Source organism: Sulfitobacter undariae, assembly GCF_014196805.1.
Classification (GTDB): Bacteria; Pseudomonadota; Alphaproteobacteria; order Rhodobacterales; family Rhodobacteraceae; genus Sulfitobacter; species Sulfitobacter undariae.
The window spans coordinates 1-57,302 of the sequence record NZ_JACIEI010000008.1 but is presented as its reverse complement, the minus strand read 5'-3'; the positions used below and the strand labels follow the sequence as shown (position 1 = coordinate 57,302).

Here is a 57,302-nt window from a genome sequence, read left to right as displayed (position 1 = left end):
GTCCAGCTTTAGGCGGCAGTCAGCTTTCCTGCCAATGCGTCGTCAATCAATGCAATGGTTTCATCGACACCGTAAAGCGCAATAAACCCGCCAAACCGTGGTCCTTGAGACGCGCCAAGAAGTACTTCGTACAGCGCTGTGAACCAATCGCGCAGGGGCTCAAACCGCTCTTTACCGACCGCGAACACCATGGTCTGCAAGGCATCCGCATCCAACCCGCCGTCCCAGACAGCCAGTTGCGCGCGCAAATCTTCCAGTGCCTCACGCTCCAGATCGCTGGGCGCGCGGAACACTTTGGTCGGTTTCACAAAATCATTGTAATACCGCACCGCATAACCCGCTGCCGCATCCATACCGGGATGTGTCTGCGCCGTGGCTTCTGGTGCATAGCGTTGGATAAAGCCCCATAGTTGCGCTTTGTCCTCAGCCGAGGAGACAGAGGCAAGGTTGAGCAACATCGAGAACGGCACAACCATATCAGACTTTGGTACATCACCGCTGTGAATGTGCCAGACGGGGTTGTTCAACTGCGCTTTGATGTCCTGCGTCTCATAGGCGCGCAGTTGTTGGTGATATTCATCCACCGCTTTGGGGATCACATCGAAATACATGCGCTTTGCCGTCTTCGGCTTGAGATACATGAAATACGACAGTGATTCAGCGGAGGCGTATGTCAGCCATTCGTCAATCGACAAACCATTGCCCGAAGTTTTAGAAATCTTGTGACCATCTTGGTCCAGAAACAACTCATAGCTGAAATGCTCTGGCGCGCGGGCGCCCAGAATACGACAAATCGAATCGTAAATTGGCGTATTGGTGGAATGGTCTTTGCCATACATCTCAAAATCCACACCCAACGCCGCCCAACGTGCGCCGAAATCAGGCTTCCATTGCAGCTTCACATTGCCGCCTGTGACGGGCAGCGTCATTTCTTCGCCCTCGGGCGTGTCAAAGGTGATGGTGCCCGCTTTGGCATCCACGGATTTCATAGGCACATACATCACGCGGCCCGTGTCAGGGTGGATTGGCAAAAAGATCGAATACGTCTGACGGCGCTCTTCGCGCAGAGACTTGAGCATGACGGCCATGATTTCGTCGTACTTCTCGGCGGCACGCATCAGAATTTCATCAAACTGGCCTGTGCCGTAAAACTCTGTAGCTGAATAAAACTCGTATTCAAACCCGAAAGTATCCAGAAAACGGCGCAGCATCGCGTTGTTATGATGGCCAAAACTCTCATGAGTGCCAAACGGATCAGGCACAGAGGTCAGCGGCTTTTGCAAATGCTCGGTCAGTGCATCAGCGTCTGGCACATTGCTGGGCACCTTACGCATGCCGTCCAGATCATCAGAAAAACAGATCAGCCGCGTTGGAATATCACTGATCGCCTCAAAGGCGCGGCGGATCATTGTGGTGCGGGCAACCTCTCCAAAGGTACCAATATGCGGGAGGCCTGATGGGCCATATCCGGTTTCAAACAACACATATCCCTTTTCAGGCACCTTACCATTGAAACGTTTGAGCACGCGGCGCGCTTCTTCAAAAGGCCACGCTTTGCTTTGCATTGCTGCATCCCGCACTTCAGACATATCAAACTTCCCGAAAATTACACCAGCGCCCTATCGCGCAGTTGTGGCTTCATCTATTGTGCAAGACCCGTGGCGTCAATATTCTGCTGGGGAACCAGCGCTGTGCAAAGGACATATATAATGACAAACGACACATCTCTCGCCCTGAGCACTCAAGACTGCCTTGTCGCGGTTATGGTTGCAGTCTCTGCCTCGGATGGCGACATTGGCACAACCGAGCTGATCAAAATCCAATCTGCGGTGAACCTGCTGCCCATTTTTGCCGACTTCGACGTGGACCGTATTAAACCCGTCAGCCAGATGGTCTTTGACCTGTTTGAGCAAGAAGACGGGCTGGACGCATTGTTCGGACTTATTCGCGAGGCCCTGCAAGACCGCTTTAACGAAACGGCCTATGCACTGGCATGTGATGTTGCCGCTGCCGATGGCACGCTGGAGGAAGCAGAACTGCGCCTGCTAGAAGAAATCCGCTATGAGCTGAACATCGACCGTCTGCATGCAGCCGCGATCGAGCGTGGCGCAAGGGCGCGTCACCTCTCCTAAGCAGGTGTTAGGCGGCGTAAAGCCCCGCCCAACGCTCAATCAATTGTTGCTGCATACGCTTTGCACGCCTGTTCCAGCTCACCCCGCCGGGGGGGCCTTCGCGCTCAGCGCGGCTCAGGGTTGCGCGAATGCTCTCATCTGCTGCGAAAATCGCAAAAGCCATTTCCGTTCCGTCAGGTGCAGTCAGATAGCCCGCCAAGGATGACACAAAGTTAAGCGTGCCTGTCTTGGCATCTGCTTTGACCGGATGGTTTTTGAGCACTTTGCGGTTGTCATCGCGCATGGCAACGGGCTTGAGGATATCGCGCAGCCCCTCCCTGTGCACTTTCAGCAAGACAGTAACCATATCACTGGCTGTCACGCGGCTATCATCCCCAAGCCCCGAGTGATCTACCAGCGCTGTGTTTTTCATGCCCAAATTGGCTTGCGCCCATTGGTTCATCACATGTGCCGATGCCTTCAGGCTGTCGGGTTTGCCCCCTCGCGCCGTGGTGGCCGCAAGTCCGACCATCTCGGCGGTTAGGTTCGTGGACCATTTCAACATGTCTCGCAAAATCCTGCGCAGATCGGCGCTTTGGTTGCGAACGATAATCTCGCCTCCCGCAGGTAGGCTTTGGACCATCTTGGGCGCACCCAGCTTGATCCCCTGCGCACTGGCAAGCGTCTGGAACACCTCGCCCGCATATAGCCCCGGCTTGCGCACAGGCAACCAGCGTGACCCACTGCCACCTAATGCGCCACGCGCAACTGTCCACGCATCTTTGCCGTCGCGATCCTCGTAAGTATAAACAGGGCTGGCACGGTCCCTGATCTGCATCGCAGCCACACGCACGGCAGGACGGTATTTGTCAGAGCGCCCCTCCATCGTAATGGAATAATTACCGCTGACGCGTTTCCATTCAAAATGAACACGGTTGTAGTTCAGCGACAGACCCGAAACACCGGGGTTATAGCCAACCTGATCGGGTTGCGCCGCATCAATGCGCGGCAGAACAGGCAAGCCCGCTTCGTATACTTTAAACCCGCCGCGCACAGCCTTCACGCCCGCAGTCTTCAGATTGGCCGCCATCGTGGCCAGCGTATCCGTATCCAATGTTGGGTCACTGCCGCCCACCAGCAGCAGATCGCCCATGATCTCACCTGCTACGATGCCACCTGTCGCCACCAACTGCGTCTCAAAGCGATGCCCCGCTCCCAAAGCATCCAGCGCATAAAGCGCGGTAATGGCTTTCGCCACACTGGCAGGTGGTCGGGCGGTGTCAGCCGCTTCGCTTTCGCGCCGCGCACCGGTCTTCACATCCGCGACAACAAAGGAGACTTTGCCCGTCAGTCGGGCTTCCTTCAAAATATCTTCGACACTTAGGATCGCACGTTTGAACAGGTCATCGCCGCGCATCACAGGCCGCAAAGATGCCTCCGGCGGGGCAGCAGCGGCCGACGTTCCAACAAAACAAGCTGCCGCAGCAGAACCTAAAAAATACCGTCGAGAAAGCATATGTGTCATATGCCCTGATTACCCCAAGACGCGCCCACCCCACAAGCATTCATATACCCCTTTCACGCCGCCAGCGGCCAGTGTAAGCGATAACCATGCAACGTGCCGTTCTCATTATGTTTATTGCCATGTCCCTGATCCCTGCGGGGGACAGCGCGGGTAAGTTATTGATGGGCTCACATGGCGTTACTCCGCTTTTTGTGGCGTGGTCGCGTTTTGTGGTGGGTGCGGTTCTGATTTTGCCGCTTGTACCGCGGGGCGCTTTCCGCCTCTTGCGAGACTGGCGCATCTGGGTTCGAGCCTCACTTCTCGCTGCAGGCATCAGTTGTATCCAGACAGCCTTACAAACCGAAGAAGTCGCAACCGTCTTTGGTGCTTTCTTTGTTGGTCCTCTCATCAGCTATGTTCTGGCAACCATTTTTCTACGCGAACCTGTCACGCCCCTGCGCTCTGTTCTGGTCTTGTTGGGGTTCATAGGTGTGCTGATTGTTGTACGCCCCGGATTTGACGCTAATTTGGGCCTGCTTTGGGCTGTGGCAGCAGGGACGTTTTATGGCATTTTTCTAACCATGTCGCGGTGGCTTGGCCATCTGGGCACACCTATGGAAATGACCCTTACACAACTCGTCATCGCAGCAATCTTGCTCACCCCGATTGGCTTAAGCCAAATTCCTATGCCCTCACTTCCTGTGATTGCCCTGACTATCACATCGGGGGTCTGCTCCATGCTGGGTAACTTATTGCTGCTCTACGCCTATAAACATGCACCAGCATCGCGCATTGCGCCGTTGGTTTACTTTCAACTGGTGGCAGCCGTCGGTCTGGGCTGGCTGATATTTGCGGAATTGCCCGACCTGTGGACATGGGTAGGCATGGCCGTGATCCTGACAGCGGGCCTCGCTTCAGCCAGATTGCGCTGACCACTCCCCCGCTGCACGTATCGCAGAGGAGGACACATCCTTCATCGGCACATTCACAAAGCACCATGCAGGGGCATCGGCCTGCGCCAACCGCTGGCTATACCGCCCCGGTATGCGGTAGGGCGCATAAAGCGTCGCGGTGCGACTCATCCGTGCGGAAATGCGCTGACCCGGACGGGCAAGAATGCCCATAGGCACGGTTTGCGCGATCTCTTGCCAGTCTTGCCAAAGATGAAACTGCGCCAAATTATCAGCCCCCATCAGCCAGATAAACCGCTGTTTGGGATATAGCCTGCGCAATGCGCGCAGTGTTTGTGCCGTGTACCGCGTACCCAACCGTTCTTCGATCCCTGTCACCTGCACGCGAGGGTGGTCAATGACCGCCTGCGCCTGCGCAATGCGTTGATCCATTGGCGCAGGGCCGTGTGCTTTTAACGGGTTGCCCGGACTCACCAGCCACCACACCTGATCCAAGCCGAACCGCTTGAGCGCTTCGCGCGTGATATGGGCGTGCCCTGCATGCGCAGGATCAAACGACCCGCCCAAAAGGCCGATCACCTGACCAGCGGCAGCATATGGAATATCATGGCGCAAAATGAAAACGGCCCCCAAGGTTTCTCAGGGGCCGAAAGGACGGGATAGCCTGCCAAATGTCAATCAAATCAAGCTTATTGTTCGTGCTTGACGATCTCGCCAGACTTCAGGCGACCAAAATAGCTGTTCATCTCACGCTTGACGATTGGCATGAGGAAGTACAGCGCAGTGATGTTCACAACAGCCATCGCAAAGATCATCGCATCAGAGAAGTCGATGACCGCCCCCAATTGTGCAGCAGCACCGACGATGATGAAGAAGCAAAAGATCACTTTGAACGTCATTTCAGTCTTTTTGCCTTCGCCAAACAGGTAGGTCCAAGCCTTGAGACCATAGTAGGACCAACTGATCATTGTAGAGAAGGCAAACAACACCACAGCAACAGCCAGCACATATGGGAACCAGCTAAAGCCAGTCGCAAATGCCGCAGAAGTGAGTGCTACGCCAGAAGAACCATCAATTGTTTTGATCGCTGTACCTGCTTCATTCAACACAAAGTTACCCGTTGCTGGGTCCACAACCAAAACGCCCGAAATGGTGATAACCAGCGCCGTCATGGTACAGATTACAACCGTATCGATGAACGGCTCCAGCAGGGAAACGACACCCTCTGTCACAGGTTCTTTGGTCCGTACGGCAGAGTGCGCAATCGCAGCCGAGCCAACACCCGCCTCGTTTGAGAATGCCGCCCGTTTGAAGCCTTGGATCAGCGCACCAACAAAACCGCCAGCAACGCCAAGACCCGTAAAGGCACCAGCAAAGATTTGACCAAACGCCCAGCCAATCTGATCATAGTTCACAATCAGAATGATCAGAGCCGCAAGAACATACAATACCCCCATGAATGGCACGATCTTTTCGGTGACATTGGCGATGGATTTGATCCCGCCAGCGATCACCGCAAAAACGATAGCCGCAAAAATCACACCTGTGATCACTCCGCTAAAATCACCGGTAATCTGCGTAATCTGAGCATGTGCTTGGTTCGCTTGGAACATGTTCCCGCCGCCCAAGGCACCACCGATGGTAAAGATAGCAAAGATCACGGCCAAAACCTTACCGCCGGGCAGGCCACGTTCCTTAAAGCCCTTGGTCATGTAATACATGGGACCACCCGAAACCGTGCCGTCAGCGTATTCGTTGCGGTATTTCACACCCAACGTACATTCGGTGAACTTGGACGCCATACCCAGCAGACCCGCCACAATCATCCAGAAGGTCGCGCCGGGGCCGCCGATGCCCACAGCCACAGCAACACCCGCGATGTTACCCAGACCAACTGTACCCGAAAGTGCCGTTGTTAGAGCCTGAAAATGGCTAACTTCACCTGCGTCATTGGGGTCCGTGTAATCCCCTTTGACCAGACTGATTGCGTGACCGAATGCTTTGATCTGGATAAAACCGAAATAGACTGTAAAGATCGTAGCGGCGACAACCAACCAAAGCACAATCCACGGAAACGCAGTTCCGGGCAGCGGCGCAAAGATTAGGTTCACAAACCAGCCCGTTGAGCTGGCAAAGATGTCGTTTACTTTCTGGTCAAAGGATACCGCTTCTTGGGCGGCAGCAAGTGTGGGAAGGCTCAGCGCTGTGGCCGCGATCCCGCTTGTGATAAATCGTTTCATATCTGTCCCCTTATGGAATCACGGTGATCGGCACTGTGGATGCAGCCACCAGCCGCCCCGTCACGCCGCCAAACAGCCGCTCTTTCATGTTCCGCTCGCCCATGCGGCCCACAACGATCTGCGAAGCTTCGCGCTTCTTGGCCAGCCCCTCAAGGATTTCAGCCACGTCACCGTGTCTAACGATCCCCTCAACAGAACATCCTTCCGCCTCGGCCTCCTGCACAGCAGGTCCGACAACCCGCTCATGCGCGAGGTTCAGTTCCTCTTCGCGGCGGGCGTGGCGTTTTTCGTTTTCTTCGGCCGTTTGAAAGCTGAAGGGCGACCATTCGATGACATAGACCAAAAGAATATGGCAATCACCGATCAGTTTGGCACGGGTTTTGGCGAAATCCAGCGCGCGTTTACCCGCGTCAGATCCATCCAACCCCACGATCATTGTGGTTTGAGACATTATTGTTTCCCCATGTATATCGACCGCATTAAACTGCAGTCTGGTTTGCCCTTGGTCGTAGTTAAAAGAATCGCCAAGGGATCGGATCAGCCTATCAAATCAGGCTGCGACAATTTGACTTAAATTTTCTAAATCCTAGGAAAAAGAACCAAAATTTAGGTCAATCAACACGCATCCGCGCTGTGAGCACCTCCATTCCGCTGAGACAGATTTCGTGCAAACACTCTGGCAAGCCAGCCGGATCATATCAAAAGTGGAGGATGCAAAGGCATCAAGATCAGGCGCGGCTTGGCCAATCAGGCCCAGCTACCGTTGATCTTGTACGGTCTGACAGATATTGCAAAGCAAATTATGACACGCACGAGGAGTCGCGCCATGGCCGCTTATCAATACGTCTATCACATGCAAGGGGTCTCCAAGACCTATCCCGGCGGGAAAAAATGCTTTGAAAACATCCACCTGAACTTCCTTCCCGGTGTGAAAATCGGTGTTGTCGGCGTCAACGGCGCAGGCAAATCAACCCTGATGAAAATCATGGCGGGCATGGACAAAGACTTCACGGGCGAGGCTTGGGTCGCTGAAGGTGCACGTGTTGGCTACCTTCCGCAGGAGCCAAAGCTGGATGAAACGCTGACTGTGCGTGAAAATGTGATGCTGGGCGTGGCGAATAAAAAGGCCATTTTGGATCGCTACAATGAGTTGGCGATGAACTACTCGGATGAAACCGCCGATGAGATGGCTGCGCTGCAAGACCAGATCGACGCCGAAAACCTCTGGGACCTCGACAGTCAGATCGACGTGTCGCTAGAGGCCCTGCGCTGCCCACCAGATGACGCGAACATCGCCGATCTGTCAGGCGGTGAAGCCCGCCGTGTGGCTTTGTGTAAACTGCTGCTTGAAGCGCCAGAAATGCTGCTTCTCGATGAACCGACCAACCACCTTGACGCCGAAACCATCGCGTGGCTTCAACAGCACCTCATAGCCTACAAAGGCACGATCCTGATCGTTACCCACGACCGTTATTTTCTGGATGACATCACCACCTGGATTCTGGAACTGGACCGTGGCCGCGGCATCCCGTGTGAGGGCAACTATTCCGACTGGCTGGAGCAAAAAGCAAAACGCCTGTCACAGGAATCGCGCGAAGACAAATCGCGTCAGAAAACGCTGGAACGCGAGCTGGAGTGGATGCGCCAAGGTGCCAAAGCCCGTCAATCCAAATCCAAAGCGCGGATCAAATCCTACAACGAGATGGCAGATCAGTCCGAGCGCGAAAAACTGGCAACAGCCCAGATCGTTATTCCGAACGGTCAGCGCCTCGGCTCCAAAGTGATGGATGTCGAAGGCCTGACCAAAGCCATGGGTGATAAGCTTCTGGTCGAAAACCTCAGCTTCTCTCTGCCACCCGGTGGTATTGTCGGCGTGATCGGCCCCAACGGTGCAGGCAAATCGACACTGTTCAAAATGCTGACAGGTCAAGAACAGCCTGACGCAGGCACCATCGAAGTCGGCAACACGGTTCAGCTCTCCTATGTGGATCAGTCCCGCGATGACCTGAACGCGGATGATAACGTCTGGCAGGCTATCACCGGCGGTGCCGAACTCATCCAGCTTGGCGATGCCGAGGTGAACTCGCGCGCCTATTGCTCGTCGTTCAACTTTAAGGGTGGCGATCAGCAAAAAAAAGTCGGCCTGCTGTCAGGTGGGGAACGCAACCGCGTCCACATGGCCCGTCTGCTGAAATCAGGTGGCAACGTTCTGCTGCTCGATGAACCTACAAACGATCTTGACGTTGAAACTCTGCGCGCCCTCGAAGACGCGCTGGTAGACTTCGCCGGTTGCGCGGTGGTCATCTCTCACGACCGCTTCTTCCTTGACCGTATCTGTACCCACATCCTTGCCTTTGAAGGCGATGCACACGTGGAATGGTTTGAAGGCAACTTTGAAGACTACGAAGAAGACAAAAAGCGTCGTCTTGGTGCCGATGCGCTGGAGCCAAAGCGCCTGAAGCACAAGAAATTCATGCGCTAAAGCGACCAAAGCGGGGTGTCTATTTTGGACGCCCCGCGACCCAAACCATGTCAGCGCCTCAAACATTGACAGATTCGGAAACAATCCCGAGCTATGCATACTTTGCGCGTTTTTCTGCCGTTAAAAAAATTTCTGAAACCGTTAACAACTGGTTAATGCGCCTCAAGTCATCCAAATTATTTATTATATTGCAATACTCTAGACGCCGTTCTTCGCGCAGGTAATCCACTTCGTTTTGGATGGCAGCGCCCTGCCGACTTTCCCCATCAGACTTGAAATTCGGGGGTTTTTATGCCATATCTGAGACTGCGAACGTTATCTATATCTAGACCACTGTCTCCGCTTCCGCGTTCAGTCTCTCGATTACAGACCGACCAAGCCGGGCCATCGCACACCGCGGATGGCATCTATCTACTAGGAGACTACGGAATGGCTACTGGCACCGTAAAATGGTTTAACACAACTAAAGGCTTCGGCTTTATCGCACCCGATGGTGGCAGCAAAGATGTATTTGTACACATCTCCGCTGTTGAGCGCGCAGGCCTGACTGGTCTTGCCGACAACCAAAAAGTTACTTTCGACATCGAAGCTGGCCGTGACGGCCGTGAGTCCGCGACAAACATCGCACTCGCATAAGTTGCGCCTTGGCGCTTAATGTAGCGCCAGAGCATCGCTACACGAAAATTTGACCGGCCATTCGCTATCGAATGGCCGGTTTTTTCGTTCAGGGCTTGAATTTCCGGCTGATGTTTGGACAGTAGGTTAATCCCAAGCTGCACAAGGATACCAGTATGCTCCGTCGTTCATTCATCGCAAGTTCACTTGCTGCCACCGCTTTCCCACAAATCGCTTCCGCTCAGGCTGCCGCCTTTGACCCCACGCCCCAAATCGTTCGGGTCAAAAAGCAGTATCAAGTAGGCGAATTGCTCATTCTGCCTCGGAGCTACTATCTCTATTTCGTCACAGCCCCCGGTCAAGCCATGCGTTACGGCGTTGGTGTCGGCAAAGCCGGTCTGGAATTTACCGGAACCGCGACGATCTCAGTGAAAAAAGAATGGCCCACATGGCGCCCTACAAACGAGATGATCGCACGTGATCCAAAAGCATACGGTCGCTTTATCGGCAACACAGATGCCCAGCCAGGTGGCCCGACCAACCCCCTCGGTTCGCGCGCTCTCTACCTCTTCCAAGGGGGCCGTGACACGTACTTCCGCATCCATGGAACCACAGTAAAAAGCTCAATCGGGCGTTCTGTCTCAAACGGCTGCATTCGCATGCTGAACCCCCACGTCCAAGATTTGTACAAACGTGTACCGCTTGGCACAAAAGTGACAGTTCTCTAAGAGAGAATGTTTTCAGGGGGCAGGCCAATATAACTGCCCTGCCCCCTCATTATTGCTGCACAAGAATGCCCAACTGATACAGATCATTTTGCATTTCTGCGTCAGACGCATTATTGCAGCTCCCTGATACGCATGAACACAAAAGGCCAGCGCATATGCACTGGCCTTTTACGTACAAATAGACTGCCTTTTACTTCAAAGCAGCATCAGTGATTACAGATGTCCACGCACCTTCAGGCTGCTTGGTGATCACCGGATCAGAACCGCCAGCCAACAGCGTATCAACCGTGCGCTGATAGTCGGCCTCTGCCAATGCACCGTTTGACCCTGCCGTCAGCTTCGCAACCTCTTGCATCATGCGCACCTGTGCCTCTTCGGATTGCGCACCCGTTTCATCGTTTTCGATGATGATCGCGCCAGCCTCTTCGGCATTTTCTTCGGCGTATTTCCAACCCTTCATAGACGCACGTACAAAGCGGGTCATTTTATCGACGAACACCGGATCATTCAGGTTATCTTCCAAAACCCACATGCCATCTTCCAGCGTGGCAACACCCTGATCTTCGTATTTAAAGGTGATCAACTCATCCGGATTTACACCTGCATCCAGAACCTGACCATATTCATTATACGTCATCGTCGAAATACACGCCGCTTCGCGCTGCAACAGCGGGTCCACGTTAAAGCCTTGCTTGAGCACGGTCACACCGTCCTCGCCGCCATCTGTGCTGATGCCTTCTTTCGACATCCAGCTCAGGAAGGGGTATTCGTTGCCAAAGAACCAAACACCAATAGTCTGCCCCTTAAAGTCTTCGACACCCGTGATGCCAGAATCTTTCCAACACGTCAGCATCAAGCCAGACGTTTTGTAAGGCTGTGCAATGTTCACAACGGGCAAACCCTTTTCGCGCGCAGCCAATGCGGAGGGCATCCAGTTCAACATCACATCAGCGCCGCCGCCAGCCAATACTTGCGGCGGGGCGATATCAGGGCCACCGGGCAGGATCGTGACATCCAGACCTTCTGCTTCGTAGAAACCCTTGTCTTGCGCTACATAATATCCCGCAAATTGCGACTGAGTAACCCACTGCAATTGTAATGTGACTTCATTCGCCTCATCAGCAATCGCCGGAGCGGCCGTCATCGCGGTGGCACATGCTGCCACCATCATAAAATTCTTCATCGTTTGACCTCCAAGTCAGTTGAAATACGCCCCTTTGCGGGGTCATTGGTTATCTCTGTGACGGGTGCCAGAAGGTCACCCGTTTCTCCACCCATGTCATCGCACCATAAAATGCACTACCAGCCAATGCTGCTACAACAATCTCTGCCCAGACCATGTCCAACGCAAGCTGTCCAAAGCTGGTGGATATACGAAACCCCATTCCCACAGTCGGGGAGCCAAAAAATTCAGCAACAATTGCACCAATCAGTGCCAGCGTGGTGCCAATTTTAAGACCATTAAAGATGAAGGGTGCCGCACTCGGCAGGCGCAGTTTGAACAGGGTTGGCCAATATCCAGCAGCATAGGTGCGCATCAGATCGCGTTGCATCGCGTTGGTGTCCTTCAACCCTGCAACGGTGTTCACTAGGATTGGGAAGAACACCATCACAGCCACCACTGCCGCCTTGGATTCCCAATCACTGCCCAACCACTTTACCAGAATAGGGGCTGTCCCCACAATAGGCAGGGCGGCCATAAACCCACCAACGGGCAAAATGCCCCGCGTCAAAAACTCGGATCGGTCTGCCAATATCGCGACGGCGAATGCAGCGATGGCACCAATGATATAGCCGACCAGTGCGCCCTTAAGAACAGTCTGCTTAAAGTCCGCCCAAAGGATTGATCCCTCATCCGCCAAACGGGCCAAAACCGACGTCGGTGCTGGCAAAATCACAGGGTTCACTTCGAACCCTCGCACCATCAGTTCCCAGACGATGACAATCGTCAGTCCAAAGATAGCCGGCACAGCAATTTTGACCGCCGTTAACTCTGCGCTGGAGCCATTGGACAAGCGCAAATTCAACCACCAACCAGCTGCCCAAATTCCAAATGCAAGCAATACATACATCATGCCGCTGCCATCCCCATCCGTTTGAGGGTGATCCGCTCAATAGCGCTAAACAGCCCGACCAACGCCGCCGCCGTCAACGCAGCCGCAAAAAGCGCGGCCCACGATACCAAAGGCTGACCATATTGATCCCCCACCAGCATCCGCGCCCCAAAACCCGCACGCGCGCCCGTGGGCAACTCAGCCACGATAGTGCCTACAAGGGACGCGGAAATGCCGATTTTGAGCGACGCAAAAAGATAGGGTAACGACGCAGGCAACCGCAAAGACCAAAAGCCTTGTGTGTTCGACGCGTGATAAGTCCTGAGCAAATCCAACTGCATGCCAGACGGGCTACGCAATCCTTTCACCATCCCGACAACCACAGGGAAAAATGACAGATACGCCGCGATCAGTGATTTAGGGAACAACCCTTGAATACCCATAGAGCCCAAAACAACAATCACCATCGGTGCCAGTGCCAAAATAGGAATGGTCTGGCTCACAATCGCCCAGGGCATAACCGAACGGTCCATCACGCGGCTGTAAACAATCCCCACAGCCAGTAAAATTCCCAAGCCCGTGCCAATCACAAAACCCAATAGGGTCGGCGCCAAGGTCACCCAGCCATGATAGACTAGCGAGCGTTTAGAGGTGATTTTCTTGCCGAAGATTGTGTCATACATCTCGCCTGCCACTTGTTGTGGGCTGGGCAGGCGCGGGCGTTTGAAATTATAGGTCAGTGGTATAAGATCAGGATTTCGCATCGCCAGACCCAAACCGCTGAACTCTTGCCGTTCAGCAGGTGTTTCAGGCTGCACCACCAATCCATCACGCTGTCCCTGATCCGCCACCAGATGCATGTTCATCGGAATCACGGCCAACAGCCATATCCCGAGTATCGCCGCGACAACAGTTAAGACGGGCAAGATCGACCTCATGCGCGCCACTCCATCCGCAGCTCGGGGATGCCGTCGCTTCCCTCGCTGTTTCGCTCAATGATTTTAAACCCTTCACGGTGGTAAAATCGATGCGCCTCAACATTGGCCTCATGTGTCCAAAGCTGCACATAGGAACGGCCTACTTTTGCGGCGTCAATCAAAGCCTTCCCAGCACCAGAACCCGGATGCGCAGTATAAAGGCCGCCAATCAAATCACAGGATGGATCAAGCGACAGATACCCCACAACCGGATCGCCAATCACCCAGAATTCCCGCTTGGGAATGGCCTCAGAAATGATATTTCTCAGCTCGGCCACGTCAGGCCCGTCGGGCATCCATTCAGTCCCGTCTAGCCAGTTGCGTACAATCGCCGCGCAGGCGGGCGCGTCTGATACATCCGCAAATCTTGGCACGAACTCACTCATCCGAATGCCCCGCACGCAATCCCTCTCGTACGCGGTGCGCAATGGCCAAAAATTCGGGGCTTTCGCGGATTTCCAAAGGGCGCTCGCGGGGCAAGGTGCTTTCGATCACATCCGTTATACGCCCCGGCCGCGGGGACATCACAACAATCTTCGTGCTCAGATATACGGCTTCAGGGATAGAATGGGTCACAAAGGCAATCGTCTTTTGTGTCCGCTCCCACAGATGCAAAAGCTGTTCATTCAAGTGGTCGCGCACGATCTCGTCCAATGCGCCGAAGGGTTCGTCCATCAATAAAATATCCGCATCAAACGATAATGCCCGCGCGATGCTGGCCCGCTGCTGCATGCCGCCTGATAACTGCCAAGGGAATTTTCTCTCAAACCCTGATAACTCAACCAGCTCCAAAACCTTTGCCACACGCTCTGCATGCTCGGACTTCGGCACGCCCATGATCTCTAACGGCAGGCGGATGTTCCCGCCAATGGTGCGCCATGGATACAAACCCGCCGCCTGAAACACATAGCCATATGCCCGCGCCTTCCGCGCCTGTTCGGGGGTCACACCGTTCACGGTGATCTCGCCGCCCGTGGGCTGTTCTAAATCCGCCATCACGCGCAAAAACGTCGTTTTACCGCAGCCCGAAGGCCCGATGAAGCTTACGAAATCCCCCTGTTTGATGTCCAGATCAACGCCTTTCAAAGCGTGCACAGGGCCGTCGTTTGTCTGGAACGTCAGGTCCAGACCCTTTGCACGGATCACACTTTGCGCTTCACTCACAGGGATACTCCAGTTTGCAGCATCAACATCAAATCCCCGCCGGAATATTCAACGGATCGCGCTTGATCAACTTGGGCGCGTTCAACTCTTTCCACTTGCTCAACGCGATGTTCGCCGAGGCAAAGGCAGGACGCGGGATAAACCGCCCACGGCCCGGGTTAGGTTGGCTGTTTTGCCCCCACGCCCAAATTACGTCACCACGGTTCAGGGTATAGCGGCTCTGCGCTTTGACCTCAAAACCCTCAAACACGTTATAGTCGAGAACCGAGTGATGGTTGGCAGGCGAGATCGTCTTGCTGATCTTGGGGTCCCAGACAACAATATCTGCATCCGCCCCTTCTACAATTGCCCCTTTGCGCGGGTAAATGTTGAGGATTTTCGCAGCATTGGTGCTGGTTGCCGCAACAAATTCGCTCATCGTCAAACGGCCCGTTTCCACGCCTTCAGTCCACAGAACCGCCAGACGTTCTTCCAGCCCGTTAGACCCGTTGGGAATGATCCGGAAATCATCTTTGCCTGCCCGTTTTTGCTCGGTGCTAAACGCTGCGTGGTCCGTGGCTACCACTTGCAAGCTACCCGCCTGCAATCCTGCCCACAGGCTGTCTTGATGATCCTTACTGCGGAACGGCGGCGACATAACACGCCGCGCTGCGTGATCCCAATCTTTGTTAAAATACTCGCTCTCGTCCAATGTCAAAAACTGGATCAGAGGCTCTCCATAAACCCGCATGCCTTTTTGGCGCGCACGGCGGATCGCCTCATGGGTCTGTTCACACGACACATGCACGATGTACAAAGGCACCCCCGCCGCATCGGCAATGGTGATAGCACGGTTCGCCGCTTCGCCTTCAAATTCAGGTGGGCGGGAATAGGCGTGACCTTCCGGACCTGTGATCCCTTCGTCAAAGTACTTTTGCTGCATCTCGGCAACCAGATTGCCGTTCTCCGCATGCACCATCGGCAGCGCACCCAACTCGGCACAGCGCTTGAAAGACGCGAACATTTCATCGTCCTCGATCATCAATGCGCCTTTATAGGCCATGAAGTGCTTGAACGAGTTCACGCCCATGTCCACGGCATCTTTCATCTCGTTAAAGACGTTTTCATCCCAGCCCGTAATCGCCATGTGATACCCTACATCGCTACAAATTTGGGGGGCGGATTTACGGTGCCATTCATTGATCGCGTTCTTGATGCTGCCATCTTCACCGGGCAGGCAGAAATCAACAATCATCGTGGTCCCGCCACAGGCCGCAGCCCATGTGCCACTCTCAAACGTCTCAGCGGCAGTGGTGCCCATAAACGGCATTTCTAAATGCGTATGCGGATCAATCCCGCCGGGGATCACATAAGCCCCCTCCGCATCAATATACTCGTCGCCCTTCAAGTCTTCGCCGATCTGTTTGATGATCTCGCCTTCAATCAGAACGTCGGCTTTCCAAGTGCGGTCTGCGGTAACGATTGTACCGCCTTTGATTACTTTGGTCATTTTATTCACCCTCACCCGCATCGGCGTCTTTTAGTGTGTCATTGAGGTTTGTCGGCTCGTCACCATCACGATCAATTACTATGTTGGATCGTACAATTTTCCCTTCTGGCTCCATTCGGATCGAAGCATCGGGATACAGCAGCAAGAATTTCGCAGCCTCCTCAGCTGTAAGAAATGCGATTTCTTGCTGGATAGTATTTAGTGGTACGTTTTCAGAATTTCGCTGTCGGTCCGCTGGGAATATTCGGTATCTAGGTGCTGACCCATCCCGATAGCTAAAGCGACGTGCCGTCTTAATTTCTATTCCATCTGCATCTTTTTGATAAATTCTCACCCCACAATCTCCGCCGTCTCCACAACCGCATGCAGCAGCACATCCGCGCCTGCCATCGCCCATTCCTTGGTGATCTCTTCCGCCTCATTATGGCTCAGCCCGTCCACACAAGGGCACATCACCATCGCCGTAGGCGTCAGGCGATTCATCCAGCAGGCATCATGCCCTGCCCCTGAAATCAGGTCCATGTGGGAATAGCCCAGCCGTTCCGCCGCGTTGCGCAGCGCAGTGACACAGCCCTCATCAAAGGCAACGGGATCAAATCCGCCCATCTTTTCAAAGGCAACTTCCAGCCCCATGTCATCGGCGATTTTCTGGCCCTCAACACGCAGCCGCGCTTCCATATCCTCGATAACGCTCAGTTCGGGAGAGCGGAAATCGACGGTAAAGATCACTTCACCGGGGATCACATTACGCGAGTTCGGGTAAACTTCGATATGTCCCGCAGCACCCACTGCGTGGGGCGCGTGGCTCCATGCGATTTCCTCTACCTTCTCCAATATCCGCGCCATCCCAAGGCCCGCATTACGGCGCATCGGCATCGGTGTAGAGCCTGTATGCGCGTCTTTGCCCTTTACGGTCACTTGGGTCCAGCTCAGGCCCTGTCCATGGGTGACGACACCGATGTCTTTGCCTTCAGCTTCCAAAATTGGGCCTTGTTCAATGTGCAGCTCAAAGAAGGCGTGCATTTTACGCGCACCCACTTCTTCTTCGCCACGCCAACCAATGCGCTTCAATTCATCGCCAAAGGTTTTGCCCTCGGCGTCTACACGCGCATACGCCCAGTCCTGAGTGTGTATCCCCGCCATCACACCTGAGGACAGCATCGGCGGGGCATAACGTGCGCCCTCTTCGTTCGTGAAATTGGTCAAGACAATCGGGTGTTTCGTCTTGATCCCCAGATCATTCATAGAGCGCAGAACTTCCAAGCCGCCCAGCACACCCAAGACACCGTCGTATTTACCGCCCGTGGGCTGCGTATCCAAGTGGCTGCCCATGTAAACAGGCAGTGCATCGGGGTCCGTGCCTTCGCGCCGCGCAAACATATTGCCCATCTGGTCCAGACCCATGGTGCACCCCGCCGCCTCACACCAGCTTTGGAACAAGGCACGCCCCTCGGCGTCTTCATCGGTCAATGTCTGGCGATTATTCCCACCCGCGATTCCCGGCCCGATCTTGGCCATGTCCATCAAACTGTCCCATAGGCGATCAGGGTTAACTTTGAGGTTTTCTCCGGGGGCTGGCATCGGCTCGCTCCTATTCGCTATTATCCTAGTGCTTGAAAATGGCTAAATTTTTACCATTTGGTAAAGCAACGATTGCGCCTCACTTCATTCCTGTCAAGAACTGCTTTATAAACAAAATTATACCGCAGCCTGTTTTGCCTGTTTTTCCAGCACCTAGCGGAGCCCTTAGTGTCAGACCCAACTCCAAAGAAGCCAAGCCGCATCCAGATGCGCAACCGTCGCCTGATTCTTGATTCCGCGCTGGACGTGTTTTCGCGTGATGGCTACGGCGGTGCCACGCTGGACGCAATTGCCAATGGCGCGGGCCTGAGCAAGCCGAATTTACTCTATTACTTCGACGGGAAGAACGAAATTTATGTGACCCTTCTCAGTCAGTTACTTGAAACATGGCTTGATCCACTGATCGAATTGAACCCCGATGGCGACCCCGTAGAAGAGCTGCTGGGGTACGTCCGGTTAAAGCTGGATATGGCGCTAGAGTTACCAGCCGAAAGCCGCCTGTTTGCGGGGGAAATGCTGCAAGGTGCACCGCGCATGGCGGAACACCTCAAAGATGAATTGAAACCGCTGTTTGACCAAAAATGCAAAGCGATTCAGGATTGGATTGATGCAGGTCGACTCGCACCGATTGACCCCGCACATCTGATTTTTTCCATCTGGTCCACGACACAGCATTACGCAGACTTTGGCGTTCAGGTAGCCTTTTTGCTCGATAATGCAGACCCGGCAAAGGGCGCACAACAGCATTTGGAACAGATGTTTCGAAAGCTATTGCAGCCCATTCAACAATAAGTCGCGCTCCGTCTCCTTTAGCTCTTTGTTAACTTATTAGAGGCTATTTTCAGATTGGGTGGCGGGTCTATATTGTTGAAGGGCCAATTATGACGTTTTCAATACCCGTCAATTTGATGAGCCTGAGTGCGTTGCCGCCCCAGCCATCAATAGAAGCGACCAAATCTGACACCCTAGAAGAAATTCGAACCACGCGCAGCAGCGCGCCCCGTGTTTCGGCTGTAGTACCCACGCAAAATGCCGCGCTTGAAATAGCGCAAGAGGCGCGGCGCGATCCCAAGACCTCTAACGGGGTGCCAAACGACACAAACCATCCCGCTGAACTGGACCGCTACGCGCCGCCCAATCCCCTACCAACAGCGCCCATTCTACAGGCAGCAGCCGCATATGCCGCCGCCCGCAGAGAGGTGTGACGTCTCATTCAGCCGCAGTGGCCGCAGGGTTGTTAGGGTGCATTGTCCAATTAGCATAATCCTTCTCGACAACCTTGCCAGTCCGCGGGTCGGTACTGCCTGCATCCATCGGCACCATAGTAATGCAATCTTCAATCGGGCAAACCTCAACGCAGAGGTTACATGCCACACACTCCTCTTCGATCACCGAAAAGGTACGATCGTCCGACATGGCAATGGCCTGATGTGATGTATCCTCACATGCAGCAAAGCAGCGTCCGCAACTGATGCAATCATCCTGATTTATAGATGCCTTGGCCACATAATTCAGGTTCAGATATTGCCAATCAGTTGTGTTGGGTACGGCTGCCCCCATGAAGTCCTGAATAGACGTATGACCCTTTTCGTCCATCCATTCGGACAGACCCGAAATCATCTCTTGCACCACCTTAAAGCCATAGGTCATGGCAGCTGTGCAAACCTGCACGTTGCCACAGCCCAGCGTAATAAACTCAGCCGCATCACGCCAAGTGGTCACGCCCCCGATGCCACTGATCGGCAATCCTGCCGTGGCAGGCGCACGCGCGATCTCTGATACCATGCTCAGCGCAATCGGCTTAACTGCTGGCCCGCAATAGCCACCATGGCTGCCCTTACCGTCAATACTCGGCTCGGGACTCATCGTGTCAAGGTTGACTGAAATGACCGAATTGATCGTATTGATCAAACTCACTGCATCCGCACCGCCACGTCGTGCGGCCGCTGCAGGCAGGCGGACATCCGTGATATTCGGCGTAAGCTTCACAATCACAGGCTTGGAATAATACTGCTTGCACCAGCGCGTCACCATTTCGATGTACTCGGGCACCTGCCCCACCGCTGCGCCCATGCCCCGTTCAGACATGCCATGCGGGCAGCCAAAGTTCAGCTCAATGCCATCCGCACCCGTTGCCTCAACCAGCGGTAGAATATCTTTCCACGCTTGTTCCTCGCACGGGACCATGATGGACACGATCAGCGCACGGTCGGGATAGTCTGCTTTTACACGGGTGATTTCATCCAGATTGGTTTGCAAATCACGATCCGTGATCAGCTCAATGTTATTGAGCCCCAACACGCGGCGATCCGCCCCGTGGATCACCCCATAACGCGGCCCGTTGACATTAACCACAGGCGGGCCTTCCATGCCCAAGGTCTTCCAGACCACACCGCCCCACCCTGCCTCATAGGCGCGGCGGACGTTGTACTCTTTGTCTGTTGGCGGCGCAGAGGCCAGCCAGAAAGGATTGGGGGATTTAATGCCAAGGAAATCGGTTGTTAGATCAGCCATGTTACACGCTCCCGCTCAAAATCAAATGAATATCCATGGCCGCATCACGGCCTTCGGCAACTGCGGTCACGGTCAGGTCATCGCCGCCAGAGGCGCAATCGCCGCCGGCCCAGATGCCTTGCACAGATGTGCGACCATTTGCGTCCACCACAATCTTGCCGCGTTCAATTGTGGGCAAACCATCGCCCTCCAAGGTCTGGCCAATCGCCTTAAACACTTGATCCGCAGGCAGACGCAGCGTCTGGCCAGAAGGCGTCATATCCTCGCCCACATAATCAAACTCGATCTCGCGTACAGCGCCGTTGCCATGCACCGCTTTGGGGCTGGCATGTGTCACAATCCGCACGCCTTTGGAGGCCGCCAAATCCTGTTCAAACGGGCTGGCGTTCATCCGGTCACGCCCACGGCGATACACCAGCGTGACATTCAGCGCGCCCAGTAATTTGGCCTGCACAGCAGCGTCAACTGCGGTCATCCCGCCGCCAATTACAACCACATCCCGCCCGATTGGCACCTGCGCAACATCGCTTGCCTGACGCAATTCTGCGATGAAATCCACCGCATCCAAAACACCGTCTTTATCTTCGCCCTCAACACCCAGCGCGTTCACACCCCCAAGACCCATACCAAGGAAAACCGCATCAAATTCAGCCTTGAGGGTTTCAAGCGTCAGGTCTGGCCCCAAGGCGCGACCTGTTTCAATGGTGATGCCGCCGATTTTCAACAGCCAATCCACCTCGCCCTGCGCAAAGCCGTCAGGGGTTTTGTAAGTCGCGATACCGTATTCATTCAAACCGCCCGCTTTGGCGCGTGTGTCATAGACCACCACATCATGACCCAGCATCGCCAGACGGTGCGCTGCCGACAGGCCCGCGGGCCCTGCGCCGACAACAGCAACGCGTTTGCCCGTCGCCTCTGCACGCACAAAGGGGTGGATGCCCTGCGCCTGTAAATGATCCGTGGCATACCGTTGCAACTGGCCGATCAAAACGGGCTTGCCCTCTGCCAATTCGCGCACGCAAGCTTGCTCGCAGAGCTGTTCGGTTGGGCAAACGCGGGCGCACATGCCGCCCATGATATTCTGGCTCAGGATCGTTTTGGCCGCAGCATCGGGTGTGCCCGTGGCGATCTGGCGGATGAACAGCGGGATGTCGATATCCGTAGGGCAGGCCGTGATGCAGGGCGCATCATGACAAAAGTAACAGCGATCCGCCGCAACCATCGCCTCATGCCCGCCGAGTGCGGGATGCAAGTCTGAAAAATTTTCCTCATAAGCCTGCGGCTCCAGCCGCGCTGCCTTGATTCCCGGGTCGAAAGTAGTGTCTGGCATCTGCTGGACCTCCGCCTAAATCATCTGATCCTTCGACGCTTGCATAGGTCAATTTTTTTATCAACTGGTAAAATTTAGCGCAACCCGAAAGAAAATGATCTCCGCTCAATAATTAGGCGGCGGTACTAATCGCCCAATTTCACCGCATCAATCAGGTCTAAAACGCGTGGGCCGACACCTTCTACAATCCGTGTTACGCCCTTGGCATTTGGATGAATCCCGTCTGCCTGAAGCCAGTCGCGCAGCGCAACAGGATCAATCTGCGCGCCTTCCTCAACAAGCCCCACAAAAAAACTCTCAAGATATAGCGCACCGTAAGCCTCTGCCAATTCTGGATAAATCTTATCGAACTCCGCCTTGTATTCAGCACCGAAATTCCCCGGCGCTTGCATCCCGATCAGCAGCACGTCGACATCGGCAGCTTGCGCCGCCTTCAAAATACCTTCGATGTTATTGCGCGCTTGTGTTGGGTCCAGACCGCGCAGCAGATCGTTACCTCCCAGCGTCACAATCATCGCATCGACTTCTGGCTCCAGCGTCCAGCCCACCCGCGCCAGCCCGCCTGCGGTTGTATCACCGGATACGCCTGCATTGATTAACCGCGCCTCGGCACCCTGCCCGTCCAGCCAATTTTGCAACTGGGGCACAAATCCATCTGCTTGTGGCAGCCCGTATCCTTGCGTCAGGCTGTCACCAAGGGCAGCAATCACCACCTCATCCGCCTGTGCCATACCAGCGCACATCATAAGAATTCCCATCAAAGCCTTGCGCATCACAACTTTCTCTCCATATCCCAAAGGGACGCCACCGGAAGGGCCCCCATGAGTAATCCAATCTTCTCTCTTAAAGATGCAGCCTTGCGCCTGAATGGCAATGCTGGACCTGTCGAAATTCTGCATGACATCACATTAGAGGTTATGGCAGGGGAAAGCATCGGATTGATTGGCCCCTCCGGCTCGGGGAAGTCCTCGCTGCTGATGATCATGGGCGGGCTTGAGCAAGCGACAGGCGGCAGTGTGCACGCCATGGGCCAAGACCTGACCGCCATGAACGAAGACGCATTGGCGCGGTTCCGGCGGGATCGCATGGGGATCGTGTTTCAATCTTTCCATCTGATCCCGACCATGACCGCGCTGGAAAATGTCGCAACCCCCTTAGAATTGGCAGGTCATGAAGACGCGTTTACACGTGCTGAAAAGGCGCTAGAGGCTGTCGGACTTGGCGCACGTGCCAGCCATTATCCCGCCCAAATGTCAGGCGGAGAACAACAGCGCGTGGCCCTCGCCCGCGCCACAGCACCCCGCCCCGCAATTTTGCTGGCCGATGAACCCACAGGGAATTTGGACAGCACCAATGGCGAGGCCATCATGAACCTGCTGTTTGATCTGCGTGATCAACACGGATCAACATTGGTGCTGGTCACCCACTCGGATGCGCTGGCGGCGCGGTGTAGCCGCGTGATCACCCTACGTGATGGGCGCGTCGCATGAGCCTGCGCCTTGCGGTTAAATTTGCCCGCCGCGAATTGCGCGGTGGATTGCGCGGATTTCGCTTGTTTCTGGCCTGCCTCGCGCTTGGCGTTGCGGCCATCGCAGCTGTCGGGTCTGTACGTTCAGGGATTGAAGCAGGTCTTGCGCGTGAAGGCGCGGCATTGCTGGGCGGCGACGCCGAGTTGGACCTGACCTACCGTTTCGCCAGCGCCGAGGAACGCGCATGGATGGAAGACCAAGCCACAGCCGTGTCCGAAATCGCAGAATTCCGCTCCATGGCCGCGACAGACCAAGACCGTGCATTGACGCAGGTAAAAGCCGTTGATGCGGCTTATCCGTTGATGGGAAATGTCCAGTTAGAGCCTGATATCGCCCTATCCGAAGCCCTCAAAGCCCAAGACGGTATTCCCGGTGCCGCCATGGAACGCGCCCTTATTGACCGCCTTGGCCTGAGCTTGGGTGACGGTTTCACCCTCGGCACGCAGCGTTTCATCCTGAACGCTATGATCACCCGCGAACCTGACAGTGCTGCTGCGGGGTTTGCGCTGGGGCCGCGTACTTTGGTGACACTCGACAGCCTTGGCGCATCTGGTCTGCTGTCACCGGGGACATTGTTCAACAGTAAATATCGCATGCTGCTACCCGAAAATGCGGCCATTAACGCGGTGGAAACCGAGGCAAAAGACCTGTTCACCGACAGCGGGTTGCGCTGGCGCGATGCGCGAAACGGTGCGCCCGGTGTGTCGCGGTTTGTAGAGCGGCTCAGCGCCTTTTTGATCCTTGTCGGTCTGTCTGGATTGGCTGTGGGTGGCGTTGGCGTATCTGCCGCTGTGCGCAGCTATCTGGCGCGCAAAACCGAAGTCATCGCAACCTTGCGGGCCTTAGGCGCGGACCGCGCTACGATCTTTAAAACATATTTCATCCAAATCGGCATCTTGTCGCTGCTCGGCGTCGCCATCGGCGTGACACTGGGCGCGCTGGTGCCTGTTTTGCTTGCCCCTGTGCTGGAAGCCCGTTTGCCAATCCCATCCGCCTTTGGGGTTTTCCCCGCCCCCTTGATCGAGGCGGCGCTTTACGGCTTGCTAACAGCCTTCATCTTCACCCTCTGGCCGCTGGCACGTACCGACCGCGTACGCGCCGCGACCTTGTTCCGCGACGCATGGGACGGGGCAAGCCGTCTGCCTGCCTGGCCATTTTTGTTCGCCACAGCAAGCGCGACTGCGCTACTTGTTGCTTTGGCAGGCTGGTTCAACGGCAGTTGGTGGCTGACCTTCTCAACGCTAGGCGGCATTGCAGGTGCTTTGGCGCTGCTCGCATTTGCCGCCTTCCTGATCCGCATTTGCGCCCGCGCGCTTAGCCACCGTTTGCGCGGCTATCCCCGTTGGCGTTGGGCAATGGCAGCAATTGGCGGCACGGGTGAAGGGGCCAGCGCGGTTGTTTTGTCGCTGGGGCTTGGCCTGTCTGTATTGGCCTCGGTCGGTCAAATTGACGGTAATCTGCGCCAAGCCATTGCAGGCAACCTACCCGCCATCGCGCCTAGTTATTTCTTTGTCGACATCCAAAAAGACCAGATGGCAGGCTATACTGAACGGTTAGAGAACGACCCCGCTGTGCGCCGCATCGACAGCGCACCCATGCTACGCGGCGTGGTGACACAAATCAACGGAAGACCCGCCAAAGACGTGGCAGGCGACCATTGGGTTGTGTCGGGCGATCGCGGTGTGACTTATGCCGCACAACCTGACGCAGATACGATAATTACGGAAGGTGCATGGTGGGATGCCGATTACACTGGACCGCCGCTGATCAGCTTTGCTGCCGAAGAAGCCGCCGAGATCGGCCTCAGCCTAGGCGATACCGTCACCCTCAACGTGCTGGGCCGCGACATCACAGGTACAATTAGCAGCTTTCAAGAGGTTGATTTTTCAACAGCGGGAATCGGGTTTATCCTGACGATGAACCCCAGCGCCCTACAAGGCGCACCGCACACATTCATCTCAACCGTTTATGCCGAACCCGAAGCGGAGGCCGCCATTTTGCGTGATCTGGCAACTGCCTATCCAAACATCACAGCAATCCGCGTCAAAGATGCAATTGACCGCGTTGCAGCCGTGCTTACCAGCCTTGCTGCGGCCACCTCTTATGGCGCAGCAGCGACACTGGTGACTGGGTTTTTGGTGCTGATCGGCGCGGCAGCTGCAGGGGCAGATGCGCGTACCTATGAGGCTGCGATGCTCAAAACCCTTGGCGCTTCTAGGCGCATGATCGCAGCCAGCTTTATCTTGCGGGCCGCATTGCTGGGGCTTGCCGCAGGAACTGTCGCGCTATTGGCCGGTGTCTTGGGCGGCTGGGCTGTCAGTACCTTTGTGATGGAAACCGAATATAGCATCATATGGCACTCTGCCTTGCTGATTATCTTTGGCGGCATTGCGGCTACGGTTCTTGCGGGTTTGGGTTTTGCCCGCCGTGCCCTTCAGGCCCGTCCTGCCCGTGTGTTACGTGCGCGGGAATAAGTGCGGTTAATTTCTCCGTAGTTCCCCTTTTCATCAGGGTCAGGTCGCGTAAACTCTGACCAACCAAGGAGCGCAATAATGTCTGATACCGATTCCGATACTTCTCTGCCTGCTACTCTGACACCTGCCGTGACGGCGGCCCAACGCAAGCAAATCATCAACATCGTCAGACGGGCGGCACGGGCAGAAATCATGCCCCGTTTCAAGCGCCTGTCAGATGGTGATATCCGCACCAAAACCCGCGCCGATGATCTGGTCACCGAGGCAGACCTCAAAGCCGAAGCCATGATCACACGCGCCTTGCAAATTGCTTTTCCCAGCGCATTGGTGATCGGCGAAGAAGCCGTGGCAGCCAAACCTGAACTGCTGGACGGCATCGCAGATGCACAACTGGCTTTCCATATCGACCCCGTAGACGGCACATGGAATTTCGCACATGGCCTGCCCGTTTTTGGTGTGATCATCGCGGCCACGCGGTACGGCAAACCTGTGTTCGGGTTGATCTATGACCCCGTAGGTGACGATTGGGCCATCGCGGACGAAGACATGACACCGCAGCTGCAACGCCCATTTGGCGCAGACCGCGATTTGAAAGTTTCAAATGGCAAACCACTGGAAGAGCTGTCAGGCGTCATCCCCCTGCACCTGTTTGCCAAAGACAAGCAGCCGCAACTGGCCGCGACCTTCCCCAGCTTTGCACGTGTAAACACGTTGCGCTGTTCTGCACATGAATACCGTATGGTGGCGCAAGGACATGTCGACTTTGTTCTGACAGCAATGCTGCACCCATGGGATCATGCGGCAGGCGCGCTGATCGCTGCACGCGCGGGTGCACATGTCGAGATGCTGGACGGTGGCGATTATTCCGCCTCACGCCAATCAGGGCATCTGCTGGTCGCGCCGGATAAACCCACATGGAACAAGCTGAAAAAACAGTTCAGCTTTTTAATCGCGGACACCAAGGCCAAAGAAGAAAAGCCCAAGGCGGAATAGACCTTAGCGGATGTATTTCTGATAGGTCGCTTCATCCATCAACTCTTCCAGAGCATCGACATCTTCGATGTTCATCTTAAAGAGCCAGCCATCCCCTAACGGGTCTTCGCTGATCACCTCTGGCGCACGCGTCAGAGGTGAATTGACCTCAATCACTTCGCCGTCCAGCGGCGCAAGGATATCAACCGCGTCATCATCCGCTTCGATCACCACCACAGGGTCATCCGTCGAAATCATATCGCCTTCATCGGGCAGCTCAACAAATGTGACGTCGCCCAATTCGCCAACGCCATAAGGCGTCAGCCCCACAGTGATCGCATCTTCACCGTCTTCGATACGCAGCCACAGATGTTCTTCAGTAAATTTCATGGCAATTGCCCTCCGCTATTTTTTTGTTCTGCCAAAGCTCGAAGGCTTTTTCAATCCGTTAGATGCATGGTTGCCCAAAGGGATGCAGGATGTTTAGGGTGCGCCACAATTACCAACGGAAAGACCTTTGATGCACCCTTGTTTCTTTGGCTATGGCAGCCTCGTCAATCGCAACACGCATATTTACGCTCAGGCGTCCCGTGCAAGCCTGTCAGGCTGGCGGCGCAAATGGGTCTATACACAGGAACGCAGCCTTGCGATTTTGAGTGTGATCCCTGATGCAGATACCACCATCGACGGGCTGATTGCCGAGGTTCCAAATGCTGATTGGGCCGCGTTGGATGCACGTGAATATGGGTATGCACGTATTGAATCAGGCGGATCGGTCACGCACCCCCGTGCGCCCGAAACTGAAATATCGCATTATTCCGTCCCGTCCCAAACATGGGTCGAGTGCACCAAAAATCAAATTTTGCTTAGCTATCTGGATGTAGTTGTGCAGGGTTATTTACGTGAATATGGCGCTGGCGGTGTGGCAGATTTTTTTGCGACAACCGATGGATGGGACACACAGGTTCTCAATGACCGTGCCGCACCCAGATATCCACGTGCCCAGACTCTAACCGCGCAGGAAACCGCGCTGGTGGATCAACATCTAGCACTCAGAAATGCAGCAATCGTGGCGGCCTAACGCCGTCACGCAGACGCGGGATTATCCCCGCGCTTTGACAACTTGCAACAGCGGCATAACGCTAGACATGTCTGGTCCATGCGCCTGCCCCGTCAGCGCCTTGCGCAGCGGCATGAACAGGCCTTTGCCTTTTCGGCCAGTCGCTTCTTTCACCGCTGCGGTCCAAGTGCCCCAGGTTGCCGCGTCGAACGGGCCTTCTGGCAGTAATCCCATAGCTTGGGCAACGAATTCACGGTCTTCATCGTCGATCACCGGATCAGCACCCAAGCTGAACATATCCCACCAACCTTTAAGGTCATGCAGGGTGGTGATATTTTCGCGTGTCACTGCCCAAAACTGTTCGGCTTGCACCTCTGGCACACCCAGTGCGGCGATGTGATCGGCTACATCTGTAACCGCAAGTGTCTGGAGGTAGTGGGCTGTTAGCGGCTTGAGGTCTTCGGCATCAAACTTTGTCGGTGACGATCCAAACCGCGAGATGTTGAAACCGTCAATCAGAGTCGACATTTCGGTGCGCAGTTCAACCGGATCAGAAGACCCGAGGCGCGACATCAGGCTCAGCAACGCTTGAGGGGCGATACCCGCTTCGCGTAGGTCCTTCAACGCAAGTACACCCAGACGTTTGGACAGGGCCTCGCCTTGCGGACCTGTCAACAGCGAGTGATGCGCGAAGGTCGGCACATCGCCGCCCAATGCATGCATGATCTGGATTTGTGTACCCGTGTTGGTCACGTGGTCAGACCCACGCACAACATGGGTCACACCCATTTCGGTATCATCCACAACGCTTGCCAATGTATAGAGAATTTGGCCGTCACCGCGGATCAATACGGGGTCAGAGACAGACGCGCCATCAATGCTCACGTCGCCGAGAATACCGTCATTCCAGACAATCCGCTCATGCTTGAGCTTGAAGCGCCACACCCCTTCACCACGTTCGGCCCGCAACGCTTCTTTGGCAGCGTCATTCAGCGTCAACGCCGCACGGTCATAGACCGGAGGCTTGCCCATGTTCAGCTGCTTTTTGCGTTTGAGATCCAATTCCGTTGGCGTCTCGAAGGCTTCGTAGAAACGATCCATGTCGCGCAATTGCTGCGCCGCTTCTTGGTATTTTTCCAAACGCAGGGATTGGCGCTCAACACGGTCCCAATGCAGGCCCAGCCAATCAAGATCGCGTTTGATCCCGTCAACATATTCTTCTTTGGAGCGAACCGGATCGGTATCATCAATCCGCAAAATGAATTCGCCACCCGCCTTACGCGCGATCAGATAGTTCATCAGCGCTGTGCGCAAATTTCCAACGTGAATCCAGCCAGTGGGGGACGGGGCGAAACGTGTAATGGTTTTATCAGACATATATGCCTCCTGTTGCCGCGCTTGCTGGCACAGCGCAGCCGCTTTGTCCAGTTCGTGGTGTACACATAGCCGCTCTGTTATAGCTGACTAGCAGCTTTCAAACGGTCCAACGCGTAGCCTAAATATTCGGTTCGGAAAGAATGCCCGCCCTTGAACAGACAGAATTCCAAAATCTCTCCATCTGGATTGCCCTGCGTTGTGCAGGTGAACATATCCAGTTTTCTCGTCGTCTTGGGGCCAAACTCCCCGAAATTTGCATACATCTCGAGAGCTTCCGCAACCCTGCCTTGGCGCGTTTGTCCAATGGCGCGACCTTCCAAGGGAACCGTTGTGTCACGGTCACCGTGAATATGCACAATACTGGCGGCAGGCGTAGCACAGGAGGCAGGTGGTGCTTTCCAATAGGTCCCCGAAATCGGCACATATCCGACAAATTTTTGCGGCTGCGCACATGCCAAATTCCACACCATCATGCCGCCCGCGCTAAAGCCACTGGCCACCAACCGATTAGGATTAATAGAAAACCGTGTTGTTGCATCGGCAATCACAGCATCAAAATAGGCAAATTCCGCTGCACCTGTGCTGTCGGGCGTGCGCGGCCCGTTTGGCAAATCCCAATTGCCGTCCACACCCTGCGCCGCAATCAGCGCCAGACCCTGTGCATGGACCATTTTGCGCAAACTGAGATTACGCATCGCGCCAGCAGCTGACCCGCCATAGCCATGCGCCCAAATCACAGCGCCCATCGGTTTTTCAGCACCTTCGGGCAGCGAAATACGGTAGACGCGGTCGCCAACTATGCAATCGCTGTCCGCCCCGCAGGCATAGGCGATCGGCGCGGTCATCAGCGCCACTAGGAACACCACATAGGGTCTCAGGCTTTTGAAAAATCCCATCTCTAACTCGGATCACGCCAACGATTTGCAATAGGATAGCGGCGATCCAACCAAAACGCCCCGTGTGTCAGGCGCGGACCCGGCGCGGACTGAAACCGTTTGTACTCGGAGATATAAACCAGATGTTCGATCTTTTTGGCCACATCGCGGTCGAACCCTGCCGCCACACAATCTGCAATTGAGCCGTCGCTATCCACCAAAATCTCTAGGATCGCGTCCAGTTCTGGATAGTCGGGCAGGCTATCACTGTCCTTTTGATCATCGCGCAACTCGGCTGAAGGGGCTTTGGTGATGATGTTTTCGGGAATAACGCGGCCCTCAAGGCCGTCCATCCATGGCGCGTGGTTGGCATTGCGCCAACGACATGTCTCAAACACGCGCATTTTATACAGGTCTTTGATCGGGTTATATCCACCCGCCATGTCGCCATAAATAGTGGCATAGCCCACAGCAACCTCGGATTTGTTTCCCGTGGTCAGCAGCATCTCGCCAAATTTATTCGACATCGCCATCAGCAGCAGCCCCCGCAGCCGGCTTTGGATGTTTTCTTCGGTGAGATCAGGCTCAGTGCCTTCAAACAATGGCGCCAACGTCTGGGTGATCGCATCCCGCCCTGCCTTGATCGGCACGTATTCATACCGCACCCCAAGAGCATTTGCGCAATCCTCAGCGTCTTTCAAAGATGCCTTGGACGTGTATTCAGAAGGTAACATCACGCACCGCACGTTTTCGGCACCCAAGGCATCAACGGCAATAGTCGCCACCAGCGCTGAATCGATACCACCAGACATGCCCAACAGTACCTTTTTGAAACCCGTCTTGCGCATATAGTCGCGCAGCCCTTGCACCATAACGCGGTAGTCCTGCGCATAAGGGTCTGCATGCACGGCTTTTTCACCCTCCAGAATGCGCCAGCCTTCTGGCCCGCGCTCCAGATCAATATGCTGTGTAACGGCGTCAAAAGCAGGCAGTTGAAACGCCAGCTTGCCCCCTGGGTTAAGCCCAAAGCTTGCCCCGTCAAAAATCTGGTCATCCTGCCCGCCAACCATATTCAGATAAATCAGCGGTAGGTCGGTTTCGATCACGCGCGATACCATATGGCTCATCCGCGTATCAAACTTGCCGCGGTAATAGGGTGACCCATTCGGCACGAGCAAAAATTCAGCCCCTGTTTCTGCCAGCGTCTCGGCCACGTCCTCATGCCATGCATCTTCACAGATCGGACTGCCGATACGGACATCCCCGATGGAATACGGCCCGCCCAAAGGGCCACTGTCAAAGATGCGGACTTCGTCAAAGACAGTCTCGTTTGGCAAATGGTGTTTCAGAATACGCGACACAATTTTCCCGCCTTTGAGAATCAAATAGGCGTTAAACAGCTCCGCTCCTTCCGCCCAAGGCGCACCAATCGCCAGCGCAGGACCATCCGCACAATCGCGTGCCAAGGCCTCGATGTGTGTCATGACATCCAGTTGAAAGGCCTGCTTTATTACAAGGTCTTGTGCGTTATAGCCTGCGATGAACATCTCTGGCAGCGCCACCAGATCAGCCCCCGCCTCACGGCCCTCTTGCCATGCTTTACGTGCTTGGGCTGCATTGCCCGCCAAATCGCCAACCGTGGGGTTGAGTTGCCCAAGTGTGATACGAAACCGCTCTGCCATGGTCTTTCCTCTCAATATTCTGCATTCGATGTAGCAGATCATCGCCTAAGGGGAAGCCCGCAAACCGCCAGAGCGGCAAAAGGGCGTTGCCCCTTGGTGTCTGGATCACTAGTCTGCCCGCAACAACAGCCGCCCCAGCCCACAGGACAGCCATGACCCTACGCACCTTGCTCCTTGCCACTGCTTTCACGCCCTTGATGCTTGCATCAGCGTTTGCTCAGAACACCCAAGTGCTGAGCAAACAATATGAAGACGGCGGCGTCTACGAGGGTACATTCAAAAATGGGCTACAGCACGGCACTGGCAGCTATGTCCTACCAAACGGCTACGAATATGACGGCCAGTGGGTCGAGGGCGAGATAAAAGGAAAGGGCACTGCCCGTTTTCCAAATGGCTCTGTCTATGAGGGCGACTTTGCCAAAGGTAAACCTGACGGCATCGGCAAAATCATCATGGCAGATGGTGGCACCTATGAGGGCGAATGGCTGGACGGCACGATTGTAGGACAAGGCGTTGCTGTTCACGCGAGCGGCGAGCGGTATGAAGGCGGTTTTCGCAATGGCAAGCGCCACGGCAAAGGTGTACTGGTAACGCCTTCGGGCTATGAATACAAAGGCGACTGGCTGGACGGTCTGGCCACGGGCCAAGCCGTAATCAAAGACGCAGAAGGTGCGGTCTATGAAGGCACCGTCGTGAACGGGGCGCGGTCTGGGACAGGTAAACTGGTGCACCCCGAAGGTTTTACCCTCGAAGGGACGTGGTCCGAAGGCCAGTTGAACGGTAAAGGCAAAATCCTTTCCGCAAATGGCGACACCTATGAGGGCGATTTAGTGGCGGGTCGCCGCGAAGGCACAGGCACATCAACCACCGCCTCCGGCGATAGCTATACGGGCGAATACCTGAACGACCAGCGCAATGGCTCCGGAACGTTTAAAGGCGCTGACGGCTATACCTATGAAGGAATGTGGGCCGAAGGACGCGCAGAAGGGCAAGGCACAGTCACCTATCCCGACGGCTCTGTTCAGACTGGAATCTTCTTGGATAATCTTGCCGAAGGGACTGGCAAAATCACCTACCCCGATGGTTCAACCTATGAGGGGGATTGGGTTGCTGGCGTCATTGAAGGCCAAGGCCGCGCCACTTACCCCAACGGGATGGTCTATGAAGGCGGCTTTGTAGATGCCCGCAACGAGGGGCAAGGCACACTCGACTACGGTGACGGTCGCACCTATGTGGGCGCGTGGAAAGACGGGCTGCGCGATGGCTCTGGAACTGCCACCTATCCAGATGGCACCCTTTATGTTGGACAATTTACTGCGGGCCAACGTGAGGGCACGGGCAAGATCACTATGGCCAACGGCTTTGTCTATGATGGCCAATGGGCAGGCGGCGCGATCAACGGCAACGGTACGGCAACATATGCCAACGGCGATGTCTATCAAGGGCGATTCAAAGACGGCAAACGGCATGGCAGTGGCACGATGCGTTATGCGACAGGGGAAGAAGCAGCAGGGGATTGGGACAATGATGCCCTCAGCACCGCACCCGCAGAAGAGATCGGAACAGAGGCCCTAGTCGATCAAGAAGAGCCTGAGGAAGCTACAGAGTAAGCAGCTTTAACGCGCCGTATTTATTATTAGGGCGGATCAGAGACTGGGCAGCGGCCCGAACCACGTCTCAAATCCCCTGCGCCCCTGTGAAGTAAAAGTAACAACGCGGCTCCCTGCTTGCCGATGCGCCCAGCCTTGGAGCTCCATCTGTGCCAGCATTGCACGGCCCAAGCTGCCTGCCAAATGCGTCCGCCGCGCGCTCCAATCCAGACAGCTTCGGCACAAGGGCACACGCGCACGGCGTAGCGCTGCGATATCCACTCCGAAATCGGTGACAAATACCTCTCCCGATGCAGTCAGCGCCAAGGTTTCACCCGCTTGAGTGAGATGACCATGTGCCAACATCGCGTCAAACATTGCGATCCCGCGTGCCCCCGCCAAATGGTTGTAACACACGCGCGCTTCGCGCAGCGCGACGTCACGTGGGCCTGTGCGCGTGCGCAAATGCCCCTGCCCCGCAGCCAACCCCATCAGCGCCTCAAGTACATTCGCAACATGCGGCCCCGCCAAAGATATGTATTTGTGCCGCCCCGATTTACGCACCGCCGTCAGCCCACCCGCCTCCAGCTTTGCCAGATGCGCACTGGCGGTTTGCACCGTCACGCCCGCTTCCGAAGCAAGCTCGGTGGCTGTTAACGCCTTGCCGCTCATCAGGGCGCTCAGGATATTGGCGCGTGCCGGATCACCGATCAACGCTGCAATACGTGCAATGTCTGGACCTTCTTTCATAGTTCGATCGTAAGCGAAGCATAAACGCAGAACAACAGGCTAAGTAGGGTTAGGCAACAAAAGGAAATAACCATGCTTACCTGTATCATCCGCTATCAGATCGACCCGACGAAGAAGGAACAATTCAAGCAATACGCCCGCAACTGGGGACAAGCGATACCGCGCTGCGGCGCTGATCTGATTGGATATTATGCCCCACACGAAGGGTCATCTACACTTGCCTATGGCATCTATAACATCCCGTCTCTGGCCGACTACGAAGCCTACCGGGCACGCCTGTCCGCTGATCCATTGGGCCGCGAAAACTATGAATTTGCGCAATCTGAGAAGTTCCTCTTGCGCGAAGATCGCACATTCCTCACCTTAGCCTCTACCCCACATGGAGCCGCCAAATGATCGCAGTCATCTTCGAAGTGATGCCCCACCCAGACCGCAAAGCAGAATACCTCGACATTGCAGCATCCCTGCGTCCGTTGCTGGACGAAGTTGACGGATTTATCTCGGTCGAGCGCTTCCAGAGCTTGACCAACCCCGACAAAATCCTGTCGCTTTCCTTTTTCCGTGACGAAGCGGCCGTGGCCGACTGGCGCCGCCTGACCAAACACCGCGCCGCGCAAACATCAGGCCGCGGCGGGATATTCACCGATTACCACCTGCGCATTGCCCATGTGATCCGCGACTATGGCATGTTTGACCGCGATGAAGCCCCAAAGGATAGCCGCGAAACCCACAGATAATCATTTTCATTGCCCCTTTTTGAAAACCACATTAAGCGCAAAGCCAGCGGGACGACCCGCGCTTTTTGTATTTCTCGGGACGACCCGAAATTGACAAAGAAAGGCTAACCAATGCCTTGGATTCTACTCGCGCTCGCTGGCTTACTCGAAATCGTCTGGGCCTATTCCATGAAGAAATCGGCCGGCTTTACGCTGCTGGTTCCCAGCGTCATCACCATCACCACAATGATCGCAAGCGTTGTTCTACTCTCGCTTGCGATGCGCTCGCTGCCGCTGGGCACAGCCTATACCGTCTGGACGGGCATTGGCGCAGTTGGTGCGTTTTGCGTGGGCATCATCGCGCTGGGAGAGCCGATCACCCCTGCGCGCATCCTTGCAGCAACGCTGATCGTTGCAGGTATCATCCTCATGAAGGTCTCAAGCACCTCCTGACAGATACCCATCTCTATTACTGCCTATAAACCCTGTGATGATCGCCTTCGGGCGGTCATCTGATAAAGACTGCATTCTTTCTCTTCCCATCTGAAAAACCGCCGTTATAAATACATTCATGACAAACGCCGCACATATCCCTCACCAAGCGCAAATTGCTGCGCCAATGCTGCGTGCATCCCTGCTACTGCTAGCCCGCCTCTGAGCGTGCCATCCGGCGCGCCCGCTCAGAGGGATGTGCCGCGCGCCAAGAATAGCAAAAGCAGACAACAGAAAGCCCCTAACATGACCGATACAAAACAAGACCGCGTCTTGATCTTTGACACCACATTGCGCGATGGCGAACAATCGCCGGGTGCCACAATGACCCATGCGGAAAAACTGGAAATCGCACAGTTGCTCGATGAAATGGGTGTGGATGTGATCGAAGCAGGCTTTCCCATCGCCTCCGAGGGCGATTTCGCTGCCGTCTCCGAGATCGCGCGTCAGGCCAAAACCGCCCAAATCTGCGGCCTTGCCCGTGCGCAATTCGGTGACATTGACCGCTGCTGGGATGCCGTAAAACACGCCAAAAACCCGCGTATTCACACCTTTATCGGCACCTCACCGTTGCACCGCGCCATTCCGAACCTCAACATGGACGAAATGGCCGACCGCATCCACGAAACGGTCACACATGCGCGCAACCTGTGTGATAATATTCAGTGGTCCCCGATGGATGCCACCCGCACCGAGGCAGATTACCTGTGCCGCACAGTTGAGATCGCTATCAAAGCGGGTGCAACAACGATCAACATCCCCGATACCGTAGGGTACACCGCACCACGCGAAAGCGCGGAATTGATCCGTATGTTGCTGGAACGTGTTCCAGGTGCAGATGAGATCATTTTTGCCACCCACTGCCACAACGATCTGGGCATGGCCACAGCCAACAGCCTTGCCGCTGTCGAAGCTGGGGCGCGTCAAATTGAGTGCACAATCAACGGCTTGGGAGAGCGTGCAGGCAACACCGCCCTGGAAGAAGTTGTGATGGCGTTGAAAGTACGCAACGATATCATGCCCTTCCAAACCCGTGTTGATTCAACCAAATTGATGAACATTTCGCGCCGTGTTGCCTCTGTCAGTGGTTTTGCCGTGCAGTTCAACAAGGCCATTGTCGGTAAAAACGCCTTTGCGCATGAAAGCGGCATCCACCAAGATGGCATGCTGAAAAACGCCGAAACATTCGAGATCATGCGCCCAGAAGACGTGGGTTTGACCGAGACAAATATCGTCATGGGCAAACACTCGGGCCGCGCTGCGCTGCGCTCCAAGCTCGAGAACCTCGGGTATGAGTTGGGGGATAACCAGCTCAAGGATGTTTTTGTAAGGTTCAAAGAACTGGCCGACCGCAAAAAGGAAATCTACGACGAAGATTTGATCGCCTTGATGCGCATTGCAACAGATCCAGAAGCAGATAGAATCAAATTGCAATCCATGCATGTAGTCTGCGGCACCGATGGCCCGAACCACGCCAAAATGACGCTGCTCATCGACGATGTTGAGCACAGCACCGAACAGGACGGCGACGGCCCTGTTGATGCGTCGTTCAAATGCATCAAAGCAATGGTGGAACATTCTGCCCGCTTGCAACTGTATCAAGTGGCCGCCGTCACTGAAGGCACCGATGCGCAAGCCACGGTTTCCGTGCGCCTAGAAGAGGACGGCCGCATTGTAACAGGCCAATCCGCAGACACCGATACGGTTGTTGCTTCAGCGCGCGCCTATATCCATGCACTCAACCGCTTGTTGGTGCGCCGCGAGAAAGGCGGCACTGACAAACGCGAGATTAACTACAAAGACGCAAACTAAAACCATGGGGGCGGGTTGATCCCGCCCCTTTTCTTGACCACCGGCGCGCTCTCACAGAGAGTCGACCGCAGCCTTCTACCTATACAGGCACAATCATGCCGAATGAGAAGCAACTCCCCCTTTATCCCCACGCTATGCAGCCCTATAAGAGCGCAGCCTGCTCCTTGTGAGAGTCGCGGGCGTATACGTATTTTGCAAGGTGTTTGCCCCACATGACGATCTTTGGAAACCTCCGCGGCCTGTTCACATCCGATATGGCGATCGATTTGGGAACCGCGAACACCCTGATTTACGTCAAAGGCAAAGGTATCGTGCTCAGCGAACCCTCGGTTGTAGCCTATCACGTCAAAGACGGTGTCAAAAAAGTTCTGGCCGTCGGTGAAGATGCGAAACTGATGCTAGGCCGGACCCCCGGCAGCATTGAAGCGATTCGTCCAATGCGCGAAGGTGTGATTGCTGATTTTGATACCGCCGAAGAAATGATCAAACATTTCATCCGTAAAGTTCACAAACGCTCGACCTTCTCCAAGCCCAAAATCATCGTCTGCGTGCCCCATGGTGCCACTCCCGTTGAAAAACGCGCTATCCGCCAATCGGTGCTGAGTGCCGGTGCGCGCCGCGCTGGTCTAATTGCCGAACCGATTGCTGCCGCCATTGGTGCAGGCATGCCAATCACCGACCCGACAGGCAACATGGTTGTGGATATCGGTGGTGGTACAACAGAAGTTGCGGTTTTGTCCTTGGGCGACATCGTTTATGCACGTTCGGTGCGCGTCGGGGGTGACCGCATGGATGAAGCGATCATCAGTTACCTGCGCCGTCAGCAAAATCTTTTGGTGGGTGAAACAACCGCCGAACGGATCAAAACCTCTATCGGTACGGCACGTATGCCCGACGACGGGCGCGGTACTTCGATGCAGGTGCGCGGACGCGACCTGTTGAACGGTGTGCCAAAAGAAATCGAAGTGACCCAAGCACAGGTTGCCGAGGCATTGGCCGAACCCGTACAGCAGATTTGCGAAGCCGTGATGACCGCGCTTGAAACCACACCGCCGGATCTGGCTGCGGATATTGTGGACCGTGGTGTGATGCTCACGGGTGGGGGATCTCTGTTGGGTGATCTGGATCTGGCCCTGCGGGAACAAACAGGTCTGGCAATTTCTGTTGCGGACGAGCCGCTAAATTGTGTGGCGCTCGGCACTGGCAAAGCTCTTGAGTATGAAAAACAGTTGCGCCACGCTATTGACTACGACAGCTGATATCGTCTCGATAGACGACATCAAGGCACAGGCCTAAGGAGGGCGCCAAGCCGTCATGGCCAGAGACAGATATAATTCCAGTGATTACACAGGACCACTGCGGCGCCTTTTGATGGCGTTGCTGGTTGTGATTTTGGGTGCGATTTTCTTACTGTGGCGCATTGATAGCCCACGTGTTGAGCGTTTTCGCGCGCAGGTTACAGATAAATTCGTGCCCAATCTGAGTTGGGCTATGGCCCCTGTCACAGGCAGCATCAACTTGCTTCGTGATTTTCAAAGTTACCAACGCCTAGCCGCGCAAAATCAGGAACTCCGTTCCGAATTGCGGCGCATGCAAACATGGAAAGAAGCCGCCCTACAGCTGGAGCAGGAGAACGCCCGTCTGTTGGACCTGAACAAAGTGCGTCTCGATCCGCGCCTGACTTATGTGACAGGTGTTGTGCTGGCCGACTCGGGTTCACCCTTCCGGCAGTCTGTTCTGCTCAACGTAGGAGCACGCGACGGGTTGGTTGAAGGCTGGGCAACAATGGATGGCATAGGCCTTGTCGGGCGCATCTCTGGCCTTGGGGAAAACACTGCAAGGGTGATCTTGCTTACCGATACCAGCAGCCGCATTCCCGCTGTGATCCAGCCTTCGGGGCAACGCGCGATCATCGCCGGTGATAACTCATCTGCGCCGCCCATCGATTTTCTGGAAAACCCTGATCTGGTGCGCCCCGGCGATAGGGTTATCAGCTCTGGTGATGGTGGGGTGTTTCCCGAAGGCCTGCTGATCGGACAAATCGCGGCTGACCCCAGTGGCCGCCTGCGCGTTCGGCTTGCTGCTGACTTCGAGCGGTTGGAGTTTTTGCGTGTTCTGCGCCACCACGGCACAGATGCCGTTGTTACAACGCCTTCTGTCATTACAGACACAGTAAACAGGCGCACCTTGCCGTCACAACCGGACGAGGCCCAACCGACCGCGGCAGACGAATAATGCACATGGACGAGCTTTCCCCTACCCGCCTTTGGTTAATGCGCAGCCTGTTTGTCGTACTTGCGCTGATCATCCTATTTTTCCAACTTCTGCCAATAGATACCCAACCCGTAAGCCTTTTTACACCGGATCTCTTCCCGCCATTGGCCAATATTGATCCAGCAGAAGCACGCCTGCGCGACCTGCTGAAACACTCAACCACCAGAAATTGGATCGGGCCGGACCTTTTGATATCTTTTGCATTTGCGTGGTCTTTACGGCGGCCTGAATACGTACCGATGCTGGTGCTGGCCTGCGTGTTTTTGCTTAGTGATTTATTGTTACAACGTCCTCCCGGATTGTGGGCCGCGCTTGCACTGCTATCGTGCGAAAACCTTCGTGGACGCAGCCGCACATTGCGCGATTCAACCTTCGGCGCAGAATGGCTTGCCGTGTCCATATTACTGGTTGGCATTTTGCTGATGAACCGGATTGTGTTATCTATACTGCTGGTGACACCCCCTCAACTGGGACTCAGCCTGATAGAACTTGGCATGACGATTATCGTTTACCCGGCGGTTGTTTTTGTTACCCGCTCAGGGATGGGTGTGCGCCGCGCCGCGCCCGGAGAGCTCGACTCGATGGGCGCGCGCGGGTGAGATCATGAGGCGCAATACATATGAGACATAGTAGAGCCGATACAGACGCCAGCCACTTAAAGCTCAGCCGCCGTGCTGCGTTAATGGGGGGCGTGCAGCTACTGTTCATGGGCGGATTGGCCGCCCGCATGTGGTACCTGCAAGTCGATCAAGCCGACCAGTTTCGCCTGCTTGCAGAAGAGAACCGGATCAACATTCGTTTGATCCCGCCTGTGCGCGGAGAGATATTTGACCGCAACGGGATGCAATTGGCCAAGAATGTGCCAAGTTACCGTATCATCATGGTGCGTGAAGATGCGGGCGATTTTAATGCCGTGCTGGACCGCGTTGCAAAATTAATCGACCTTTCACCTGAGGAAACCGAAAGGGCGCGCGAAGAACTGGGGCGTCGGGGTGACCGTTCTTTACCGATCACTATTGCAGAAGATGTCAGCTGGGACGCGGTAAGTGCCATCTCGGTCAATGCTCCCGCCTTGCCTGGCGTTTCGCCAGAGGTGGGAACTACACGCGTTTACCCCCGCGGTTCGGATTTTGCCCATGTTGTCGGACGTGTGGGCAGTGTCAGCCCTAAAGACCTTGAGGCACTTGAATCCCCTGATGCCGTGCTGCGCATTCCACGCTTTCAAATTGGCAAAATCAACGTGGAAGCCCGCGAAGAACCACTGCTGCGGGGGGTCGCCGGCAACAGGCAGGTAGAGGTGAACGCAACGGGCCGTGTGATGCGCGAACTAGAGCGTCGCGAGGGTCAATCAGGTGCTGACCTACAGTTGACGATTGATGCAAAGCTGCAAAACTATGTGCAGGCCCGCCTGCAAGGCGAAAGCGCTGCGGTTGTGATCCTCGACTGTGAAAAAGGCGATATCCTCGCCAACAGCTCAGCCCCGTCTTATGACCCGAACCTGTTCATCGGTGGCATTTTGTCACGCGATTATGACCCGCTGCTCAACGATAAATACCGCCCCTTGGTAAACAAAACTGTGCAAGGCGCCTATCCGCCCGGTTCGTGTTTCAAGATGGTTACAGCGATGGCCGCGATAGAAGAAGGGATCATCAGCCCAGATGACACTGTCTATTGCCCCGGTCATCTGGAAGTAGGCGGTCGCCGGTTCCACTGTTGGAAACGTGCGGGCCACGGTTGGCTTGATCTAGAAGGCTCTCTCAAAAGCTCCTGTGACGTGTACTACTATGATCTAGCACTCAAGGTCGGGATCGAAAAAATTTCGGCCATGGCCAATCGTTTTGGTCTCGGCATCAAGCATGACCTTGCGCTCAGTTCGGTCAATTCTGGCCTGACGCCTACAAAAGAGTGGAAGTTGCGCCAACGGGGGGCAGACTGGGTGATTGGCGATACTGTGAATGCCTCAATCGGCCAAGGCTTTATGCTGGCCACGCCCATGCAACTCGCCGTCATGACCGCACGGCTTGCCACGGGACGCGAAGTGACGCCGCGGCTGATCAAGTCGGTTAACGGAGTCGAACAGCCCGTTTTAGGGAATGAATCGCTTGGCATGCGCGAAAGCAATCTGCGCAAAATGCGTAAATCCATGTATTCGGTTGTGAATGACAGACGTGGCACCGGCTATCGCAGCCGCATTATTGCCGAAGGCATGCGCATGGCCGGAAAGACCGGCACAAGTCAGGTGCGCTCGGCCGTTGTTGATAACAAAAGCGTCCCATGGGAACAGCGTGACCACGCCCTGTTTGTGAGCTTTGCCCCATATGACAACCCGCGTTTTGCCTGTGCTGTTCTGGTTGAGCACGGGGGGGGCGGCTCAACTGCGGCAGCGCCCATTGCCCGTGACGTCATGTTGCAGGCCCTCTACAACGGAGAGCCTCCTTTGGACGCATATCCCAGTGCAGATCGGGGCAGGATCAAAACCCAACAACGCGCCCTGCGCGATGTGCAGCCTGAGGCACGGATCAACAAGAGCAAAGACCAAGCATGAGCTATCTTGAATATACGGTCAAATCGACCCCAACTGGTTTGCGCAAGATTTTGTTCCTGAACTGGCCCTTGATCCTGCTCCTCACCGCTGTCGCTGGCACAGGATTTTTGATGCTCTATTCAGTCGCTGGTGGAAGTTATACGCCATGGGCTGGCCCTCAAATGAAGCGCTTTGCCCTAGGGTTGTGCCTTATGCTGTCTATCGGGTTGGTGCCGATCTGGATGTGGCGCAACCTTGCTGGGGTCGCTTATGCTGTCTCCGTTATTTTGTTGATCAGCGTCGAATTCTTCGGCGCCGTTGGCATGGGTGCGCAACGCTGGATCGAGTTGGGCCCCTTGCGGCTACAGCCTTCCGAGATGACAAAAATAACCCTCGTTATGTTTCTTGCGGCCTACTATGATTGGTTACCCGCCAAAAAAACATCCCGCCCTTTATGGGTCCTGCTGCCTGTCCTAATTATCATTGCCCCCACTCTATTGGTCATCAAACAGCCTGATCTGGGAACGGCGATCCTGCTTCTGGCGGCAGGGGGCGGTCTGATGTTTCTCGCCGGTGTACATTGGGCCTATTTTGCCGCTGTGCTTGCTGCTGGTGTCGGATTAGTGGCTGCGGTCTTTCAATCGCGTGGCACAGATTGGCAAATGATCAAAGACTACCAGTTTCTCAGGATTGATACGTTTCTTGATCCCAGCACAGATCCGCTGGGTACGGGCTATCACATCGCTCAATCCAAGATCGCTCTTGGGTCGGGGGGATGGATGGGGCGCGGGTTTATGCAAGGTACACAATCACGCCTGAACTTCCTGCCGGAAAAGCAAACCGACTTTATCTTCACTACCTTGGCCGAAGAATTCGGCTTTGTTGGCGGCATCTCGCTTTTGACCCTCTACGGGCTGATCGTGACATTTTGTATCGCCTCTGCCGTGATGAACAAGGATCGGTTCTCCTCTCTTCTGACACTCGGCATTGGCTTGAACTTTTTCCTATTTTTTGCCGTTAACATGTCGATGGTTATGGGGCTGGCGCCTGTTGTGGGTGTACCATTACCAATGGTGAGTTACGGCGGCTCTGCAATGTTGGTGCTTTTATTGGCATTTGGGCTTGTTCAATCCGCCCATGTCCACAGACCACGCTAATATTGTTTTATTTTCGGCGTTTGCTGGAGTATCCATTGGTGAGTCCATCAAATCGAGAGTCAGCCATGTCCATTTTTCACTTTGCTTTCAATGTCCTTGACCTAGACCAGACGCGCGCTTTTTACGGCGGCCTGTTGCAGTGCGAGGAAGGCCGTAGCACTCAAACTTGGGTTGATTTCGACTTTTTTGGCCACCAGCTCTCCTGCCATCTTGGCACCCCTATCTCAGTCGCCGCCACAGGACTGGTTGGGGATCACAAAGTGCCAATGCCGCATTTTGGTGTCGTATTACCCTATGCCGAATGGCGTATTCTGGCGGATCGTCTTATCGCCCAAGGCGTTGATTTTGTTCTTGAACCCCAAACCCGTTTCCCTGGTGAACCAGGGGAGCAATCGACAATGTTCTTTATGGACCCGTCGGGTAACCCCGTCGAAGTCAAAGGGTTGGCAGATATGAACGGGGCATTTGCAAAATGATCAATGTTCTTTTTGCCGCCAAGCCGGAACGCTGGGTCACCTATGAATCCCCCTTGCACAACGCCCTAGACGCCGCAGGCATCACTGCGCATCTGTCACAAGACATCCCTGCCCAAGACGTCGACTATATTGTCTACGCCCCCAACAGCGACCTGCAAGATTTCACCCCCTACACCCGCGCCAAGGCAGTGCTGAATCTTTGGGCTGGTGTTGAAAAGATCACTGGCAACGAGACATTAAAAATCCCGTTGGCGCGGATGGTGGACCCCGGTTTGACGTCTGGCATGGTGGAATGGGTGACTGGCCATGTCATGCGGTATCATTTAGGCATGGACGCCCACATCGTGAACCCTGCGCAAAAATGGATCACCAAAGCGCCGCCTCTGGCGCGTGAACGTGAAGTTGTCATCTTCGGCCTTGGTGCGCTAGGCACCGCCTGCGCGCAAATGCTGCTGGGTCTGGGCTTTCGCGTCACGGGTTGGTCACGCAGCCCCAAGGATGTTGCGGGTGTGACCTGCCTTCACGGTAACAAGGGGCTAGATGAAGCCCTCAGCCGCGCCGAGATTGCAGTAACTTTGCTGCCTGACACACCAGCAACAACGGATTTATTCAACACCGAAACGCTTGCGAAAATGCCACGTGGGGCATTCATCATCAATCCGGGCCGTGGGCCTTTGATTGATGATGATGCATTGATTGGGGCCTTGGACACAGGTCACATTGCCCATGCGACTTTGGATGTTTTCCGGATCGAGCCGCTTCCACAGGATCACCCCTTTTGGGCACATCCCCAAGTCACCGTAACACCGCATATCGCCGCAGAAACCCGCGCCATCACGGCCAGTGAATCCATCGTCGAAAACATCCGCCGTGGCGAAGCGGGTGAGGCATATATCAACCTCGTTGATCGGTCTTTGGGGTATTGATCCCTATCGGGGAGCGCGGCATCGCGGCGCTCCCCGATACTTATCTAGGCAGAGACCAAACCACGGCCCTTCAGCAATGCTTCTACGCCGGGCAACCGCCCACGGAAGGCCACATAAAGCTCTACCGCGTCGCGGCTGCCGCCTGTGGATAGGATGTTATCCTCCAGCGCCTTGGCACAATCGGGGTCAAAGGCACCGCCCGCTTCTTCAAAGGCCTCAAATGCATCCGCATCCATAACCTCCGACCACATATAGCTGTAGTATCCGCTAGAGTATCCATCGCCCGAAAACACATGCGCAAATTGCGGTGTCGCATGGCGCATGGTGATCGCAGCAGGCATGCCAATGCTTTCTAGAACCTCACGTTGTTTCGCCATCACATCTTGTGTCGGCTCACCTTCATGGAAGGCCAGATCAACCAGCGCCGAAGAGATATATTCAACAGTCTGAAACCCCATGTCAAAGGTGGCTGCGCCCAAAACTTTGTCCAAAAGTTCCTTCGGCATTGCCGCACCCGTTTTCGCATGTGTGGCGAATTCACCCAAGACTTCTGGCACATCCAGCCAGTGTTCATAAAGCTGGCTGGGCAGTTCCACAAAGTCACGTGCAACTGACGTGCCAGACACGCTTTCATAGGTCACATCAGACAGCATCTGATGTAGCGCGTGGCCAAATTCATGAAACAGTGTGCGTGCATCATCATAAGACAAAAGCGCCGGATCGCCTTTGGCAAAGTTGCAAACGTTGATCACCACAGGCGCTTGGACCTTTGGGAACTTCGCCTGCGCGCGCATAGCCGAACACCACGCGCCAGAGCGCTTAGAACCGCGTGCGAAATAGTCACCGATGAAGACAGCGACATGCTCGCCCTTACGGGTTACTTCCCATGCACGGCAATCAGCGTGGTATAGCGGCACATCCAACGGCTTGAACTCTAATCCGAACAAACGGGTCGCACAGGAGAATGACGCCTCGATCATCCGATCAAGTTGGAAATAAGGTTTAAGCGCTGCTTCATCCAGATCATGTTCCGCAGCGCGACGTTTCTCTGCGTAATAGCGCCAATCCCACGGGGCAAGATCGCCGTTCACACCATCCGCATGCATCATGGCTGTCAGCACGTCGGCATCGGCGTTTGCCTGCGCCTTGGCGGGTTCCCAGACCTGCATCAACAAATCGCGCACCGCCTCAGGTGTTTTGGCCATTTCTGTCTCTAGCTTGTAATCAGCAAAGCAATCGTACCCCAACAAGGCAGCGCGTTCCTTGCGCAATGCCAATGTTTCGGCCGCAATGGCGCGGTTGTCTGTTTCACCGCCATTTGCGCCGCGTGCTTCCCAAGCTTTAAACGCCTGTTCGCGCAGATCGCGGCGTGGGCAGAATTGTAAAAACGGGGTAATGAGCGAACGCGACAGCGTGACCACAGGACTGCCTGCTTCTTTCTCTTCTCCGGCCGCACGCGCAGCGTCGATCACAAATTCAGGCAGGCCTTGCAGATCATTTTCGCCTAGTTTCATGAACCAGCTACGCTCATCACTGAGCAAATTCTGGGTGAACTCTGTCCCCAACACCGCCAAGCGGTTTTTGATCTCTTTCATCCGGTCTTCTTGCGCGCCCGTCAGCGCAGAGCCTGAACGCACAAAGCCACGGTGCGTCAGCATCAGAACACGCGCTTGCTCTTCACTCAGCGCTAGCGCATCGCGCGCCTGCCACACTGCATCAACCCGTTCAAACAATGCCTTGTTGCTGGAAATCTCCGAGAAATGCGCCGAAAGGATCGGGGAGAAGTCACGTTGCAGCGCCTCGCGTTCAGGTGTGCTATCGGCCCCTGCAACAGTGAAAAACACCCCCAAAACCTGATCCAAAAGATGGCCGACGGATTCCAGCGCCTCAATCGTATTGCTGAAATCGGCAGGCGCGGGATTATCTGCGATCGCTGCGATCTCGGCGTTATGCGCGCTCAGCGCTTCTTGCAAAGCGGGGGCGAAGTCTTTGTCGGTGATCTGGTCAAATGGCGCGAGGCCAAAAGGGGTGGTCCAGTTTTGCAGCAGCATGTTCATACGGTGATCTCCTTTGTGCTCAACCTAGGAGCGCGACACAGGAGATACAATGCGTTGGCCCCGTGTTAAGCATGCCTAGAGGCGCAAATCGGACAGTCGCTGCGCGGGGCGATGCGGATGGTACGGTTCTCAGCATAAAGCGCATCATAGATCACCATTTGCCCGCGCAAAGGGGCACCTGCCCCCGTGATCACTTTGACCGCTTCCATCGCCATCATCGCACCTACCACACCGGGCAACGGCCCGATCACGCCAGCCTCGGCACAACTGGGTGCCAGATGCGGCGCGGGTGCTTGGGGGAATATACACTGATAACACGGCGCGCCATGGGCAGGGTCAAACACGCTAAGCTGCCCTTCCCATTGGCTCAGCGCGCCCGAAATCAACGGAATACCAGCGGCCACACAGGTGGCATTCACCAGATAACGCGTTTCAAAATTATCGGTGCCATCCAGCACCAGATCATATTCTGCTATCAACTCAGCCGCGACTGTATCATCCAGCTTGCGATTATACGGCCGCACCGTGACAAAAGGGTTTTGGGCCTGCATTTCAGCTTGGGCAGAAAAGACCTTGGCCATGCCAATAGAGGCGTCTTTGTGGATCACCTGCCTGTGCAGATTGGTGTTCTCTACCGTGTCGGCATCAATCACGCCGATGGTGCCCACGCCTGCTGCCGCCAGATATTGCAACGCAGGCGCACCAAGCCCCCCTGCCCCCACAACCAACACTTTGGCGTTCTTTAGCGCTTTTTGCCCTGCGCCGCCCACCTCACGCAAAACGATATGGCGGGCATAGCGGTTTAGCTCGGCCTCGGAAAAACTGCCTTGCTTGTTCGCAGGCATGGATTGTTTTTCAGCCTCTAAGCCAGAGCGTTTACGCAAAATTACTATAACCTGTGAATAGGCCCACACCAGCGCACCTGCCCCCACGGCAATCATCCACAGCACGGCGTCGCCCCCAATGGCCGTACGTAGCGTGTTCCCGTCAGGTAAAATCAAATGAGCCACAATCACACCCAGCAGCAGCAAGCCAATCAGCCGCCACCGCAGTACACGCGGGATGTGAAACACCACGCCAAGACCCCAGATGACAACGATGAGAAAAACTACCAACATACGCTCACTCCGTTCTGGTCTGGGCCATGCCCCGTCACACAGCTATGCAAAAAGGCATCTCAAATGCGCTACATGAAGTTTAACTGCCAGTCGACCCGAAGCCGTCGTCACCGCGCATAGTCTGATTAGTGAACTCTTCCACCACTTCAAAAGACGGCCGCACAATCGGTACAAAAGCCAATTGGCCAATCCGCTCGCCGGGGGTGATTTCGATAGGAGGGGACCCCACTTCGCTGCGGTTCCAGACACTGATCAATATCTCTCCGTTATAATCGGGATCGATCAATCCTACTGTATTCCCCAATATTAGACCCTTTTTATGGCCCAATCCAGATCGCGGCAAAACAAGGCCAGCAATCGACAAGTCACCAAAAGAAATGGCGATACCAGACCGAACAAGTACAGCAGGCGCTTGGGCTTCGATGAACATCGGGTCATCAACGCACGCAAACAGATCAACAGCGGCCGCGCCCTCGGTTTGGTATTGTGGCAGTCCCCACTGCGACACGCGCGGATCAATAATTTTTATCTGAATCTTTTCTCTCCACTGGCACATTCCATCTATATGGCCCTTTGCAAAAGGGATCAATCAACTGGACTACACCGCCAAATCTGACAGTACACACATCAAGGCAGATGCAGGGGCTGGCTTTCCAAAATTGTTTCCATCGCAAAAAGACCTGTCACCGTTTCCAGATCCAATTTGGATGTCAGGTTTTTATAAACGCGGTCGTACCCTTCCATAGAGGATGTGACCACCTTAATCAGATAATCCCATTCGCCCCCGATCCGATGCACATCTACAATCTCCGGGATTGTAGCGACCTGAATGCGGAAATTTTTCTGCCAGGCTTCATTATGCTGACGGGTACGGATCATCATAAAAACAGTAAGGTCGAGCCCCACCAATTTTGCATTCAGTTTGGCACCATACCCCTCTATCACGCCCGTTTCAGTCAAACGCTTCACGCGGCGCCAGCAAGCATTTTGCGAGAGCCCGACTTTTTCGGCCACTTCACGTTGCGACAAAGCACCCTCTTTTTGAAGAGCGGTTAATATTTTGCGGTCTATGGCATCCATTTCAATCATATGACCCAATATTGGGTGCAAGATGACAAAATCAAGTGAAATTTTACCCATCTGACAGGCTATAACATCAAACAGCACACGAAGGACCCGTTCAAAATGACCACACCTACAGACCAAAGCCTGTTCGACCGTTTTCGCAAGCAATTACTGTCAGCTTCAGTTGTGGAAGATTTAACCGATGGCTTAATCGGCCATGACGCAACCATAGACGGGCCGTTTGGCGCGAAAAAGCTGCTTTATGCAGACTACGTTGCTTCTGGTCGTGCGCTTCGCCAGATCGAAGAGTTTGTTCTTACGGAATTGCTGCCCTTTTACGCCAACAGCCACACCGAGGCATCTTATGTTGGTGGGTTTATGACCCGTTTGCGCCGTGAAGCGAGGGATGTGATCCGCAGCGAAGTTAACGCGAACAAGGACCATGCCGTGATTTTCACCGGCTCGGGCGCGACCGCTGGAATTAACCGGCTGGTCCACCTTTTAGGTTTGCCCGAAATGGTGGCGCAGGGTCAATCACCCGTCGTGTTGATTGGACCTTATGAACACCATTCCAACATTCTGCCATGGCGCGAAAGCGGTGCGGAAGTCATCGAAGTTCCTGAGGCCACCACAGGTGGGCCGTGCATGACGGTTCTTGCAGATACATTGGCCCGCGTAAAAGGCCGCCCCATTATCGGATCCTTCTCGGCGGCTTCCAATGTGACAGGCATTGTGACGGACGTCACCGCAGTCACCCGCATGCTAAAAGCCGCTGGTGCGGCGGTGGTATGGGACTTTGCTGGTGGTGCCCCATATCTACCGATTGATTTATGCCCCGCAAAGGATGCGCTAATTGATGCCGTCGTCTTATCGCCCCATAAATTTGTGGGAGGGCCGCAAGCCTCCGGCGTCTTACTGTTGCGCCATGACGCGGTGCGCTCAGACAAACCTACGTTGCCTGGCGGCGGGACTGTGCGCTTTGTTTCTCCCGCGTCGCATGACTATTCGGGCAACGTCGAAGCCCGCGAAGAAGCTGGCACGCCAAATGTCATAGGCGACATCCGTGCAGCGCTATGCTTTATTGTAAAGGCAGTTATCACTCAGGACTTTATCAACAATCGCAACCGCGAAACCCTAAACCGAGGGATGCGGGCATGGCGCGCCCACCCCAACATAGAAATCCTAGGAAACACCCACTGCGAAAGGCTGCCGATCTTTTCACTTCGGTTGCGCAACGGCAAAGGTGGTTATGTGCATCAGCAATTGGTCACACGCCTTTTGTCAGATTACTTTGGCGTTCAGGCACGAGGCGGTTGTGCCTGTGCCGGCCCCTATGTGCATCGGGTGCTTGGCATTGACCAAGAAACATCGCAAGAAATGCGACGCCAAATCCTATCAGGAAGCGAGGTTGATAAGCCGGGTTTTACCCGCCTGAACTTCAGTTTTCTCGCAACCGACGCCGAGGTCGATACCATCATCGCCGCCGTGCTTGAACTTGCCGATAGTGCCGCAAATCATGTTGCTGACTATTCTTGTGACCACTCTACAGCCATTTTCAAGCCGATCATGGCGGCACCAGCAGCATAGTCGGACGTAGCCAGTACTCGGATGCCCCTGCTCTTGAATGCAGAAAATTTCCAAGTGGAGCTGTCGCGGCTTGAACACATCCGGCAAGTGGTAAGTGAGGCCGGTCAACAATTCAGTGATACCGCCATTTAGACCGGTCTGAGACCGAATGGTCGCACTCCGATGCTTCTGGTGGTGGACAGTACCGGCCAAAAGATCTTCGGCGGGGCCGCCCTCTCGCCAACATGCGCCTGAAGTCCATCTTCGGTTGGGCGCCCGAGGCCAAGACGGTCCGTGTAACATGTCTACTTGGTAATGCCTTGTCGCAACTTACCGCTACAAACGTGCTGACCCATTAACAGTACGCAGATCAGCGTTCAGTCCTGATTGCATGACCGGTACCACGATTGAACAACCGCAACCGGTCAAGATCGAAATCCAGACCAACCTCATCTCCGGTTGAAGGTGCCTCGGAAACGGGGGATTTCACAATCATCCGGTCTTCCCCCAAAGCCACTTCTATCAAGGCCTCAGCACCGATCAATTCGGTGCGTTCCACCCTTCCGCGGGCCATCCCACTCCTGGAAAGGGTCACCTCTTCTGGACGAACTCCAATGAACACATCTGACGGGAGATCCCCCCCCATATCAAGATCACGGGTAAAACTGGCGTGACCGACCCTGCCATTTGTTGTTCCACACGGGATCAAGGCCATCTCAGGGCTGCCTATAAAGGTCGCCACGAAGGTGTTGATGGGGTTCATATAGATATCCATCGGTGCGCCCACTTGTTGTAACGCGCCCTTTGACAGCATCGCGACGCGCGTACCAAGCGTCATCGCTTCGATCTGGTCGTGGGTGACATAAATGACCGTTAACCCCAATTCGTTATGAAGCCGTTTTAGCTCACCCCGCATGCGACTACGCAGCTTGGCATCCAAATTCGACAACGGCTCGTCAAAAAGGAACACCTTGGGCTTGCGCACCAAGGCACGCCCAATGGCGACACGTTGGCGCTCGCCCCCCGATAGTTCCTTGGGGCGGCGATCCAGCAGGTCAGTGATACTCAAAATCTCGGCTGCGTCACGGATACGGGTATCAACCTCGGACTTGGACAGACGCGTGGTTTTCAGCAGACCAAACGCCATATTGCGATAGGCAGTCATGTGCGGGTAAAGGGCATAGCTTTGAAACACCATTGCGATGTCCCGCTTTTGCGGTTGAGTGTCCGTGACATCCTGACCGTCGATCAATAACTGACCCGAGGTGATATCTTCGAGCCCCGCGATCATGCGCAAGGTCGTGGATTTACCACAACCCGAAGGGCCCACCATGACCATGAACTCGCGATCTTCGATCGTCAGGTTGATGTTGTGAACGGTTTTGCTTTTGCCGTAGGATTTGCAGATGTTCGTGAGTTGAACGGTCGCCATTTTGGGTCTCCGGTAGGTGGCGCTACTTGACGCCGGTATGCATGAAGCTGTCGATGAAACGGCGCTGGAAGATCATAAAGAGCAGCAGCAACGGCGATACGACAAGAGTGGTTCCCGCCATCAGTCGTGGCCAGTCAGCCCCGCTATCCGCTTTGGCCAAAAGCCCCAATCCAATCGGTAAAGTACGAACATTCTCGGAATTGGTCACAAGAAGCGGCCACATATAATCGTTCCAATGGGTCACCACCGAGATGATAGCAAAGGCAATCAGCGTCGGTTTTACAAGCGGCAGGAACACGTGCCATAAAATTTCCAGATGGTTGCAACCATCCAGCCGCGCGGCATCCGAAAGTTCGGAAGGCACCTGCCGAAAACTCTGGCGCAGCATAAATGTGCCGTACCCCGATGCAATGAACGGCACGATCATGGCCGACAGCGTGTTAAGCAGGCCCATCTCTTGCAAAGTCACAAAATTGGTCAGGAAAATTGCATAAATCGGGAACATCACCTGCAACAAGAACAGCGTGAACAGCAGGTTCTTGAACGGAAAAGTCATCCGCGCAAAGGCATATGCCGCCAGCGTTATCGTGACCAACTGACCCGCCAGAATACTGCCCGTGACGATGATGGAATTGATTAGATAGGTTCCAAAAGGGGCTACCGACAAGGTGCTGGGATAGTTTGAAAAGTTCAACTTTTCAGGCAGGAAACCCGCGCTCTGATCGAAAACCTCGACGTCGGTCTTTAGCGAGGTCAATAGAATCCAGATCATCGGGCTAAGCCAAAGCGCTGCCAAAGGTATCATGACAACATGCAACCAATGATCCCGTAGAAATCGCGGCCAGTTGAAACGCTTGGGCGAGTTGGGAAGTTCGGTTTGGGTTGTAGTGGTCATCAACGCTCTCCGAGGTAGTGAACCTTGCGGCCCAAAGTCACTGCCACAAGGCCGATCAGGCCCAGAACAAAGAAAAGCAACGCATTGGCGAGTGCCGAAGCGTACCCGATATCCTGATACTGGAATCCCGTTTGATATATGTAAAAGGTCAACACGTTGGTGCTATCGGCGGGGCCGCCCTGTGTCATGATATAGACGTAGTCAAAGACCTGATAGCTGTGCAGCGTTCCGATGATGATCACAAAATAAAGCGTGGGTGATACCAACGGGATCGTTATATGAATCAGGCGATGCCATGCGTTGACACCATCAAGTCTGGCCGCTTCGTATAGATCGGAAGGCACCAGCTTTAACGCCGCGAGTAGAATGAGCATGAAATAGCCCGAGTATTTCCACACGCTCATAATCACAAGCGCAGGCATTGCCCAATCGCTGTCATAGAGCCAATCCAGACGCGGCAAGCCCACAGTTGTCAGCGCCTCGTTCACGGGTCCATAGCTTGGGGCATAAAGAAAAACCCAAACCATTCCAGCGGCTACAGAAGGTATCATCACAGGATAGAAAAAGGCCGAACGGTAAATCGCCATGCCGCGCAGTTTGCTATCCATCGCCACAGCCAAAAGCAAAGCCACGACTATCGAAATCGGAATTGTCGTTAACGTATAGAAAGCCGTATTTCCAAGCACTTTCCAGAACAATCGATCGTCAAGCAAGCGGGTGTAATTTTCAAGCCCAAGCCAATAGATTTCCGGATCGCCCAACATCACGTCATGCAAGCTGAACCAGATAGAACGCAGGATCGGCCAATAGGTAAAGGTCGCAAGAAACACGAGCGAAGGAAGCAGAAAGGCATACGCCAGAAACATCTCGTTTCTACGTGCCCGGGCAAAGGTCTTGGACATGGGAAGCCTTCTTAAAAAGAATGACGCGGCAAAGTCGCCGCGTCATTCAATATTGCGTTGGTTAGCCTTTCTGGCGGCGCAGAACGCGCGTGATCTCGCGGTTCACTTCTGCTGTCGCGTCAGTCAAAGCGGCTTCAGCGGCAACTTCACCCTCCAACGTCCGGTCGATCGCGCTTTTCAACACATCGCGGGCACGGGAATAGGCAGGAACCTGAAGAAATGCGCCCGAGTAGGCGGCCTGATCCAGTGCGACTTTGGCTTGTGGCACTTCTTTAAGATAGGCTTGCATCTCTGGTTGCTCCCATGACGATTTGCGCACGGCAAGATAACCGGTGGCTTCGCCCCACGCAGCTTGGTTTTGCGTGTTGGTCATCCAGCGCGCAAAGGTCCAAGCGGCCTCTTTTTTAGCGTCTGACTGTTTCTTGGCGATCATGATCGGACCACCGCCTTGGGCTGCACCGAATGTCTTTTTCTTGGGCATGAAAGCCACGCCAACCTCAAACGGAGAGGACTTGCGCAGGTTCGTCAACGAGCCGGTTGAGTGGTACAGCATCGCGGTCGTGCCCGCCATAAAGTCGTTTGCTGCCCCCTGCCATGTTGACGCTTTTGGCATACAGCCCGCATCAACCATCGTTTTCCAGAAATTCAGTGCTTCAACTGCTTCTGGACGATCCCACAGAACCTTGTCCTTTTCCCATGGCACAAGACCGTTTTGACGGCAATAAGCTTCGAACATCCAGTCATGCCAGCCGCCACCGATGATCAGGCCCCAACGTTTAAGCGCGTCACCATCACGGATAGTCAGAGCTTTTGCAGTTTCTAGCAAATCGTCCCAAGTGACTGGCGCGTTTTCAATGCCACGCTCTGCGAAGGCGTCTTTATTGTAATAAAGAACGGGCGTCGACGCTTGGAAAGAAAGCCCGTAAAGGCGATCTTCCGACACGGTTGTGTCAATGAAGCCGCTGATAAAGTCATCATAAATATCGTCGGATTTCGCTTGTTCGGTGAGATCCTCAATCGCATCAAGCCCAAGAAAGGTTTGCAGCGCAGAATTGATCGGCAACCACAATGACGGCGGTTCTCCCACACCAAGAGATGTAATCACTTTTTGCTCGGTGTTATCATATGACCCTGAATAGATCGCTTCGACTTCAACACCGTCATGGGTTTCGTTAAATTCCGTGATCATTCCGGAAATGATGGTGTTGATGTCACCAGACGCGCCTACCGGATACATAAACTGGATCTTGGTTGTTTCACTCGCGCGTGCTGGCGTGAGAAGACCCGGTATCGCACTTACGAAAGGCGCTGCCATACCTGAAGCGAGCAATCTGCGGCGGGTGAGGCTGGATTTTGAGAATTTCATCGTCAACATTTTCCTATTTGAGTCTGTGATGGTATTCTAAATGCTCGGATTCACCACAAGATGGTCAAAAACAAGCGGTAGTGGACCTTTTAACGTCCGACTGTCACAGTTTTATGAAACGTTGACGTTTTCCCTAAAAACCCAGACTTTTGGAAAACAGGCGAACAGGAAGAGAGCTTTCTTGTAGCTTTTCAACGTGTGAAAATGGAACCTACCCGAAAAGTACTGTCATTTTCCCAACAAGTTCTGTTTTCACAAAAAGGATGTTACTTGCGTATAGATGCTTAGGGTGCACCGCCCCAGTTTTACCGCAGACTGTTTAGTTATTCTCAAGCAACTTTATCGAGCGCGCTCAGGTTTACATAGTAAGCCTCCTCTGACGGTAGTGAATCACTTTGAATTATCTTTTTTCGCACGCGGTTTGTAAGGGCCACGCTTCTTTGGTGTGGAGTCCTCTGCCTCCTCAACCACTTCAACTTCCCAAGGGCTTTCAACCAAACCAGCGGCCATTGCTGGCGTCATACGAAGCGTCTTGTGTGTGCGAACAAAATTGTAGTGCATGAAATGAAGCGCAACGGCGTATGCGTGGTTCTCCGCCTTCTTAGAAAAGACGTTCGTAAGGCGAGTAAAACGGCGCATACCCATACGCATTGTCAGATTCTGGCGTTCAATGTGGGACGTGCCAACATCTTCCATGATCGGGTTGCCAAAGATTGCCTCTTTTGTCACGCTTGTGCATTCAGCTCGTGGTCTTTTGTGCCTGTAGGATTGCCGTAGTGCTTAATCAGCATCGCGCGTAGTCTACATCGCCTGAGAAAGCGTCTGTAACGGCCTTGAGGTAAGCGCCATGACCGTCCATTGTAAGCTGGAGGCGGGTAGTCTTCTGTCCAAGAAATCCAATGAACCCAGACTTTCACACCGTTCGTCTTCAAATCTCCAAACACAGTTCGCTGGAAATGTCCGGTAGTTCGCACATCACGATAGAGATCGTCATCAAGAAATTCGACGGAACGAAGTTTCGGCAAAGTCAAAACTGAGCAGCCCCACTTGAGTGGTCCAAATTGAAAGTTAGTGCATGATTGGCCTTTGGGGAAATTAAACACAAGTATCGCTTTCTCACGGGTCTTTCGGATTCGGCGCACGTCGATGCACCGATTTTTGCCAGTTCAGGCGGTCCGTATCAGCCGGGAAGCGATATGATGAGTTGTTTGTGTCATGAAACCAATTTACGGTCGGGAATTGCACCCTATTGCCAAGATACTGTAGCACTCTCCCTATCAGGTATAGATGGTCTGATAAGACCTGCTCCTGATAGGGAAGCCCGATAGCTGAAGTGCCTTTCGGCCTGATTTTACCAAGTAACCGCAAAAACCTTCAGTGAATTTATTTCCCGCAAGCACTTGAAATGTTTGATGAGTGCGATAATGCGAATGTTTTTCAAACGTATGTCACAGGCTAGTGTCGCAAAATTTCCGCCAGTTTGAGAAAGCTGTTTAGCTGGATGCACTTATCCAGAGAGTGCTGCGAACTGCGGGAAAGTACCTGACCTTGCTCGCCACGCTCAACAACGCAACTGAAATCCAAAACTTTGCGACATTCCCCCCCAGCGATCGTTCAATCCTATGTCAGCACAGTTTTGTCCAAAATTCCCATCTGCTGTTTAGTTGCTTCAGCCATATTTTCCCTCTAGGGTTGTTTTGTGGTCTGGCCGTTTCCATTACAGCTGGCCCGTATTGTAGTTTTTTGTAGTGCGCCTCCTGAACCCTCATCTGGAGAAGCACGTTGGTTTCGTTAGTTCAAAATATCGGCACCACTGTTTGGTGCAAAATTGCACTCAATTGCCAACCATACGGAAAAGCTATGACCGATCTGCCTGAAAACCCCACATACGATGACAAAGTCGCGCAGACGCGCAGGCGCTTTGTGCACAGCTTGAACGGACGTTTGGATGCCATTCTGGAGGCGATGAGATCAACGCCTCAGCCGGATTCTGGCGAAACACAAACACGGCACATACACCGCCTACTACACGATATGGCTGGAAATTCCGCCATGTTGGAGCTGGAAGGGATTGAGAGCTCGATACGCAAAGGCTTGGCGATAGCCGAACGTGTGGATGCTGCCAGACAACCTTTGTCAGATACCGAAATAAAAGAAATAGAAACAATTGTTGAGCAAACTCGGTCCATAGCGACCCAATTGGAAGAGCAGTATTAACCCTTATGAAAAACGTCTTGATATTAACAGCTTCCATTGGTGCGTTCGCCTTCACTGCGCATGCCCAAACCGCACCTGCGGTCACGGACGGCTATACGCCATCAGCTGCCACGTCCATTGCAACGCAAGAGGCGTTGATCCGGAACACGTCACTACGTGATCTCGGGTATCGCGATGGTGTTTCATTCACGCAACTGTCCGGACAAACGGTTCTCTGTTTGCGGCCTTGTCAAGCGGGATTGCGATCTGTCCGTTCGGGGTCATGGTTCTCTCCGAGGTCGCGGCCATCGTGTTTGTCA

At 54.5% G+C, this 57,302-nt stretch carries 54 protein-coding genes and 1 pseudogene; 25 read left to right on the top strand and 30 right to left on the bottom strand.

All coding sequences use genetic code 11. The features are described from left to right. Positions 1-8 precede the first annotated feature (8 nt). Positions 9-1,589 carry a lysine--tRNA ligase gene (locus GGR95_RS12055; RefSeq protein WP_184566157.1) on the bottom strand — a complete coding sequence of 527 codons (1,581 nt, stop codon included), beginning with the start codon at positions 1,587-1,589 and terminating at the stop codon, positions 9-11. A 120-nt stretch (positions 1,590-1,709) separates the two neighbouring features. Between GGR95_RS12055 and GGR95_RS12050 the strand changes: the two genes are divergently transcribed. Then, positions 1,710-2,132 (top strand): tellurite resistance TerB family protein, encoded by a 423-nt coding sequence (locus GGR95_RS12050; RefSeq protein WP_184566155.1) that lies wholly within the window; start codon positions 1,710-1,712, stop codon positions 2,130-2,132. 7 nt (positions 2,133-2,139) lie between these two features. Here GGR95_RS12050 and dacB read toward each other — a convergent pair whose 3' ends face one another. Then, positions 2,140-3,636, bottom strand: a complete 1,497-nt coding sequence (dacB, locus tag GGR95_RS12045) for a D-alanyl-D-alanine carboxypeptidase/D-alanyl-D-alanine endopeptidase (RefSeq protein WP_184566153.1) — start codon at positions 3,634-3,636, stop codon at positions 2,140-2,142. Between the two features lie 107 nt (positions 3,637-3,743). Between dacB and GGR95_RS12040 the strand changes: the two genes are divergently transcribed. After that, positions 3,744-4,547 (top strand): DMT family transporter, encoded by an 804-nt coding sequence (locus tag GGR95_RS12040; protein WP_246423362.1) that lies wholly within the window; start codon positions 3,744-3,746, stop codon positions 4,545-4,547. Here the strand turns inward: GGR95_RS12040 and GGR95_RS12035 are convergent. From GGR95_RS12035 to GGR95_RS12025, 3 genes are all read right to left on the bottom strand, one after another. Next, complete coding sequence (locus GGR95_RS12035; RefSeq protein ID WP_184566284.1) at positions 4,530-5,141, bottom strand: nicotinate-nucleotide adenylyltransferase; 612 nt, start codon at positions 5,139-5,141, stop codon at positions 4,530-4,532. The genes GGR95_RS12040 and GGR95_RS12035 overlap by 18 nt on opposite strands. Before the next feature lie 74 nt (positions 5,142-5,215). Further along, entirely contained in the window at positions 5,216-6,766 is a 1,551-nt protein-coding gene (locus GGR95_RS12030) for an alanine/glycine:cation symporter family protein (RefSeq protein WP_184566149.1), read from the bottom strand. 10 nt (positions 6,767-6,776) lie between these two features. Next, entirely contained in the window at positions 6,777-7,217 is a 441-nt protein-coding gene (locus GGR95_RS12025; RefSeq protein WP_184566147.1) for a universal stress protein, read from the bottom strand. 375 nt (positions 7,218-7,592) lie between these two features. On the opposite strand from GGR95_RS12025, the gene ettA reads away from it, so the two are divergent. The 3 genes from ettA (at position 7,593) to GGR95_RS12010 (ending at position 10,591) form a co-directional block, all read left to right on the top strand. Beyond that, the gene (gene ettA, locus GGR95_RS12020; RefSeq protein ID WP_184566282.1) at positions 7,593-9,248 is read left to right on the top strand and encodes an energy-dependent translational throttle protein EttA; all 1,656 of its coding nucleotides are present in this window, start codon (positions 7,593-7,595) and stop codon (positions 9,246-9,248) included. Between the two features lie 429 nt (positions 9,249-9,677). After that, positions 9,678-9,884, top strand: coding sequence for a cold-shock protein (locus GGR95_RS12015; RefSeq protein ID WP_007117950.1), 207 nt, complete (start codon positions 9,678-9,680; stop codon positions 9,882-9,884). Positions 9,885-10,039: 155 nt separating this feature from the next. Then, on the top strand, positions 10,040-10,591 hold the full coding sequence (locus GGR95_RS12010; RefSeq protein ID WP_184566145.1) for a L,D-transpeptidase: 552 nt from the start codon (positions 10,040-10,042) through the stop codon (positions 10,589-10,591). 190 nt (positions 10,592-10,781) lie between these two features. On the opposite strand, the gene GGR95_RS12005 is transcribed toward GGR95_RS12010, so the two are convergent. Genes GGR95_RS12005 through GGR95_RS11970 form a run of 8 tightly spaced genes read right to left on the bottom strand, consistent with a single transcriptional unit; the run spans position 10,782 to position 17,856 of the window. After that, positions 10,782-11,774, bottom strand: a complete 993-nt coding sequence (locus GGR95_RS12005; protein ID WP_184566142.1) for an ABC transporter substrate-binding protein — start codon at positions 11,772-11,774, stop codon at positions 10,782-10,784. A gap of 49 nt (positions 11,775-11,823) precedes the next feature. Beyond that, a complete protein-coding gene (locus tag GGR95_RS12000; RefSeq protein ID WP_184566140.1) occupies positions 11,824-12,666 on the bottom strand; it encodes an ABC transporter permease in 843 nt (280 codons plus the stop codon). Then, positions 12,663-13,583, bottom strand: coding sequence for an ABC transporter permease (locus GGR95_RS11995; RefSeq protein ID WP_184566138.1), 921 nt, complete (start codon positions 13,581-13,583; stop codon positions 12,663-12,665). The genes GGR95_RS12000 and GGR95_RS11995 overlap by 4 nt, the downstream gene beginning before the upstream one ends. Continuing rightward, positions 13,580-14,008: a GNAT family N-acetyltransferase gene (locus GGR95_RS11990; RefSeq protein ID WP_184566136.1), complete on the bottom strand. Its 429-nt coding sequence runs from the start codon at positions 14,006-14,008 to the stop codon at positions 13,580-13,582. The genes GGR95_RS11995 and GGR95_RS11990 overlap by 4 nt, the downstream gene beginning before the upstream one ends. Then, the gene (locus GGR95_RS11985) at positions 14,001-14,786 is read right to left on the bottom strand and encodes an ATP-binding cassette domain-containing protein (protein WP_184566134.1); all 786 of its coding nucleotides are present in this window, start codon (positions 14,784-14,786) and stop codon (positions 14,001-14,003) included. Before GGR95_RS11985 ends, GGR95_RS11990 begins: the two co-directional genes overlap by 8 nt. A 28-nt stretch (positions 14,787-14,814) precedes the next feature. Continuing rightward, positions 14,815-16,275: a dihydropyrimidinase gene (gene hydA, locus GGR95_RS11980; RefSeq protein ID WP_184566132.1), complete on the bottom strand. Its 1,461-nt coding sequence runs from the start codon at positions 16,273-16,275 to the stop codon at positions 14,815-14,817. A gap of 1 nt (position 16,276) precedes the next feature. Further along, entirely contained in the window at positions 16,277-16,609 is a 333-nt protein-coding gene (locus GGR95_RS11975; protein ID WP_184566130.1) for a hypothetical protein, read from the bottom strand. Beyond that, positions 16,606-17,856 (bottom strand): Zn-dependent hydrolase, encoded by a 1,251-nt coding sequence (locus tag GGR95_RS11970; RefSeq protein ID WP_184566128.1) that lies wholly within the window; start codon positions 17,854-17,856, stop codon positions 16,606-16,608. The genes GGR95_RS11975 and GGR95_RS11970 overlap by 4 nt, the downstream gene beginning before the upstream one ends. A gap of 168 nt (positions 17,857-18,024) precedes the next feature. On the opposite strand from GGR95_RS11970, the gene GGR95_RS11965 reads away from it, so the two are divergent. Then, entirely contained in the window at positions 18,025-18,648 is a 624-nt protein-coding gene (locus tag GGR95_RS11965) for a TetR family transcriptional regulator C-terminal domain-containing protein (RefSeq protein ID WP_184566126.1), read from the top strand. 89 nt (positions 18,649-18,737) lie between these two features. After that, positions 18,738-19,061: a hypothetical protein gene (locus GGR95_RS11960; protein WP_184566124.1), complete on the top strand. Its 324-nt coding sequence runs from the start codon at positions 18,738-18,740 to the stop codon at positions 19,059-19,061. Positions 19,062-19,065: 4 nt separating this feature from the next. Here the strand turns inward: GGR95_RS11960 and preA are convergent, their stop codons facing one another. The 3 genes from preA to GGR95_RS11945 form a co-directional block, all read right to left on the bottom strand. Next, positions 19,066-20,370: an NAD-dependent dihydropyrimidine dehydrogenase subunit PreA gene (gene preA, locus GGR95_RS11955; protein WP_184566122.1), complete on the bottom strand. Its 1,305-nt coding sequence runs from the start codon at positions 20,368-20,370 to the stop codon at positions 19,066-19,068. A gap of 1 nt (position 20,371) precedes the next feature. After that, complete coding sequence (locus GGR95_RS11950; protein WP_184566120.1) at positions 20,372-21,700, bottom strand: NAD(P)-dependent oxidoreductase; 1,329 nt, start codon at positions 21,698-21,700, stop codon at positions 20,372-20,374. 125 nt (positions 21,701-21,825) lie between these two features. Then, a complete protein-coding gene (locus GGR95_RS11945; RefSeq protein ID WP_184566118.1) occupies positions 21,826-22,473 on the bottom strand; it encodes an arylesterase in 648 nt (215 codons plus the stop codon). 48 nt (positions 22,474-22,521) lie between these two features. Here GGR95_RS11945 and GGR95_RS11940 point away from each other — a divergent pair, with 48 nt between their 5' ends. The 3 genes from GGR95_RS11940 to GGR95_RS11930 all read left to right on the top strand — a co-directional run bounded on the left by GGR95_RS11940 (position 22,522) and on the right by GGR95_RS11930 (position 26,696). Beyond that, a complete protein-coding gene (locus GGR95_RS11940) occupies positions 22,522-23,190 on the top strand; it encodes an ABC transporter ATP-binding protein (RefSeq protein ID WP_184566115.1) in 669 nt (222 codons plus the stop codon). Next, complete coding sequence (locus GGR95_RS11935; RefSeq protein ID WP_184566113.1) at positions 23,187-25,703, top strand: ABC transporter permease; 2,517 nt, start codon at positions 23,187-23,189, stop codon at positions 25,701-25,703. Before GGR95_RS11940 ends, GGR95_RS11935 begins: the two co-directional genes overlap by 4 nt. A gap of 78 nt (positions 25,704-25,781) precedes the next feature. After that, positions 25,782-26,696: an inositol monophosphatase family protein gene (locus GGR95_RS11930; RefSeq protein WP_184566111.1), complete on the top strand. Its 915-nt coding sequence runs from the start codon at positions 25,782-25,784 to the stop codon at positions 26,694-26,696. Positions 26,697-26,699: 3 nt separating this feature from the next. Here the strand turns inward: GGR95_RS11930 and gcvH are convergent, their stop codons facing one another. Beyond that, positions 26,700-27,065 carry a glycine cleavage system protein GcvH gene (gcvH, locus tag GGR95_RS11925; RefSeq protein WP_184566109.1) on the bottom strand — a complete coding sequence of 122 codons (366 nt, stop codon included), beginning with the start codon at positions 27,063-27,065 and terminating at the stop codon, positions 26,700-26,702. Positions 27,066-27,195: 130 nt separating this feature from the next. On the opposite strand from gcvH, the gene GGR95_RS11920 reads away from it, so the two are divergent. Next, positions 27,196-27,756: a gamma-glutamylcyclotransferase family protein gene (locus tag GGR95_RS11920; protein WP_184566107.1), complete on the top strand. Its 561-nt coding sequence runs from the start codon at positions 27,196-27,198 to the stop codon at positions 27,754-27,756. A 21-nt stretch (positions 27,757-27,777) separates the two neighbouring features. On the opposite strand, the gene gltX is transcribed toward GGR95_RS11920, so the two are convergent. From gltX to GGR95_RS11905, 3 genes are all read right to left on the bottom strand, one after another. Next, positions 27,778-29,112 carry a glutamate--tRNA ligase gene (gene gltX / locus GGR95_RS11915; protein WP_184566105.1) on the bottom strand — a complete coding sequence of 445 codons (1,335 nt, stop codon included), beginning with the start codon at positions 29,110-29,112 and terminating at the stop codon, positions 27,778-27,780. 77 nt (positions 29,113-29,189) lie between these two features. Further along, a complete protein-coding gene (locus GGR95_RS11910) occupies positions 29,190-30,008 on the bottom strand; it encodes a CE1 family esterase (RefSeq protein WP_246423361.1) in 819 nt (272 codons plus the stop codon). Positions 30,009-30,010: 2 nt separating this feature from the next. Beyond that, positions 30,011-31,669, bottom strand: a complete 1,659-nt coding sequence (locus GGR95_RS11905; RefSeq protein WP_184566103.1) for an NAD+ synthase — start codon at positions 31,667-31,669, stop codon at positions 30,011-30,013. A 152-nt stretch (positions 31,670-31,821) separates the two neighbouring features. On the opposite strand from GGR95_RS11905, the gene GGR95_RS11900 reads away from it, so the two are divergent. Continuing rightward, positions 31,822-33,279 carry an MORN repeat-containing protein gene (locus GGR95_RS11900; protein WP_184566101.1) on the top strand — a complete coding sequence of 486 codons (1,458 nt, stop codon included), beginning with the start codon at positions 31,822-31,824 and terminating at the stop codon, positions 33,277-33,279. A gap of 36 nt (positions 33,280-33,315) precedes the next feature. Here the strand turns inward: GGR95_RS11900 and GGR95_RS11895 are convergent, their stop codons facing one another. Next, entirely contained in the window at positions 33,316-34,008 is a 693-nt protein-coding gene (locus GGR95_RS11895) for an ArsR/SmtB family transcription factor (RefSeq protein ID WP_184566099.1), read from the bottom strand. A gap of 72 nt (positions 34,009-34,080) precedes the next feature. Here GGR95_RS11895 and GGR95_RS11890 point away from each other — a divergent pair, with 72 nt between their 5' ends. The 11 genes from GGR95_RS11890 (at position 34,081) to GGR95_RS11840 (ending at position 44,385) form a co-directional block, all read left to right on the top strand. After that, positions 34,081-34,404, top strand: coding sequence for an NIPSNAP family protein (locus GGR95_RS11890; protein WP_184566097.1), 324 nt, complete (start codon positions 34,081-34,083; stop codon positions 34,402-34,404). After that, entirely contained in the window at positions 34,401-34,745 is a 345-nt protein-coding gene (locus GGR95_RS11885; protein ID WP_184566095.1) for an antibiotic biosynthesis monooxygenase family protein, read from the top strand. The genes GGR95_RS11890 and GGR95_RS11885 overlap by 4 nt, the downstream gene beginning before the upstream one ends. Before the next feature lie 111 nt (positions 34,746-34,856). Next, positions 34,857-35,177, top strand: coding sequence for a DMT family transporter (locus GGR95_RS11880; protein WP_184566093.1), 321 nt, complete (start codon positions 34,857-34,859; stop codon positions 35,175-35,177). Positions 35,178-35,462: 285 nt separating this feature from the next. Continuing rightward, positions 35,463-37,028: a 2-isopropylmalate synthase gene (locus GGR95_RS11875; RefSeq protein ID WP_184566091.1), complete on the top strand. Its 1,566-nt coding sequence runs from the start codon at positions 35,463-35,465 to the stop codon at positions 37,026-37,028. A gap of 212 nt (positions 37,029-37,240) precedes the next feature. Further along, a complete protein-coding gene (locus GGR95_RS11870; RefSeq protein ID WP_184566089.1) occupies positions 37,241-38,287 on the top strand; it encodes a rod shape-determining protein in 1,047 nt (348 codons plus the stop codon). A 55-nt stretch (positions 38,288-38,342) separates the two neighbouring features. Beyond that, positions 38,343-39,263: a rod shape-determining protein MreC gene (mreC, locus tag GGR95_RS11865; RefSeq protein WP_184566087.1), complete on the top strand. Its 921-nt coding sequence runs from the start codon at positions 38,343-38,345 to the stop codon at positions 39,261-39,263. A gap of 5 nt (positions 39,264-39,268) precedes the next feature. Then, positions 39,269-39,901, top strand: a complete 633-nt coding sequence (locus GGR95_RS11860; protein ID WP_184566085.1) for a rod shape-determining protein MreD — start codon at positions 39,269-39,271, stop codon at positions 39,899-39,901. A gap of 20 nt (positions 39,902-39,921) precedes the next feature. Next, positions 39,922-41,847 carry a penicillin-binding protein 2 gene (mrdA, locus tag GGR95_RS11855; protein ID WP_184566083.1) on the top strand — a complete coding sequence of 642 codons (1,926 nt, stop codon included), beginning with the start codon at positions 39,922-39,924 and terminating at the stop codon, positions 41,845-41,847. Beyond that, a complete protein-coding gene (rodA, locus tag GGR95_RS11850) occupies positions 41,844-42,983 on the top strand; it encodes a rod shape-determining protein RodA (RefSeq protein ID WP_184566081.1) in 1,140 nt (379 codons plus the stop codon). Before mrdA ends, rodA begins: the two co-directional genes overlap by 4 nt. Positions 42,984-43,048: 65 nt before the next feature. Beyond that, on the top strand, positions 43,049-43,459 hold the full coding sequence (locus GGR95_RS11845) for a VOC family protein (RefSeq protein ID WP_184566079.1): 411 nt from the start codon (positions 43,049-43,051) through the stop codon (positions 43,457-43,459). Beyond that, the gene (locus GGR95_RS11840) at positions 43,456-44,385 is read left to right on the top strand and encodes a 2-hydroxyacid dehydrogenase (protein ID WP_184566077.1); all 930 of its coding nucleotides are present in this window, start codon (positions 43,456-43,458) and stop codon (positions 44,383-44,385) included. Before GGR95_RS11845 ends, GGR95_RS11840 begins: the two co-directional genes overlap by 4 nt. Before the next feature lie 44 nt (positions 44,386-44,429). On the opposite strand, the gene GGR95_RS11835 is transcribed toward GGR95_RS11840, so the two are convergent. The 4 genes from GGR95_RS11835 to GGR95_RS11820 all read right to left on the bottom strand — a co-directional run bounded on the left by GGR95_RS11835 (position 44,430) and on the right by GGR95_RS11820 (position 48,727). Further along, positions 44,430-46,442 (bottom strand): M3 family metallopeptidase, encoded by a 2,013-nt coding sequence (locus GGR95_RS11835; RefSeq protein ID WP_184566075.1) that lies wholly within the window; start codon positions 46,440-46,442, stop codon positions 44,430-44,432. Positions 46,443-46,507: 65 nt separating this feature from the next. After that, positions 46,508-47,560, bottom strand: coding sequence for a HesA/MoeB/ThiF family protein (locus GGR95_RS11830; RefSeq protein WP_184566073.1), 1,053 nt, complete (start codon positions 47,558-47,560; stop codon positions 46,508-46,510). A 79-nt stretch (positions 47,561-47,639) separates the two neighbouring features. Continuing rightward, entirely contained in the window at positions 47,640-48,116 is a 477-nt protein-coding gene (dut, locus tag GGR95_RS11825) for a dUTP diphosphatase (RefSeq protein WP_184566071.1), read from the bottom strand. 71 nt (positions 48,117-48,187) lie between these two features. After that, positions 48,188-48,727 carry an Lrp/AsnC family transcriptional regulator gene (locus tag GGR95_RS11820; protein WP_343042239.1) on the bottom strand — a complete coding sequence of 180 codons (540 nt, stop codon included), beginning with the start codon at positions 48,725-48,727 and terminating at the stop codon, positions 48,188-48,190. Positions 48,728-48,745: 18 nt separating this feature from the next. Here GGR95_RS11820 and GGR95_RS11815 point away from each other — a divergent pair, with 18 nt between their 5' ends. Continuing rightward, on the top strand, positions 48,746-50,212 hold the full coding sequence (locus GGR95_RS11815) for an aminotransferase class V-fold PLP-dependent enzyme (protein WP_184566069.1): 1,467 nt from the start codon (positions 48,746-48,748) through the stop codon (positions 50,210-50,212). A gap of 349 nt (positions 50,213-50,561) precedes the next feature. Here GGR95_RS11815 and GGR95_RS11810 read toward each other — a convergent pair whose 3' ends face one another. The 5 genes and pseudogenes from GGR95_RS11810 to GGR95_RS11790 form a co-directional block, all read right to left on the bottom strand. After that, a complete protein-coding gene (locus GGR95_RS11810) occupies positions 50,562-51,623 on the bottom strand; it encodes an ABC transporter ATP-binding protein (protein WP_184566067.1) in 1,062 nt (353 codons plus the stop codon). Between the two features lie 22 nt (positions 51,624-51,645). Further along, positions 51,646-52,518 (bottom strand): carbohydrate ABC transporter permease, encoded by an 873-nt coding sequence (locus GGR95_RS11805; RefSeq protein WP_184566065.1) that lies wholly within the window; start codon positions 52,516-52,518, stop codon positions 51,646-51,648. After that, positions 52,518-53,420 carry a carbohydrate ABC transporter permease gene (locus GGR95_RS11800; RefSeq protein ID WP_184566063.1) on the bottom strand — a complete coding sequence of 301 codons (903 nt, stop codon included), beginning with the start codon at positions 53,418-53,420 and terminating at the stop codon, positions 52,518-52,520. Before GGR95_RS11800 ends, GGR95_RS11805 begins: the two co-directional genes overlap by 1 nt. A 61-nt stretch (positions 53,421-53,481) precedes the next feature. Then, entirely contained in the window at positions 53,482-54,786 is a 1,305-nt protein-coding gene (locus tag GGR95_RS11795; RefSeq protein ID WP_184566061.1) for an ABC transporter substrate-binding protein, read from the bottom strand. Between the two features lie 390 nt (positions 54,787-55,176). Next, positions 55,177-55,509, bottom strand: a pseudogene (locus tag GGR95_RS11790) (IS1 family transposase); the annotation flags it as partial. Positions 55,510-56,646: 1,137 nt separating this feature from the next. Between GGR95_RS11790 and GGR95_RS11785 the strand changes: the two are divergent. Continuing rightward, the gene (locus GGR95_RS11785; protein WP_184566057.1) at positions 56,647-57,003 is read left to right on the top strand and encodes a hypothetical protein; all 357 of its coding nucleotides are present in this window, start codon (positions 56,647-56,649) and stop codon (positions 57,001-57,003) included. Positions 57,004-57,302: the final 299 nt, after the last annotated feature.

Coding starts and splice junctions, on each gene's coding strand:
- GGR95_RS12055 (WP_184566157.1), bottom strand. CDS start 1,589: ATGTCTGAAGTGCGGGATGCAGCAATGCAAAGCAAAGCGTGGCCTTTT.
- GGR95_RS12050 (WP_184566155.1), top strand. CDS start 1,710: ATGACAAACGACACATCTCTCGCCCTGAGCACTCAAGACTGCCTTGTC.
- dacB (WP_184566153.1), bottom strand. CDS start 3,636: ATGACACATATGCTTTCTCGACGGTATTTTTTAGGTTCTGCTGCGGCA.
- GGR95_RS12040 (WP_246423362.1), top strand. CDS start 3,744: ATGTTTATTGCCATGTCCCTGATCCCTGCGGGGGACAGCGCGGGTAAG.
- GGR95_RS12030 (WP_184566149.1), bottom strand. CDS start 6,766: ATGAAACGATTTATCACAAGCGGGATCGCGGCCACAGCGCTGAGCCTT.
- GGR95_RS12025 (WP_184566147.1), bottom strand. CDS start 7,217: ATGTCTCAAACCACAATGATCGTGGGGTTGGATGGATCTGACGCGGGT.
- ettA (WP_184566282.1), top strand. CDS start 7,593: ATGGCCGCTTATCAATACGTCTATCACATGCAAGGGGTCTCCAAGACC.
- GGR95_RS12015 (WP_007117950.1), top strand. CDS start 9,678: ATGGCTACTGGCACCGTAAAATGGTTTAACACAACTAAAGGCTTCGGC.
- GGR95_RS12010 (WP_184566145.1), top strand. CDS start 10,040: ATGCTCCGTCGTTCATTCATCGCAAGTTCACTTGCTGCCACCGCTTTC.
- GGR95_RS12005 (WP_184566142.1), bottom strand. CDS start 11,774: ATGAAGAATTTTATGATGGTGGCAGCATGTGCCACCGCGATGACGGCC.
- GGR95_RS12000 (WP_184566140.1), bottom strand. CDS start 12,666: ATGATGTATGTATTGCTTGCATTTGGAATTTGGGCAGCTGGTTGGTGG.
- GGR95_RS11995 (WP_184566138.1), bottom strand. CDS start 13,583: ATGAGGTCGATCTTGCCCGTCTTAACTGTTGTCGCGGCGATACTCGGG.
- GGR95_RS11990 (WP_184566136.1), bottom strand. CDS start 14,008: ATGAGTGAGTTCGTGCCAAGATTTGCGGATGTATCAGACGCGCCCGCC.
- hydA (WP_184566132.1), bottom strand. CDS start 16,275: ATGACCAAAGTAATCAAAGGCGGTACAATCGTTACCGCAGACCGCACT.
- GGR95_RS11970 (WP_184566128.1), bottom strand. CDS start 17,856: ATGCCAGCCCCCGGAGAAAACCTCAAAGTTAACCCTGATCGCCTATGG.
- GGR95_RS11960 (WP_184566124.1), top strand. CDS start 18,738: ATGACGTTTTCAATACCCGTCAATTTGATGAGCCTGAGTGCGTTGCCG.
- preA (WP_184566122.1), bottom strand. CDS start 20,370: ATGGCTGATCTAACAACCGATTTCCTTGGCATTAAATCCCCCAATCCT.
- GGR95_RS11950 (WP_184566120.1), bottom strand. CDS start 21,700: ATGCCAGACACTACTTTCGACCCGGGAATCAAGGCAGCGCGGCTGGAG.
- GGR95_RS11945 (WP_184566118.1), bottom strand. CDS start 22,473: ATGCGCAAGGCTTTGATGGGAATTCTTATGATGTGCGCTGGTATGGCA.
- GGR95_RS11940 (WP_184566115.1), top strand. CDS start 22,522: ATGAGTAATCCAATCTTCTCTCTTAAAGATGCAGCCTTGCGCCTGAAT.
- GGR95_RS11935 (WP_184566113.1), top strand. CDS start 23,187: ATGAGCCTGCGCCTTGCGGTTAAATTTGCCCGCCGCGAATTGCGCGGT.
- GGR95_RS11930 (WP_184566111.1), top strand. CDS start 25,782: ATGTCTGATACCGATTCCGATACTTCTCTGCCTGCTACTCTGACACCT.
- gcvH (WP_184566109.1), bottom strand. CDS start 27,065: ATGAAATTTACTGAAGAACATCTGTGGCTGCGTATCGAAGACGGTGAA.
- GGR95_RS11920 (WP_184566107.1), top strand. CDS start 27,196: ATGCACCCTTGTTTCTTTGGCTATGGCAGCCTCGTCAATCGCAACACG.
- gltX (WP_184566105.1), bottom strand. CDS start 29,112: ATGTCTGATAAAACCATTACACGTTTCGCCCCGTCCCCCACTGGCTGG.
- GGR95_RS11910 (WP_246423361.1), bottom strand. CDS start 30,008: ATGGGATTTTTCAAAAGCCTGAGACCCTATGTGGTGTTCCTAGTGGCG.
- GGR95_RS11905 (WP_184566103.1), bottom strand. CDS start 31,669: ATGGCAGAGCGGTTTCGTATCACACTTGGGCAACTCAACCCCACGGTT.
- GGR95_RS11900 (WP_184566101.1), top strand. CDS start 31,822: ATGACCCTACGCACCTTGCTCCTTGCCACTGCTTTCACGCCCTTGATG.
- GGR95_RS11895 (WP_184566099.1), bottom strand. CDS start 34,008: ATGAAAGAAGGTCCAGACATTGCACGTATTGCAGCGTTGATCGGTGAT.
- GGR95_RS11890 (WP_184566097.1), top strand. CDS start 34,081: ATGCTTACCTGTATCATCCGCTATCAGATCGACCCGACGAAGAAGGAA.
- GGR95_RS11885 (WP_184566095.1), top strand. CDS start 34,401: ATGATCGCAGTCATCTTCGAAGTGATGCCCCACCCAGACCGCAAAGCA.
- GGR95_RS11880 (WP_184566093.1), top strand. CDS start 34,857: ATGCCTTGGATTCTACTCGCGCTCGCTGGCTTACTCGAAATCGTCTGG.
- GGR95_RS11875 (WP_184566091.1), top strand. CDS start 35,463: ATGACCGATACAAAACAAGACCGCGTCTTGATCTTTGACACCACATTG.
- GGR95_RS11870 (WP_184566089.1), top strand. CDS start 37,241: ATGACGATCTTTGGAAACCTCCGCGGCCTGTTCACATCCGATATGGCG.
- mreC (WP_184566087.1), top strand. CDS start 38,343: ATGGCCAGAGACAGATATAATTCCAGTGATTACACAGGACCACTGCGG.
- GGR95_RS11860 (WP_184566085.1), top strand. CDS start 39,269: ATGGACGAGCTTTCCCCTACCCGCCTTTGGTTAATGCGCAGCCTGTTT.
- mrdA (WP_184566083.1), top strand. CDS start 39,922: ATGAGACATAGTAGAGCCGATACAGACGCCAGCCACTTAAAGCTCAGC.
- rodA (WP_184566081.1), top strand. CDS start 41,844: ATGAGCTATCTTGAATATACGGTCAAATCGACCCCAACTGGTTTGCGC.
- GGR95_RS11845 (WP_184566079.1), top strand. CDS start 43,049: ATGTCCATTTTTCACTTTGCTTTCAATGTCCTTGACCTAGACCAGACG.
- GGR95_RS11840 (WP_184566077.1), top strand. CDS start 43,456: ATGATCAATGTTCTTTTTGCCGCCAAGCCGGAACGCTGGGTCACCTAT.
- GGR95_RS11835 (WP_184566075.1), bottom strand. CDS start 46,442: ATGAACATGCTGCTGCAAAACTGGACCACCCCTTTTGGCCTCGCGCCA.
- GGR95_RS11830 (WP_184566073.1), bottom strand. CDS start 47,560: ATGTTGGTAGTTTTTCTCATCGTTGTCATCTGGGGTCTTGGCGTGGTG.
- dut (WP_184566071.1), bottom strand. CDS start 48,116: ATGTGCCAGTGGAGAGAAAAGATTCAGATAAAAATTATTGATCCGCGC.
- GGR95_RS11815 (WP_184566069.1), top strand. CDS start 48,746: ATGACCACACCTACAGACCAAAGCCTGTTCGACCGTTTTCGCAAGCAA.
- GGR95_RS11810 (WP_184566067.1), bottom strand. CDS start 51,623: ATGGCGACCGTTCAACTCACGAACATCTGCAAATCCTACGGCAAAAGC.
- GGR95_RS11805 (WP_184566065.1), bottom strand. CDS start 52,518: ATGACCACTACAACCCAAACCGAACTTCCCAACTCGCCCAAGCGTTTC.
- GGR95_RS11800 (WP_184566063.1), bottom strand. CDS start 53,420: ATGTCCAAGACCTTTGCCCGGGCACGTAGAAACGAGATGTTTCTGGCG.
- GGR95_RS11795 (WP_184566061.1), bottom strand. CDS start 54,786: ATGAAATTCTCAAAATCCAGCCTCACCCGCCGCAGATTGCTCGCTTCA.
- GGR95_RS11785 (WP_184566057.1), top strand. CDS start 56,647: ATGACCGATCTGCCTGAAAACCCCACATACGATGACAAAGTCGCGCAG.